This window comes from Streptomyces sp. NPDC051822 (assembly GCF_044452745.1).
Lineage (GTDB): Bacteria > Actinomycetota > Actinomycetes > Streptomycetales > Streptomycetaceae > Streptomyces.
Map to the genome: position 1 here is coordinate 869,540 of NZ_JBITBZ010000003.1, position 57,246 is coordinate 926,785.

General features: G+C 71.9%; 46 protein-coding genes, 1 tRNA gene and 1 pseudogene (2 of these 48 only partly in view). 17 read left to right on the forward strand and 31 right to left on the reverse strand.

The window, feature by feature from the left end:
• Window positions 1-719: the 5' portion of a nucleotidyl transferase AbiEii/AbiGii toxin family protein gene (locus tag ACIA8N_RS14440; protein WP_365780936.1), read on the reverse strand. Its footprint begins 274 nt before the window's first position; only the first 719 of its 993 coding nucleotides appear in the window; it begins with the start codon at window positions 717-719; the stop codon falls past the left edge of the window.
• Entirely contained in the window at window positions 716-1,327 is a 612-nt protein-coding gene (locus ACIA8N_RS14445; protein ID WP_365780935.1) for a hypothetical protein, read from the reverse strand. The genes ACIA8N_RS14440 and ACIA8N_RS14445 overlap by 4 nt, the downstream gene beginning before the upstream one ends.
• Before the next feature lie 94 nt (window positions 1,328-1,421).
• Here ACIA8N_RS14445 and ACIA8N_RS14450 point away from each other — a divergent pair, with 94 nt between their 5' ends.
• The gene (locus ACIA8N_RS14450; protein WP_365780934.1) at window positions 1,422-2,339 is read left to right on the forward strand and encodes a squalene/phytoene synthase family protein; all 918 of its coding nucleotides are present in this window, start codon (window positions 1,422-1,424) and stop codon (window positions 2,337-2,339) included.
• A 58-nt stretch (window positions 2,340-2,397) separates the two neighbouring features.
• Here the strand turns inward: ACIA8N_RS14450 and ACIA8N_RS14455 are convergent.
• Window positions 2,398-2,471: transfer RNA gene (locus tag ACIA8N_RS14455), tRNA-Met, on the reverse strand.
• Between the two features lie 15 nt (window positions 2,472-2,486).
• Window positions 2,487-2,678, reverse strand: a complete 192-nt coding sequence (locus tag ACIA8N_RS14460; RefSeq protein ID WP_365780933.1) for a hypothetical protein — start codon at window positions 2,676-2,678, stop codon at window positions 2,487-2,489.
• On the opposite strand from ACIA8N_RS14460, the gene ACIA8N_RS14465 reads away from it, so the two are divergent.
• Entirely contained in the window at window positions 2,665-3,138 is a 474-nt protein-coding gene (locus ACIA8N_RS14465) for a DNA starvation/stationary phase protection protein (RefSeq protein ID WP_365780932.1), read from the forward strand. The genes ACIA8N_RS14460 and ACIA8N_RS14465 overlap by 14 nt on opposite strands.
• A 107-nt stretch (window positions 3,139-3,245) precedes the next feature.
• Here the strand turns inward: ACIA8N_RS14465 and ACIA8N_RS14470 are convergent, their stop codons facing one another.
• Window positions 3,246-3,827, reverse strand: coding sequence for a sigma-70 family RNA polymerase sigma factor (locus ACIA8N_RS14470; protein ID WP_365780931.1), 582 nt, complete (start codon window positions 3,825-3,827; stop codon window positions 3,246-3,248).
• A gap of 325 nt (window positions 3,828-4,152) precedes the next feature.
• Between ACIA8N_RS14470 and ACIA8N_RS14475 the strand changes: the two genes are divergently transcribed.
• The 3 genes from ACIA8N_RS14475 (at window position 4,153) to ACIA8N_RS14485 (ending at window position 7,085) form a co-directional block, all read left to right on the forward strand.
• A complete protein-coding gene (locus ACIA8N_RS14475) occupies window positions 4,153-5,034 on the forward strand; it encodes an SGNH/GDSL hydrolase family protein (protein ID WP_365780930.1) in 882 nt (293 codons plus the stop codon).
• Window positions 5,035-5,202: 168 nt separating this feature from the next.
• On the forward strand, window positions 5,203-6,042 hold the full coding sequence (locus tag ACIA8N_RS14480; protein WP_365780929.1) for an alpha/beta hydrolase: 840 nt from the start codon (window positions 5,203-5,205) through the stop codon (window positions 6,040-6,042).
• 209 nt (window positions 6,043-6,251) lie between these two features.
• A complete protein-coding gene (locus tag ACIA8N_RS14485) occupies window positions 6,252-7,085 on the forward strand; it encodes an alpha/beta hydrolase (protein WP_365780928.1) in 834 nt (277 codons plus the stop codon).
• A gap of 175 nt (window positions 7,086-7,260) precedes the next feature.
• On the opposite strand, the gene ACIA8N_RS14490 is transcribed toward ACIA8N_RS14485, so the two are convergent.
• A complete protein-coding gene (locus ACIA8N_RS14490; RefSeq protein WP_365782675.1) occupies window positions 7,261-10,422 on the reverse strand; it encodes a BTAD domain-containing putative transcriptional regulator in 3,162 nt (1,053 codons plus the stop codon).
• A 377-nt stretch (window positions 10,423-10,799) separates the two neighbouring features.
• On the opposite strand from ACIA8N_RS14490, the gene ACIA8N_RS14495 reads away from it, so the two are divergent.
• Complete coding sequence (locus ACIA8N_RS14495; RefSeq protein ID WP_365782677.1) at window positions 10,800-11,948, forward strand: serine hydrolase domain-containing protein; 1,149 nt, start codon at window positions 10,800-10,802, stop codon at window positions 11,946-11,948.
• A gap of 15 nt (window positions 11,949-11,963) precedes the next feature.
• Here ACIA8N_RS14495 and ACIA8N_RS14500 read toward each other — a convergent pair whose 3' ends face one another.
• From ACIA8N_RS14500 to ACIA8N_RS14540, 9 genes are all read right to left on the reverse strand, one after another.
• Entirely contained in the window at window positions 11,964-12,293 is a 330-nt protein-coding gene (locus ACIA8N_RS14500; RefSeq protein WP_365782679.1) for a hypothetical protein, read from the reverse strand.
• Window positions 12,260-13,204, reverse strand: coding sequence for an aldo/keto reductase (locus ACIA8N_RS14505; RefSeq protein ID WP_365782681.1), 945 nt, complete (start codon window positions 13,202-13,204; stop codon window positions 12,260-12,262). The genes ACIA8N_RS14500 and ACIA8N_RS14505 overlap by 34 nt, the downstream gene beginning before the upstream one ends.
• Before the next feature lie 32 nt (window positions 13,205-13,236).
• The gene (locus ACIA8N_RS14510; protein WP_365782683.1) at window positions 13,237-13,983 is read right to left on the reverse strand and encodes a GMC oxidoreductase; all 747 of its coding nucleotides are present in this window, start codon (window positions 13,981-13,983) and stop codon (window positions 13,237-13,239) included.
• Window positions 13,980-14,909: an adenosine kinase gene (locus tag ACIA8N_RS14515; RefSeq protein WP_365782685.1), complete on the reverse strand. Its 930-nt coding sequence runs from the start codon at window positions 14,907-14,909 to the stop codon at window positions 13,980-13,982. Before ACIA8N_RS14515 ends, ACIA8N_RS14510 begins: the two co-directional genes overlap by 4 nt.
• Before the next feature lie 145 nt (window positions 14,910-15,054).
• Window positions 15,055-15,633 carry a DinB family protein gene (locus ACIA8N_RS14520; protein ID WP_365782687.1) on the reverse strand — a complete coding sequence of 193 codons (579 nt, stop codon included), beginning with the start codon at window positions 15,631-15,633 and terminating at the stop codon, window positions 15,055-15,057.
• A gap of 141 nt (window positions 15,634-15,774) precedes the next feature.
• Window positions 15,775-19,197, reverse strand: coding sequence for an SAV_2336 N-terminal domain-related protein (locus ACIA8N_RS14525; RefSeq protein WP_365782689.1), 3,423 nt, complete (start codon window positions 19,195-19,197; stop codon window positions 15,775-15,777).
• Window positions 19,187-20,209, reverse strand: coding sequence for a MoxR family ATPase (locus ACIA8N_RS14530; RefSeq protein ID WP_365782691.1), 1,023 nt, complete (start codon window positions 20,207-20,209; stop codon window positions 19,187-19,189). The genes ACIA8N_RS14525 and ACIA8N_RS14530 overlap by 11 nt, the downstream gene beginning before the upstream one ends.
• Before the next feature lie 59 nt (window positions 20,210-20,268).
• A complete protein-coding gene (locus ACIA8N_RS14535) occupies window positions 20,269-22,236 on the reverse strand; it encodes a trypsin-like peptidase domain-containing protein (protein ID WP_365782693.1) in 1,968 nt (655 codons plus the stop codon).
• The gene (locus ACIA8N_RS14540) at window positions 22,236-22,661 is read right to left on the reverse strand and encodes a CU044_2847 family protein (RefSeq protein ID WP_365782695.1); all 426 of its coding nucleotides are present in this window, start codon (window positions 22,659-22,661) and stop codon (window positions 22,236-22,238) included. Before ACIA8N_RS14540 ends, ACIA8N_RS14535 begins: the two co-directional genes overlap by 1 nt.
• A 192-nt stretch (window positions 22,662-22,853) precedes the next feature.
• Here ACIA8N_RS14540 and ACIA8N_RS14545 point away from each other — a divergent pair, with 192 nt between their 5' ends.
• Entirely contained in the window at window positions 22,854-23,633 is a 780-nt protein-coding gene (locus ACIA8N_RS14545; protein ID WP_365782697.1) for an alpha/beta hydrolase, read from the forward strand.
• Window positions 23,634-23,657: 24 nt separating this feature from the next.
• A complete protein-coding gene (locus ACIA8N_RS14550) occupies window positions 23,658-23,870 on the forward strand; it encodes a hypothetical protein (RefSeq protein WP_365782699.1) in 213 nt (70 codons plus the stop codon).
• A gap of 214 nt (window positions 23,871-24,084) precedes the next feature.
• Here ACIA8N_RS14550 and ACIA8N_RS14555 read toward each other — a convergent pair whose 3' ends face one another.
• The 5 genes from ACIA8N_RS14555 to ACIA8N_RS14575 all read right to left on the reverse strand — a co-directional run bounded on the left by ACIA8N_RS14555 (window position 24,085) and on the right by ACIA8N_RS14575 (window position 30,826).
• A complete protein-coding gene (locus tag ACIA8N_RS14555; protein ID WP_365782701.1) occupies window positions 24,085-25,164 on the reverse strand; it encodes an NlpC/P60 family protein in 1,080 nt (359 codons plus the stop codon).
• A gap of 16 nt (window positions 25,165-25,180) precedes the next feature.
• Window positions 25,181-25,663, reverse strand: coding sequence for a poly-gamma-glutamate biosynthesis protein PgsC/CapC (locus ACIA8N_RS14560; RefSeq protein WP_030214927.1), 483 nt, complete (start codon window positions 25,661-25,663; stop codon window positions 25,181-25,183).
• A 61-nt stretch (window positions 25,664-25,724) separates the two neighbouring features.
• Window positions 25,725-27,206, reverse strand: a complete 1,482-nt coding sequence (gene pgsB / locus ACIA8N_RS14565) for a poly-gamma-glutamate synthase PgsB (RefSeq protein WP_365782703.1) — start codon at window positions 27,204-27,206, stop codon at window positions 25,725-25,727.
• A 7-nt stretch (window positions 27,207-27,213) separates the two neighbouring features.
• The gene (locus ACIA8N_RS14570) at window positions 27,214-29,457 is read right to left on the reverse strand and encodes a HAMP domain-containing protein (protein ID WP_365782856.1); all 2,244 of its coding nucleotides are present in this window, start codon (window positions 29,455-29,457) and stop codon (window positions 27,214-27,216) included.
• 202 nt (window positions 29,458-29,659) lie between these two features.
• Window positions 29,660-30,826: a CapA family protein gene (locus tag ACIA8N_RS14575; RefSeq protein WP_399416426.1), complete on the reverse strand. Its 1,167-nt coding sequence runs from the start codon at window positions 30,824-30,826 to the stop codon at window positions 29,660-29,662.
• 122 nt (window positions 30,827-30,948) lie between these two features.
• Between ACIA8N_RS14575 and ACIA8N_RS14580 the strand changes: the two genes are divergently transcribed.
• Window positions 30,949-31,845 (forward strand): hypothetical protein, encoded by an 897-nt coding sequence (locus tag ACIA8N_RS14580; protein ID WP_365782705.1) that lies wholly within the window; start codon window positions 30,949-30,951, stop codon window positions 31,843-31,845.
• A 36-nt stretch (window positions 31,846-31,881) separates the two neighbouring features.
• Here the strand turns inward: ACIA8N_RS14580 and ACIA8N_RS14585 are convergent, their stop codons facing one another.
• The 3 genes from ACIA8N_RS14585 to ACIA8N_RS14595 are packed head-to-tail and all read right to left on the reverse strand — an operon-like array spanning window position 31,882 to window position 34,080.
• Window positions 31,882-32,418 (reverse strand): NUDIX domain-containing protein, encoded by a 537-nt coding sequence (locus ACIA8N_RS14585; RefSeq protein WP_365782707.1) that lies wholly within the window; start codon window positions 32,416-32,418, stop codon window positions 31,882-31,884.
• A complete protein-coding gene (locus tag ACIA8N_RS14590) occupies window positions 32,415-32,708 on the reverse strand; it encodes a hypothetical protein (RefSeq protein WP_365782709.1) in 294 nt (97 codons plus the stop codon). Before ACIA8N_RS14590 ends, ACIA8N_RS14585 begins: the two co-directional genes overlap by 4 nt.
• 22 nt (window positions 32,709-32,730) lie before the next feature.
• Window positions 32,731-34,080, reverse strand: a complete 1,350-nt coding sequence (locus ACIA8N_RS14595) for a nicotinate phosphoribosyltransferase (protein ID WP_365782711.1) — start codon at window positions 34,078-34,080, stop codon at window positions 32,731-32,733.
• A 645-nt stretch (window positions 34,081-34,725) separates the two neighbouring features.
• Here ACIA8N_RS14595 and ACIA8N_RS14600 point away from each other — a divergent pair.
• The 3 genes from ACIA8N_RS14600 to ACIA8N_RS14610 are packed head-to-tail and all read left to right on the forward strand — an operon-like array spanning window position 34,726 to window position 37,256.
• Window positions 34,726-36,102 carry an MBL fold metallo-hydrolase gene (locus ACIA8N_RS14600; protein ID WP_365782713.1) on the forward strand — a complete coding sequence of 459 codons (1,377 nt, stop codon included), beginning with the start codon at window positions 34,726-34,728 and terminating at the stop codon, window positions 36,100-36,102.
• Window positions 36,103-36,147: 45 nt separating this feature from the next.
• Window positions 36,148-36,507 carry a rhodanese-like domain-containing protein gene (locus ACIA8N_RS14605; protein WP_365782715.1) on the forward strand — a complete coding sequence of 120 codons (360 nt, stop codon included), beginning with the start codon at window positions 36,148-36,150 and terminating at the stop codon, window positions 36,505-36,507.
• On the forward strand, window positions 36,504-37,256 hold the full coding sequence (locus ACIA8N_RS14610; RefSeq protein WP_365782717.1) for a sulfite exporter TauE/SafE family protein: 753 nt from the start codon (window positions 36,504-36,506) through the stop codon (window positions 37,254-37,256). The genes ACIA8N_RS14605 and ACIA8N_RS14610 overlap by 4 nt, the downstream gene beginning before the upstream one ends.
• Window positions 37,257-37,279: 23 nt before the next feature.
• Here the strand turns inward: ACIA8N_RS14610 and ACIA8N_RS14615 are convergent, their stop codons facing one another.
• Entirely contained in the window at window positions 37,280-37,930 is a 651-nt protein-coding gene (locus tag ACIA8N_RS14615; RefSeq protein ID WP_365782858.1) for a hypothetical protein, read from the reverse strand.
• A gap of 116 nt (window positions 37,931-38,046) precedes the next feature.
• The gene (locus ACIA8N_RS14620; protein ID WP_365782719.1) at window positions 38,047-38,826 is read right to left on the reverse strand and encodes an MFS transporter; all 780 of its coding nucleotides are present in this window, start codon (window positions 38,824-38,826) and stop codon (window positions 38,047-38,049) included.
• Between ACIA8N_RS14620 and ACIA8N_RS14625 the strand changes: the two genes are divergently transcribed.
• Window positions 38,783-39,277, forward strand: coding sequence for a cupin domain-containing protein (locus ACIA8N_RS14625; RefSeq protein WP_365782721.1), 495 nt, complete (start codon window positions 38,783-38,785; stop codon window positions 39,275-39,277). The two genes, ACIA8N_RS14620 and ACIA8N_RS14625, sit on opposite strands and share 44 nt — an antisense overlap.
• Here ACIA8N_RS14625 and ACIA8N_RS14630 read toward each other — a convergent pair.
• Together ACIA8N_RS14630 and ACIA8N_RS14635 are read right to left on the reverse strand one after the other, a co-directional pair.
• Window positions 39,190-40,035, reverse strand: coding sequence for a methyltransferase domain-containing protein (locus tag ACIA8N_RS14630; protein ID WP_365782723.1), 846 nt, complete (start codon window positions 40,033-40,035; stop codon window positions 39,190-39,192). The genes ACIA8N_RS14625 and ACIA8N_RS14630 overlap by 88 nt on opposite strands.
• A 470-nt stretch (window positions 40,036-40,505) precedes the next feature.
• Complete coding sequence (locus ACIA8N_RS14635) at window positions 40,506-47,519, reverse strand: ricin-type beta-trefoil lectin domain protein (protein ID WP_365782725.1); 7,014 nt, start codon at window positions 47,517-47,519, stop codon at window positions 40,506-40,508.
• Window positions 47,520-48,086: 567 nt separating this feature from the next.
• Between ACIA8N_RS14635 and ACIA8N_RS14640 the strand changes: the two genes are divergently transcribed.
• Window positions 48,087-52,223: a ricin-type beta-trefoil lectin domain protein gene (locus ACIA8N_RS14640; RefSeq protein WP_365782727.1), complete on the forward strand. Its 4,137-nt coding sequence runs from the start codon at window positions 48,087-48,089 to the stop codon at window positions 52,221-52,223.
• 88 nt (window positions 52,224-52,311) lie between these two features.
• On the opposite strand, the gene ACIA8N_RS14645 is transcribed toward ACIA8N_RS14640, so the two are convergent.
• The 4 genes from ACIA8N_RS14645 to ACIA8N_RS14660 form a co-directional block, all read right to left on the reverse strand.
• Entirely contained in the window at window positions 52,312-53,514 is a 1,203-nt protein-coding gene (locus ACIA8N_RS14645; protein WP_365782729.1) for a DUF6545 domain-containing protein, read from the reverse strand.
• Window positions 53,515-53,527: 13 nt separating this feature from the next.
• The gene (locus ACIA8N_RS14650) at window positions 53,528-54,040 is read right to left on the reverse strand and encodes a toxin-antitoxin system, toxin component (protein ID WP_365782731.1); all 513 of its coding nucleotides are present in this window, start codon (window positions 54,038-54,040) and stop codon (window positions 53,528-53,530) included.
• 113 nt (window positions 54,041-54,153) lie between these two features.
• The gene (locus ACIA8N_RS14655; protein ID WP_365782733.1) at window positions 54,154-54,864 is read right to left on the reverse strand and encodes a hypothetical protein; all 711 of its coding nucleotides are present in this window, start codon (window positions 54,862-54,864) and stop codon (window positions 54,154-54,156) included.
• Window positions 54,865-55,456: 592 nt separating this feature from the next.
• Window positions 55,457-55,672: a hypothetical protein gene (locus ACIA8N_RS14660; protein WP_365782735.1), complete on the reverse strand. Its 216-nt coding sequence runs from the start codon at window positions 55,670-55,672 to the stop codon at window positions 55,457-55,459.
• 131 nt (window positions 55,673-55,803) lie between these two features.
• Between ACIA8N_RS14660 and ACIA8N_RS14665 the strand changes: the two genes are divergently transcribed.
• From ACIA8N_RS14665 to ACIA8N_RS14675, 3 genes and pseudogenes are all read left to right on the forward strand, one after another.
• Complete coding sequence (locus ACIA8N_RS14665) at window positions 55,804-56,592, forward strand: GrpB family protein (RefSeq protein ID WP_399416384.1); 789 nt, start codon at window positions 55,804-55,806, stop codon at window positions 56,590-56,592.
• Between the two features lie 72 nt (window positions 56,593-56,664).
• A pseudogene (locus ACIA8N_RS14670) lies at window positions 56,665-57,000 on the forward strand (transposase); the annotation flags it as partial.
• Window positions 57,001-57,008: 8 nt separating this feature from the next.
• Window positions 57,009-57,246: the 5' portion of a hypothetical protein gene (locus ACIA8N_RS14675; RefSeq protein WP_365782739.1), read on the forward strand. The gene runs 86 nt beyond the window's last position; the window shows 238 of its 324 coding nt (coding positions 1-238); it begins with the start codon at window positions 57,009-57,011; its stop codon lies off the right edge, out of view.

The following is a 57,246-nucleotide window of genomic DNA, read 5'->3' on the forward strand; positions in this document are numbered from 1 at the left end:
TCGCAGCTCAGCCACATGAGCTTCCAGGCCAGGGACAGTTCCCGGTCCGCGGCGGGCAGGCGGACGCCGGCGACCTCGGTCGGGCGGGGCGGGGTCGGGAGTCGTTCCTGGAAGACGAAGTCGAGCTGGACCTGGCCGCCGGGCAGACCGGGGGCCGTCCACGGCAGGACCAGACGGTGACCGGGCACCCGCTCGTACGTCCAGATGTGCTCGGACACGGCGCCGGCTGCCGAGATCGACAGGTCCGCACCGTTCTCCTCGGCAAGGCGCTCTGCCGCGTCGGCGATGCCGCCGAGCATGGCGCGGGTACGCGGCTCCTCGATGCGCCAGGTCTCGGGGACGACGACGAAGTCGATGTCCTTCGGGGCGCGGGCGGCCTCCGCGAACCAGGCGGACATCAGCATGCTGCCGCGCAGAACGAGGGAGTCGGCCCACGGCGAGCCGGCGACGGCCGCGAGAACGAGCTCCAGTGCCGCGCGCCGGGCCGCCTGCCAGCGGACCCGTAGCTCCGGGTCCTCGACGACGCCGTCACCGGGCCGGTAGGCCTCGTCGAAGTGCTTGAGGGCCGGATCGAAGACCCGGTGCCGGACGGCCGCGTCGCCTATGCCGGCGGTCAGGGTGTGCGGGAGTTCGTCCCTGCGGCGCGCGTGGTCGACACGGAACTCCGCTCCGGTGGCGGACCCGTCCGGGACCGGCGGTGTCAACTGCTTCTCGTTCATACGGCCTCCTCCAGCCAGCCCTCGTCCCATGACAGGTCGCTGTCGGAGAGGACGAACTCCCTCTCTTCGGAGACCAGTTCGTGCCCCGCGGCGACCAGTGTGGTGACGAGTACGCCGCAGGCGGATCCTGCCGCGTCCGCGGGCCCCGGGTGCCGCTGGGTCACGAAACGCCCGTGCCGCCCGTCCGGACCCGGCAGCAACCGGCGGGCGTTCCAGGAGACGTGGGCACCGTGCGGCATGACGAGGGCCTCCAGCGCGGCCCGGTCGTACCCGGCGGGCAGAGCCAGCTTGAGATGGTGCTCGTAGTAGCCCCCGCCGGGGCCCGCGGGCTCCGTGCTCCACGGCACCGTCTCGACCTTGACCCGCACCGGCTCGAAACCGGCCTCCCGCAGCCCGGCCACGACGGCCGTATGACCGGTCCTGTCGGGCAGGGTGAGCATCGGCTGGACCGGCGTCCGACCTCGGGCCAGGACGATGGTGGTGACCTTCAGACCCCGGTCCGCCGCCCACACGTCGAGCCGGAGCCGTTCCTCCTCGGTCCGGCACCGGACGGTCACATGCGTCTCGTAGACCTCGTCGAACTCGTCGACCTCGAACCCCTCGTACACGGCGGAGAGTCTGGCAGAGAGGATGCCGGGGGCTCATCCGGATTTTCTGCCCGAGCGCCCGTAAGCTCGCAGCCGACGACGACAGGAGACCGGCATGTGGAAGCGGGCCCTCGACCGGGCCGGGGTCGAAGAGCCGCGGCTGCGGCAGGACTACACAAGGCAGCGGCGGGCCGTGCGGAGGTACAGGACCGCCGAATACGCGGCCGCGCGGTTGCTGCTCCCCGCCGCACTGCTTCCGCACGTCGTGGCCGCCGTCGCGTTCATGCACGACACCGACGACCGGATCGACCGCGGAACACCGGACGAACGGGTGGCGGCCCTCGCGGAGTGGGACGGGCTCGTACGGAAGGCCTTCGCCGAAGGCGACTCCGGACTGCCCGTGCTGCGTTGTCTGGTGCGCACCGCCGAACGCCACCCGGACGTGCGCGCCCATGTGGACGAGTTCCTGCGGGGATGCGAGCGCGAGGTCGCGTGGCGGACCCTCACGGACGACGAGGAACTGGAGCGGTACGTACGGGAGTACTCCCTGCCCGCACTGATGCTCACGGCCTGTCTCCTCGCGCCCGCGGACGCGCCGGCGCGGGAGGTGTTCACGGACGGCTGCCACCGGCTCATCCGCGCAATGCAGCGCATCGACTTCCTGGAAGACCTGCCCGAGGACGTGCGCGCGGGCCGGCCCGGCGTTCCCGCCGACGCGGTGGCACGCCACGGCGCGGACCTCACCCGGCCCGGCGCGGCGCTGGGCCGGCTCGTCGGGGAACAGGCGGACCGGGCCGCCACCGACCTGGCGGCGGCCGCCCTCCTCGCCGGCGTGGTGGACCCTTCGTACCGGCCCTTCCTGCGGGCCCTCGTCGGCGTCCAGCGCCTCCGCCTCGACGCGGTACGCCGCGCGGGCGCGTCCCTGGCGACACGGAGCTCGGGCCCCTCGGCGTCGGCGGCGGCCGTACTGCTGCTGCGCGAGACGGCGGCCCGAACCCGCCGCGCCTCATGGGCCGGGCCCTCGGGTGCCTGAACTGCAGGTGCACGCATGAGGCCCGGATCCTGTGGATCCGGGCCTCATGTCACTTCAGTAGCGGGGACAGGATTTGAACCTGCGACCTCTGGGTTATGAGCCCAGCGAGCTACCGAGCTGCTCCACCCCGCGTCGGTAGGTACAACACTACGCCACCCACGGCACCACCAGGACCAGGCCGCTTTCGCTCGTCCCCAGTTCGGACGAGGAGCTGAACCCCTTGGGGTCCGCGGCCGTACACAGCGTCGAGGCCGTCGGCGCTCCAGGCGGGTGCGTACGACGGCCGGTGTTCATCTCGACGACACTCCCGAAGGACCGCAGACCTATGACGATGATCAACAGCCCCCTCCCGGCGGGCGACCGCGAGATCGCGGGTGCGGCTCTGCAGGCGACCCTGGTCGACCTGCTCGACCTGTCCCTGGTGGCCAAGCAGGCGCACTGGAATCTGTACGGCCCGCGTTTTCGCTCGGTCCACGTTCAGCTCGACGAGGCTGCCACGATCGCACGCGACTACGCGGACACAGTGGCCGAACGCGCGGCTGCGCTGGGAGTGAGTCCGGATGGGCGGGCGGTCACCGTCGCGGGCACCAGCGGCGTGCCTGCCCTCCCGTCGGGCTGGACGAAGGACGGCGACGCTGTCGACGCCCTGGTGCATGCGCTCTCAGCGGTCATCGGGAGGGTGCGGGAACGAATCGAGGAGACCGGTCCGGTGGACGCGGTGAGTCAGGATCTCCTCATCGGACTGACGGCTGAACTGGAGAAACAAAGCTGGATGTTCCAGGCGGAGAACAGGGCCTGACACCCGCCTTGGGGCGGCGCCGGATGGGACGGCGACGGCGAGTCCCGTCCGGTTGCCGCGGCGCGGAGCGCGGACGACCGAGCCGGGACCACCCGCCCGCGCTGTGGCTACATGCCGAACACACCTTGTTTCCCCAAGGCCTTGCGCAGTGCCCGCACGGCGTAGAAGGCGCGGCTCTTGACGGTGCCCGGCGGGATTCCGAGGTGCTCGGCCACCTGGGCCACGCTGCATTCCAGGTAGTACATGAGGTGGATGACGGTCCGATGCTGCTCCTTCAGCTCCCGTAGCGCCTCCAGCACCGCGTGGGAGGTGATCGTGGATTCCGTGCCGTCCCAGGAGGTGTCCAGATCCTCGACCGCCATCAGATCCAGCGGCCGGACCTGCCGAGCCCGGTGGTGGTCGATGACCAGGTTCCTGGTCACGGTGAACAGCCACGGCCGGATGTGTTCGCCGCGGGCGCCCAGGAGCCGGGAGTGTTTCCAGGCGCGCGCCGCGGTCTCCTGGAGGATGTCCTCCGCCTTGTGCCAGTCACCGTCCAGCAGCCGCGCGGCGTATCGGACGAGCAGAGGGCCGTACTGCTCGTAGATGTCTCGTATGAAGGCGTCGCCGTCGGTGTCCGAGGCGGCGTGCCGGGCATGTGCCCGAGTCGGAGCGAGGGTGGCCGTCCCCGCCTTCATGATCCCGTTCATGGGTGGTGCTCAATTCTCGTCAAGTGTTCCGTGGCGTGCTCTCCCCCTTGCGCGAGGAGTGGCTCAACACTCGGCGGGACCCCTTCTCCAAACCTTGTCGTCTCCTTGTCGCGCCGGCCCGGCCGCGGGGTGTGCAGCGCGAAGCGACGAGTTCGGCGTCTCCGACGTGCGGCGGGAGACGTCCGGCGTGGTGGCGGAGGGAGCCCGCCAGACGTGAACCCGGTGCGTGCTGCGGTCGTAGGGACGAAGGACACGTCCGCGCGCGGCGCGTGCCCAAGGACGGGCCGCCGACTCGTGCGGCCACTTTCCATTTCAAGGGGACTTCATGGCCCGTTCTCACCCGAACTCGAAGATCCGCAGAGGAGTGGCCACGGCCGCCGTTCTCACCACGTCGCTGCTGACGTCCGGGGCCGCTCCGGCCGCCGCGACCGGCGTCTCCGGGCAGGGATCCTTCGAGCACTACGTCGCCCTCGGAGACTCCTACGCCGCGGGAACAGGCCTGCCCCTGACGACGGACGCCACGTGCATGCGCTCCATGGGCAGCTACCCGGCGTGGGTCGCCGAGACGTACAAGCCCTCCGTCTTCAAGGACGTCACGTGCGGCGGAGCCACCACGCGCTCGTTGTGGAACCACGAGGGATCGGCCGCACCCCAGGTCAACGCCCTCACCCAGGACACCGACCTGGTGACCGTCACACTCGGCGGCAACGACCTCGGCTTCTCCGACGTGCTCACCAGATGCGTCCTGGCCGGTCTCACCACCCGGGAGGGAACTCCCTGCCGGGACGCGGCGGCCGAGGAGGTGGACGCTGGCTTCGCGAGGCTGAGCACGCGTCTGCCCGACATGCTCGCCGACATCAAGCGGCGCAGCCCCCGAGCGCGTGTCGTCGTGGTCGGGTACCCCAACCCGTTCCCCCTCGACGGGAGCGGCTGTGGTTCCTCCGTGCCTCTGGCCAAGGGTGACGTCACCTGGCTCCACCAGACCACGAACCGGCTGAACCTCATGCTGGAGATGTCGGCTCTCCTGAAGCAGGCCGAGTTCGTCGACACCTCCTCGGTGTTCCGGGGTCACGACATGTGCCGGCCCCCGTCCGGGCAGTGGATCAACCCGCTGCTGCCCCGGACGTCGGGCTCCGCCCACCCCAACACCGTCGGCCACCTGATGACCGCCGTCGAGGTGTACGAGAGGCTCGAGAACGGCGCCTGACGCCTCGGGGTCGGCGGTCCCGAAGGCCGGCCCGGTCGGCCTGTCGGTCGCAGCCGAGGTCACCGCCGCCGGTGAACCGCGGCGCGGGGCCGCTCGTAGGAAGCGGTGACGCCCGCCCACATGAGAGCCCTCACCGGGCGTCAGCCCTCACACAGAAGGACATCCAGAATGCGCATCACCCGACCGACCAGGCCAACCCGACCGGTCGCCCTGCTCGGCGTCGCGGCCGTCGGCCTTTCCCTCACGGCTGCGACCCTGCCCGGTCAGGCCGAGACGTCGGCCCGCCACCATCCGGACCGGCCGACGATCGTCCTGGAGCACGGGGCGTTCGCCGACGCCTCCAGCTGGGACGGGGTCGTCGAGCGGTTGCAGCGGGTCGGCTACCCGGTGGTGGCCGCCGCCAACCCGCTGCGCGGACCGGCCACCGACGCCGCCTACCTGCGCAGCGTCGTCGAGCACATCGACGGCCCGGTGGTCCTGGTCGGCCATTCGTACGGCGGCACCGTCATCAGTCAGGCGGCCACGGGCCTGGAGGACAAGGTCAAGGCTCTCGTCTACATCGCCGCGTTCCTCCCCGACACGGGTGAGAGCTCGCTGGGGCTGACGAACAAGTTCCCCGGCAGCACCCTCGGTGAGGTCGTCGCCCCGGTGAACTACACGCTTCCCGACGGAGCCTCGGGCGCTGACGTCTTCATCAAGCCGGACAAGTTCCACCAGCAGTTCGCCGCGGACGTCCCGGCGGACAAGGCGCGGCTCATGGCCACCGGGCAGCGTCCGATCGCCGCCGCCGCGCTGGAGGAGAAGTCCACCCGTGCCGCCTGGAAGACGATTCCCTCCTGGTCGCTGGTCACCACAGGGGACCGGAACATCCCCGTGGCGGCCCAGCGCTTCATGTCGGCCCGTGCGCACGCCCGTACGACTGAGATCGACGCCTCGCACGCGGTGTCCGTCTCGCGTCCCGACGCCGTCGCCCGCATCGTGGAGAAGGCGGCCCGCACGGTCCGCTGACCGGGACCTGCCGATCCGGCCAGGAGGCCGTTCCGGCAGACGCCTTCGCCGGCCGAGTCGCCCGGACGGTGAACCGCGCTCACCCCGTCACCGTTTTCAGGACGACGAGGTGCCGACGCCGGACATCCGAGGTCAAGGCCCGTACGGACCGCCGACCACACCCGACCATCACCTCGCACCACAACCCACATCGAGAGGCAGCAACCACCATGCCGTTCATCACCGTCGGCCAGGAGAACTCCACCGGCATCGACCTCTACTACGAGGACCACGGCACAGGGCAGCCGGTCGTGCTGATCCACGGCTACCCGCTCGACGGCCACTCCTGGGAGAAGCAGGCCGCGGCCCTGCTGGAGGCCGGATACCGGGTCATCACCTACGACCGACGCGGATTCGGCCGCTCCAGCCAGCCCACCACCGGCTACGACTACGACACCTTCGCCGCCGACCTGAACACCGTCATGGAGACCCTCGACCTCGACGACGCCGTCCTCGTCGGCTTCTCCATGGGCACCGGCGAAGTCGGCCGCTACCTCGGTACCTACGGCTCCGCCCGGGTCGCCAAGGCTGCCTTCCTCGCCTCGCTGGAGCCGTTCCTGCTCAAGACCGACGACAACCCCGAGGGTGTCGACGGGAGCGTCTTCGAGGGCATCAAGCAGGCCGTCACCGCCGACCGGTACGCCTACTTCACCGCGTTCTACCAGGACTTCTACAACCTGGACGAGAACCTCGGCACCCGGATCAGCGAGGAGGCGGTCCGCAACAGCTGGAACGTGGCCGCCGGCGCCTCCTGGTACGCCTCGCTGGCCTGCGTCTCCACGTGGACCACCGACTTCCGTGCCGACATCCGGAAGGTCGACGTGCCGGCGCTGATCCTGCACGGCACCGCCGACCGCATCCTGCCGATCGAATCCACCGGCGAGCTCTTCCGCAAGGCGCTCCCGCAGGCCGACTACGTCGTCGTCGAGGGCGCCCCGCACGGCCTGCTGTGGACCCACGCACAGGAGGTCACCGACGCCCTCCTCGCCTTCCTGGCCAAGTAGGAGGCCGAGGCCGGCCTCTCACCGGCCGGACGGAGACCCGTAGGCGCCCCGCCACCGCTCGACGGTGACGGGGCGCCGTCTCCGTCGGGGCTGACGCCGAGGGACGCGACGCGCCGCCTGAGCTCAGCGGATGCGCGGAAGGGGGACCATCCGCTGAACCCTCCCCGTCGGAGTCCTAAGTCGCAGGGCTGCCGCTCCTCGGAACCGGGAGCTTATGGCTGTGATCATGGGCTGCTCTCTCCGGCACGGTGGGCATGGGGTCCCCCTCCATGTCCAGGGCGGTGAGCCGGTCACGGACCTGCTGAGCACTGTGGGACATGGCTCGCTCGTCGGCGCGTTCGAGGGCTTCGACCCAGTCGGCCCGTGCGCCCTCCCGGTCGCCCAGGGCCAGTCGGGTGTCGCCCAGCCGCATCAGCGACCCTATGGCGTTCCTGTGGTCGCCCAGCTCCTCGAACGCCCGCGTCGCCCGCTGGTAGGTGTCCACCGACTCCTCGTAACGGCCGAGCATACGGAGGTTGTAGCCCAGGATGTCCCAGGCCTGGGCCAGCTGCCACGGCGCTCCCAGGCGTTGGAACAAGGCGATGCCCTCCTCGCTGTACCGAAGGCTTTTCTCAAGGTGCCCCAGGTTGGAGTGGAACCAGGCGAGCTCGATGAGGCACTCGGCCAACCACAGCTCCTCACCTGTCTCACGGGACAGTTCCAGTCCCCGCTCCGAGAACGACACGGCCTCCTGGACCTGGCCGAACAGGAACAGCGCACACGCCATGACGTAGTGGGCTCGGGCCTGTTCACCGGTCGCGTCGAGCTCTTCGAAGATCGCGGTGGCGCGTCGCAGGTGGTGAAGGGCTTGTTCCTGGTGGCCGAGATATCCGTGAACGCTGCCGAGATGGCGGAGGCAACGACCCTCTTCGAGGCGGTTGTTCTGGCGTCGGGCCACTTCGAGGGCGGGGGTCAGCGCGGTGATCGCTTCGGGCCAGAACTCCTGGCGGTTGAGATGTTCCTTGAGGGACCAGGCCAGCCCGGTGGTGTGGTGGTCCAGCTTCTGGCTGACGGCGGTGTGGAGCAGGCCGGTCAGCACCCGCTGCTCGGCGGCGAGCCATCGGGTCGCCTGCTGGACGGTGGTGAGGCTCTCCGGGGTGACGCCCGGGCCGGGTGCACCGAGGTCGAGGTCGGGCGGTGTGTCCTGTTTGAGGAGCTGGTTGGCCTCGTGGGCGGTGAACATGTAGTGGTCCAGGATCCGGAGGGTGGCGTGGTGGCGATCCTGGGCGCAGTCGTGGGTGTGGGTGAGTTCGGTGGCGTAGCCGCGCAGGAGGTCGTGCAGGCTGTAGCGGCCGGGCAGCGGTTGTTCCACGAGACAGGAGCTGACCAGGCCGGCGAGTGCGCGGCGGGTCCGGGCGACGGAGAGACCGGCGAGGCTGGCGGCCGCGGGGGCGGTGATGTGGGGGCCGGGGTGCAGGGCCAGGAGACGGAGGAGCCGGGCTGTGGGCTCGTCCAGGGACCGGTAGGACCAGGAGAAGACGGCGCGTACGTCGGTGGTCGAGTCGAAGCCGGTGAACGCGTCGAGGCCGCCGTGGGTGTCTCGCAGGTCGTCGACGATGGCGTGGAGGGGGAAGGAGGGATCGAGTTCGGCGCGGGCGGCGACCACCGCCATGGCCAGGGGGAGCCGGCCGCACAGGCGGATGATGTCGGCCGCGGCGGCGGGCTCGGCGTCCAGTCGTTCGGTGCCCAGACGGCGCTCGAGGGCTTGGTGGGCCTCCGCCTGTGAGGGCAGAGGAAGGGTGAGGGGTCTGGCACCGTCGGTGGTGATCAGGCCGGGAAGCTGGTTGCGGCTGGTGATCAGGGTGAGGCAGCCCGTTCCCCCGGGGAGCAGGGGGCGTACTTGCTGCTCGTCGCGGGCGTTGTCCAGGACGAGGAGGACCTGCCGGTCGGCCAGGAGGCTGCGGAAGAGTGTGCTGCGGCCGGGGGTGTCCTCGGGGATGCGCTGGGCGGGAACGCCGAGGGCGGTGAGGAAGCCGTGCAGGGCGCTGCCGGGTTCGACGGCGGGTGCGTGGGGGTGGAACCCGCACAGGTTGACGAAAAGCTGTCCGTCGGGGAAGGAGGAGGCGATGCGGTGGGCATGGTGGACGGCGAACGTGGTCTTGCCGACACCGGGAGCACCACTGACGACGACGGCGGAGGCAGTGGTCGTCCCGGTCCGGCCCGGTGCACCGCTCACGTCCGACAGCCACGCACCCTCGGCCTCCCGTCCCGCGAACACCGTCAGACTGCGCGGCAGTTGAGCCGGACGTACCAGAGGGGGCGACGTGATTCCCCCGAAACCCGCGGCCGGTCCGGCACTCGCATCGGACCCATCGGACCCATCGGACCCATCGGCCGCGTCGGCCGGTTCGTCGGCGGCCGGGCCGACGGGCGCGGTGGCCGCGTCCTCCTCCGGCGTCCCGGACGTGGTCGGCCCGAGCGGATCGCGCCCGTGTCCGGTGCCCCCGCCGGAGGCGGGTGCCGTGCCGAACCTGTTCGACTCACCGGCTGAGGGAAGGGACGGCAGGTCGTGCTGGAGGATGCCATGGTGCAACGCGCGCAGGGACGGGCTCGGTTCGAGACCGAGTTCGTCGGCGAGGTGCCGACGCAGATCGGTGTAGCGCTGGAGTGCTTCCGGGTGCCGGCCGGCGAGGTACAGGGCGCGCAGCAGCAGGGCCCAGCCGGTCTCCCGCAAGGGATGCTCCGCGGTCATCTCCTGCGCCGCGTCCAGGGCCTCGGCGATCCGTCCTCGCAGGAGCAGGGCAGTGGTGCGGACCTCGCGGGTGGTCTGCCGCAGTTCTTCCAGGCGTGCTGCCTCGTTGACGGCGAACAGGTGGTGCGCGGCGTCGGCGAACGCGGTGCCGCGCCACATCTCCAGGGCTTTTCGGGTCTCCTCCACGACGCGTTCGGGCCGGCCCTGGTCCATGAACCGGTGTGCCTGTGCGAGGGCCTGCTCGAAGCGCACGGTGTCACGGCTCTCGGGCGGCACCCGCAGGGCGTAGCCCAGGGGTTCGGTGACCAGTACCTCGCAGGTGCCCTCTCGGCGCAGGTGTTGGGGTTCCAGGACCGCGCGCAGCTTGCTGACGTGGGCGTGCAGGGAGCCCAACGCCCCGCCAGGTGCCCGTTCCGGCTGTTGCGGCCACAGTTCCTCGCACAGCGTCTGGGGAGCGACCGCCCGGCCGTCGGCGAGCAGCAGGCGGATCAGCAGCAGCCGCTGCCTGCGCCGGCCGGGATCGAGCGCCGTGCCCGCCCGCTGTACCACCAGCGGACCCAGCAGTCCGAAAGAGAGGCCCTGCCCCACATCTGTCACCGCACTCATCCAGAATCTCGCTCGACGGCGCCACCACCGGGGGCACACGGATGACCATGATCCCCGGACTCGCGGCGACCCGCTCTCGCGACGACGAAGACCGGGCTCCGGCGGACCCGGGCACCCGCGCGACTCTCGTCACGGAGATCTGTCCGCCGAGACGGGGGCGCGGGTGATCGGAGCGGCGAGGACGCCGTCGTCCGATTCCCGCATACCGGACAGGACATTAGCAGGACGCCGTTCGGCGCGATCACCTCGCCGGCGGGTGCGGAGACGCGGTGACAGACGTGGTGACAGACGCCCCTCACCTGCGACGACGTGTGAACCGGCGTGGCGTTCGTTCCGTTGACCGATCGAACGGTCGTCGTCAGGAGTGGGGAAAAGACATGGTCAATGTCGAAGGAACGAGCACCGCCCGGTTCGAGCCGGTCCGAGCGGCGCTGGCAGCGCACGTGGAGTCCGGCGAGGAGTTGGGGGCGTCGATCGCCGTCGACGTCGACGGCGTCATGGAAGTCGATCTGTGGGGTGGACACGCCGATGAAGCGCGGACCGTTCCGTGGCGCCGGGACACGTTGGTCAGCCTGTGGTCGACCACCAAGACCCTGAGCAGTCTGGCGGCACTCGTCCTCGTCGATCGGGGGGTACTGGATCTCCACCGCCCGGTCGCGCACTACTGGCCCGAATTCGCCGCTCAGGGCAAGCAGGACATCGAGGTGCGGCATGTCCTGGCGCACACCTCGGGGCTCTCCGGCTGGCAGCAGCCCTTCACCATGGACGATCTGTACGACTGGCCGACCGCGAGCGCCCGGCTGGCCGCGCAGGCGCCCTGGTGGGAGCCGGGCAGCGCCTCGGGCTATCACGTGCAGACTCAGGGACAGCTCGTGGGAGAGCTTGTCCGACGGGCCGGCGGCCGTACCCTGACCGAGTTCGTCGACACGGAGATCGCCAAGCCGTCGCAGGCCGACGTCCAGATCGGTGCGCGGCAGGCCGACTGGCCGCGCATCGCCGAGCTGGTGGCCCCGCCGCGGCTTTCCGGGATCCCCGCCGGCCTCGATCCCGAGGGGATCTTCACCAAGACCCTGCTCGGAAGTCCCGCCCGGGACGAGCACGTCGACACCCCGCAGTGGCGCCGTGCCGAACTCGGCGCCGTCAACGGACACGGCAACGCACGGGGCATGGCCCGCGCCCTCTCCGTGATCTCACGACGCGGCCAGGTGAACGGCCTCCGGCTCCTCTCGGAGGGGACGGTGGAGAAGGTTCTCGACGTACAGGCGGACGGAGTCGACCTGTTCCTGGGCGTTCCCGTGCGGTGGGGCATCGGCTTCGCGCTCGCCGATGCGAGGACGATGCCGCACATGCCCACCGGAAGGGTCTGCTTCTGGGTCGGCCGGGGCGGTTCGATCGTCATGATGGACCTCGACCGGCGCGTCACGTTCTCGTACACCATGAACCGGCTGGGCGACGGAATCCTCGGCTCGGAGCGCACCCACAGCTACATCAAACACGTCTACGAAGTCCTGGACTCCACCGACTGAGGTCCGGCCGCTCCGCTACCAGTGGCGGGCTCTGCGCGCCACGAACCGGACCTGACCCGGTGCTCGGCCTCGGCACGTGCGGACCGCCGTTCCCGCGCCCCGGATCGCCCGGTAGCGGTCGGGCCGCAGCGTGTCCAGGGACACGTTCATGGTGTCGACGTACGACATGATCGCGTCGATGTGCTTGGCGAACGGGACGGCGTCACCGGTGGTGGGCCCGGCGCCGGAGCGGCGCCGGGCGGGGAGGGGATGGCCGGGCGAGGACGCCGACGCCGGGCGACGGGTCGGGGGGAAAGGCGGGTGCGGACGGCTCAGGGGAGCGGCGCGCCCCGGGCGGCCGTCCACAGCGCGTACCACTCCTCGTGGCCGAGACCGGGCGGACGGCCCACCGCGTCGCGGCAGGCGCGGATGCGCTCCGGTCGGGACGTCCCGACCACCGGCACGATTCCGGCCGGGTGACGCTGGAGCCACCACAGCACCACCGTCTCCGGGGTGGTGCCCTTGTCCTCGGCGAGCCGGGCCACGAGCGCGGCCGCGGGACCGGCCTGCGGATCGGAGAAACGTCCGCCGGCGAGCGCTCCCCAGGCCTGGAGCTCGATGCCCCGCTCGCCGCAGTACTCCACCGTGCCCGCGGGGAACCCGACCCCGGCGCCCGCCGGGGTGTTCACGAGCACTCCCTCCTCCACCCAGTCCCTGCGGTGGAGGCTCATCTCCAGCTGGTCGACGGTCAGCGGCACGTCGAGGAAGGACTGGAGGCGTGCGATCTGGGCGGCGTGCATGTTGGACACACCGAATCGGCGCACCAGCCCCTGCCGGTGCAGGGAGGTGAGGGCCTCCGCGAGTTCCTCAGGGTCGGCCAGCGGGTCGGGCCGGTGCAGCAGCAGGACGTCGACCGCGTCGGTCCGCAGCCGGGCGAGGCTCTCCTCGACCCGGCGCAGCACGCTGGGGCCGCGCAGGTCGTACAGGCCCGGCCGGCCCTCCTCCGGGAGCCGGATGCCGATCTTCGTCTGGAGGGTGATCCGGTCGCGCAGTCCCGGGGCCCGGGACAGCACCTCGCCGAAGACGGCCTCGGACTTGCCGTACCGGTAGATGTCGGCGTGGTCGAAGGCGGTGATGCCGGTGTCGAGCGCCGCCTCCACCGCGGCCTCGGCGCGGGCGATGTCGCCGGGGCCGTACGGCAGGGTGTCCCAGTCGCCGCCGAGCCCCATGCAGCCGTACACCAGACGTCCGCCACGGGTGGTCGCTCTCTTCGTCATGCGCGTCGGTCCTCCGGGGCCGGTGTCGTGGTTCATGAGCCGGGCGCGGCGGCCACGGCGGCCGCCGGCATCTCGGCGACGGTCAGGACGGGCAGCCGCGTGTTGGCGGCGGGTACCGTCGGCAGCACGGAGGCGTCCGCGACCCGCAGGTTCGCCACACCGCGCACCCGGCCCTCGCCGTCGACCACGGCGGACCGATCGGCGGCGGGTCCCGTCGCGCCCGTCCCCACCGGATGCCAGTACGTGCCGAGGCGGGCACGGACTCCGCCTCGGGCAGCTCGTGCGCGAGCGGATCCTCCGGCAGCGAGGCGAGCCCCTTCATGGCCGCGGACTCGGCGAACCGGCGGGCGGTCGCGAGCCCCGACGCTCCACGGGGACAGTTCGCGGTCGGGCGCCTCGCGCAGGCCCATCCGCGGTACGGCCGCGGTGCGGTACGGCTTCATGGCCGCGGAGCCCCGGCGGGTACCGCCCGCGCGCTCCCACTCCTCGTGGTCGGCGGCCGAACCCCAGGTGTTCCAGAAGCCGTTGACGCAGCGGGAGCCGCCGATCACGCGGCCCCGGAACCGGTGGACGGGCACGTTCCGCTCTCGCACGTCCGCGCGGGGGAGCGCGCGGGAGTCGAGCGTCCCGGCCGGCCGGCCGTCCGGGTCCGGGCCGTAGTCGGGCCCCGCCTCGACGAGGCAGACGGAGCGTCCGGCGCCCTCGCTCAGCCGGGAGGCCAGGCCACAGCCGGCCACGCCTCCACCCAGGACGACGACGTCGTAGGAGCCGGCGGTCACTCGGCGACCTGCGCGGCGGACGGGGAGGCGGTGAGCGCGGCGGTCAGGGCGGCGCGGTCGATGGCGTCGCTCCCGGTGGCGGGCACGGTGCAGGCGTAGGCCCCGGCGACGGCGCCGTGCAGGGCGCACCGTCGCGGGTCCTCGCCCGCGAGGTGGGCGAAGAGGAAGCCGGAGGCGTAGGCGTCGCCCGCGCCGTTGGAGTCCACGACGGGCGCGCGCGGGGAGACGGCGGGGACGTGGACGAGGCCGTCGTCGGCGGTGAGCAGATAGGAGCCCTCGGCGCCCGCGGTGGCGACGACGACCTCGGCCCGGCCCCGCTCCAGGATCCGGCGCAGGGTCCGCTCCGGATCGGGCAGGGCGGTGGTGGAGACGAAGACGATGTCGGCGCCGTACGCGAAGTCCTCGTGGTAGGGGTTCTCCCCGTCCCAGTTGTGCAGGTCCGTGGAGACGGTGAGGCCGGCCTCGCGCAGCAGGGGCAGGGTGAAGGCGCAGGGGTAGGTGATGGAGACGTGCGCGTGACGGCTCGCCGCGGCCAGCTTCCGGATCAGGTCGTCGGGGAGGCGGTCGGACTCCTGCGAGCGGCTGTCGTCGTAGAGCGACAGCCTGCGGCCGTCGGGGCTGACGAGGTTGACGGCCCGCTTCGTACCGCCGGGCAGCGGGACCTCGGTGAAGTCGATGCCCCGGTCGCGGTGGAACGCGCGGACGAGATCACCCGACGGGTCGTCGCCGATCATGTCGACGTGGTGGGTGCGAAGTCCCAGTGTGCTGAGGCCGAGCGCCACGAAGTCCCCGGTCTGGCCCGCCCTGGTCTCGATGCCCGGTCGGATCATGTAGCTGTCGGCGTAGGGAAGGGGGAGTTCGGGGACGTACACGATCGTGTCGACGCCCGACCCTCCCAGGACGAGGACGTCGTAGTCGCTGCTCATGGCTGTTCCTCTCGCGTGCAGGTGCTTCAACTACCGCGGATCGCAGGTGAGTCGAGCAACCGGCCATCCGGGTCGACAAGATCTTGCGACAAGTTTCAGGAAGAAGTTGCACCTTGGGGGCGGGGTGCGCGGCTTCCGGCTCCGCTCAGGCGCGCGGGCTCCACGGCTGGAACCACGGGTCCTGCCACCTCTCGGCCGTGGCGAGCAGCGGGTAGAGGGTCGCGCCGTCGATGGTCTCGCGGATGACGTCGGCGTGCCCTCCGTGCCGTGCCGTCTCCTCGATCAGGTGCAGCAGCACCCAGCGCACCGACCATTCCTTCACCTCGGCGGGAAACCAGGGGAGCCCCTGCGGCACCGGAACCGGCCGGCCGAGGTCCGGGATGCCGGCGATCACCGCGTCCGTCCGCTCGGCCGCCGCCGCGTGCGCGGCCAGCGCGCCGGTCAGTGTCTCGTCCGGGGTGAGCTCGAACTCGTCGGCGTCCGACTCGTCCGACGACCGTTGCGCCTCGCGCGGCTGCTGAAGTATGAGGTCGGTCCAGAAGGTCTCGCACCGTGCGGCGTGCTTGATCAGTCCGCCGATGCTCAACTCGCTCGCAGAGGGCGTCAGGCGGGCCTGTTCCTCGGTCAGGCCGTAGGCGGTGACGCGCAGCGCGCGCCGCTGGTGGGCCAGATAGGCGGTCAGTGCCGTGCGCTCATCTGCGACGGGTGGGGCGAATCCTGGCATGGTGGGGCCCTCTCGGCTGTGCAAGTTCTTGCAGCAAGTTCCGGCGGGACTCTACTGCTCCCCTCGACCGCCGTACACCGAATTGACCGACCCCCGGTTCCACGGTGTCTCGTGACCGGCGCCGGGTCGCGACGCCGGTCATCAGGGCGCGCTGCCCGACGTCCCGTCGTCGGCCCCGCTGTCCGGCCGGGCCTCCGGAGCGGACGGCCGTCCACCGCCCGAAGGGCGGCCGAACAGCCGGCCCAGGAGACCACCGCGGCCCTCTTCGGCCCGCGGGGCGGGCGAGGCGTCCGCGGCCACTTCCATCCACACCCAGCGGTCGTACCCCGGCACCTGGGTGGTCGGCAGGCGGAAGCCGTCCGGTCCGTGGACCCAGGCGGGACAGGCGAGCAGCAGGCGCCGACGTGGCGGCCCGTCCGTGGGGGCGGCGGGCAGTACGGCGGCGATCGCGTTGAGGAACCCCCCGTTGGTCTCCTCCCCCGCCAGGGCGATGCGCACGGTGGCAGGACCACCGCCGGGGAGCGGCGCCCAGTGCCGCTCGGCCAGCTCGACGAGCTTTTCGACAGCATGCACCGGCTCGTAGTCGGCGCACACGCTTCCGGTCTCTGTTCGCACGGCCCGCAGGTGGCCCAGGAAGACGTCACCGTCCGACGCGTCGCCGCCGTCGGAGACATGGACCTGCATCCGGGACCCCGCCAAAGGCCGTTCCAGAATCCCGGCCGGCTGCTCCTCCCGGCTCTCGTACAGCGCCAGGAGCCGCTCCCGCTGGGCCTCGGCCCACGAGCCCTGCAGCCCTGCCAGCGGCTCCTCGCGCAGCAGGAGGCGGGCTGCCCGGAGGAGCCGTGCGCTCGTCTCGCGGTCGCCCTTGCCCGCCGCCGCTCCCGCGCCCGTCAGGAGCTTCTCGGCGTGAGCCAGGTCGAAGTGCCCGCCCGTCAGGACGATCCGTGCCCCGTCCTCGTCCTGCTCGATGGGATGCCCGTCGGCGCCGAGCCGGGCGAGCTGGTTCCGCAGGACGTCCTCGGCGAGGGGATCCGGCGGAGTGCGACGCAGATCGTCGAACGTCACCCAGCCGCCCCGGGCGAGCAGCAGCCGGGCCAGGATCAGCGCGTCCGTCTCCGGCAGTGAGTCGAACCAGGCCTTGACCGGGCCGAGCACCCGGTAGTTCGGGCGGCGGAACGCCGCTGTCGTCGACTGCGGACCTCCCCCGCCCGCGGTACTCATGTCCGCCATCCGCCGCACGGCGTCACGCCGGTGCGCGTCGTAGGCCGAGAGCAGCCCCAGCACGACCTGTTCGAGCGTGAACGGCACGTCCTGCCTGACCTCGCGGGGTGACAGCGGAGCGACACCGTCCTGCAGGGGACGGCCGGTCGCCAGCTCGTAGAGCAGCCGCCCCAGGTCGTACAGGTCGTCCTCGATCCGGTGGCCGTCGACGGACGGGGCGGCATCGGTCAGGAGGGGTTCGTTCCGGTCGGACAGCAGCACGCGGTCCGCCTGGATCCGCCCGTGCACGAACCCGGCGTCGTGCAGGGCGACGACGGCCGAGCACAGCATCGCGGCCCACTCCATGGCGGGTTCGGCGTCCAGGCCCGTCGGCCGGCCGAAGAACAGGTCGCGCAGCGTGGTGCCAGGAAGGTCCGCCATGACCACGGCGCAGCGGCCGTCGAGTTCCAGGCCGCCGTGGATCCGTACGAAGTGGGGGTGGGTGATGCTCCGCTGCTGGTCCACGCGTGCCAGGAATCCGGTGGGCGCGGGATGCGGGTGGACCCGCAGGAGGACACGGCGGTCCATGATCGTGTCCTCGGCGAGGAGCAGCTCGCCGGACGTGTCGCGCCTGCGTCCCAGCGGGAGGTACCGGGCGGCGATCATCCGCGACCAGTCCGCCGCCCCGTCCCCGGCGACCGCGGAGCCCGGGGGCGCCGCCGCCGCAGGGGCGGCGGTGGCGGCCGCGCCGGGCGCCACGGGCCGTTCCGCTCCCCGCAGCAGCCGCACACTCTCCTCGCTCACCAGGGCGAACGGACGTCCCGCGGCACGCTCCCCGCCCTGCTCCTCCAGACTCTCCGCCAGCGCGCGGAACTCCCCCGGCAGCGCGCCCGCCCGTGCGTCGATCTCGGCGCTGACGCGGGCGAGGAGCCGGGCCGTGGCGACCAGGGACGTGCGGGGGAGGGCGCCGAGGAGGAGGTCGCGGACACCGGGCCGGAAGTCGTACACGCCGGGGCCCGCGCCCGGGTCGGCGCGCAGCATGCCGCTGAGGACGACCTCGGCGAGGTGCTGTGGTGCGGGCCGCTCCTCGACGGCTGCCTGGACGAGCCGCATCACGGGCAGGTGCGCCGAGCCAACGGCCAGATGCGCGGCCAGCCGGAACGCCTGCGGCGAGGCGACCGCGTGGAAGCGGAGCACCAGCTCCTCCGGGTCGGCCTCCGCCGGAACGAGGGCGTCCTCCGGGGGCGTGAGCGTGCTCGGGGTCAGGAAGGCCGCCGCGCCCGGCACCTCGGCGCCCGACGGGGAGGCGACCAGGGCCGCCCAGTGGCCGAGCCACGTGTCGCTGGGTTCGAGCACCGGGACCGGCACCCCCGCCGGCGCCTGGCCCCGGTCGTACGGGGCGAAGTGCAGGGCGGAGTTGGGCACCCCGGCGGCGGAGGAGGCGAACCGGCCGGGCTGGGCGGGTGCGGCCGTGTGACGCCAGAGCCGCTCGGGCAGCGGCTGGAGCAGCGCGACCGGCATCTCCGCGCCGAGCGCGGCGAGGGTGACGCGCCACCGCAGCCCGGCCGGGCCCTCGCGCCACTGCGGGCCCATCGCGTCGCTGACCACGAGGACGGCGGTGCGGCCGCGTTCCCGATGGCGCAGCGGCAGCCGGCCGTCCGGGCCGAGCCGCAGGACGTCGAGCGTACGGAAGGCCCCGGTCTGCGCGAGCGCGGTGTGCAGTTCGCGTACCAGCGGCTGCCACATCGTCATCGTCGGTCCGGTGTCGTACACGATCCGCAGGTGCAGCCAGCGCTCCTGCCGGGGGCGAAGGACGGGGAACCAGCCGCTCCGCCCCGCACCGAGCGCGGCGATCCGGTCGGCGGTCGCCGCCTCGTCCAGCTCCCGGCCGGCCGCGCTCGGGACCGTCCTCCGTAAGGGGCGCAGCGAGCGCTGCAGGGCCAGCGGCCGCGCGAGCATCGGCGGCGCGGGTGCGAGCAGCGGGGTGTGCCGGAGGGCGGGCTCGGGTGTGCGGGGCGCGGTGGCCGGGGTGCGCAGTGGCACCCGTGGCGGCGGGGGAGCGGGGGGCCGAGGCGGAACGGGTCTCGGGGTCTCGGGCGTCGGCGCCTCCTCCCGTGGCGGTGAGCCCGCGGCGGGCGGGACACGCGTCCCGGGCCGGGCGACGCGCGTCGCGGCCCGCTCGGCCGCCCCGGCGTCCTCGAACTGCCCCGGCCTCTCCGTCTGCCGTGCCAGCCAAAGCAGTTCGGCGAGTTCACGACCCGTCGGCGGCCCTTCACCGGCCCGGCCGATGAGCCGGGCGAGGGCGCCCAGGGTGCCGGAGGAGCGGTCGGCGTCGCCGGCGGCCCGCCCCCGCTCAGACGTCATCCGCGTCCCACGTCTCCGCCGCGCGTCCCAGGTACGGCATCAGCCTCTCCGCGAGTTCCTCCCTGGACGGCTCCTCCAGACCGGACGTACGCGTCAGATAGATGGCGTTGAGAAGTTGGTCGGTGGCCAGTTCGCCCGCGCTGCCACGGCGCAGGAAGGCGTCGACGAGGGCGTGGTCGCGTTCGTCCAGGTCCCCGAGGTGGGCGCGCACGATGTCCTCGAGCTGCTCGCGCAACGGGCGGCGCAGCTCCAGGCGGACGCAGCGGCGCAGGAAGGCGGGCGGGAACTCACGCTCGCCGTTGCTGGTCAGCACCACGAACGGAAAGGCCTGGCAACGGACTTCGCCGTGGCGCACCGGCACTCGCTCCTCCGAGTCCGCCACCATCACCTCGGCCACCGGATGCGAGCGTGCCGCCCGAACCAGCTCCGGGATCTCGTACTGGCCCTCCTCCAGGACGTGCAGCAGGTCGTTGGGCAGGTCCAGATCGGACTTGTCGATCTCGTCGATGAGCAGCACGCGCGGCCGTTCGTACGGCAGCAGCGCGGTGCCCAGGGGGCCGAGCCGCAGATGGTCCTCGATCGCCGTCTCCTCGCTGACCGGTTCGCCCACGCCGACCCGGCCGGCCGCGTACAGGCGTGACAGCGGGTCGTAGCGGTACAGCCCGTCGGTGAGCGTGGTGCGGCTGGTGATGTTCCAGCGCAGGAGCCGGCCCAGCTTCAACTCCCGTGCCACCGCGTACGGGAGGCTCGACTTGCCGCTGCCCGGCGGGCCCGTCACCAGCAGCGGGCGCCGCAGGTGCAGGGCGGCGTTCACGAGCTGCACCGTCTCCGGCGTCGGCTGGTATGTCCGGGCCCGGTGCACCCGTCCAGGGGCCCCACCCTGCGTCTCCTCCTCCGGCGCGGGGGGCAGCGCGGGACCGCCGTCGAAGGTCCGCCACGGCGGCGGGTCGGGCAGGGCGTCGACGCCGTCGTGCGGGTCGCTCGATCCGGTGTAGACGGGCCAGAGGGCCATGTGTGGTTCTCCAGGGTTCCTGGGGCGAGGTCCAGAGGCGGTGAGGCGTGGTCGGAGGGTCAGGCGACGGGGGACCGGCCGAGGGGGCGGGCCTCGGGGAAGCGGCGCGGGTCCTCCCAGACGAGGGAGACGCCCGCCGCCGCCCAGTGCGGTTCGGAACCCTCGTGGAGAAACGCCTCCTTGCGCAACCGGAAGATCAAATCCGGCAGTTCGGACGGGGGCAGGAGCGAGATCCGCTCCGCGATCCGGTCCAGGAAGCCGGCACCCGCACAGTGCCCGGCACACGGCCGTCCCGGCGGACAGCCCTCACGCGGCCACAGCACGATCGGCGCCGGCGCGTCCAGAGCGGCGCCGTGCAGGTCGCGCTCCCGTGGCCCCGTCGGCGGGCGGGCGAAACCGACCGCACCGCGCACGTCCTGAAGGAGGACGGAGAGCTGGGGCGCCCGCTGCCGGTTGGCGCAGTCGACGCGGTGCAGCGGAGAGCCGGCCTGCCGGTCCAGCTCGTCCCACATCCGCCGCAGCTCGAACTGCTGGCGGCCCTTCGTCCGCCGGTCGTGGTCGAGCACCACGACCGCCGAACGACACCCGAGCGGCGGCTCCTTGCCGCGCCTGCGGGTCCACTGGTCGACGTCCTTGTTGAGCCAGCCGCGAGGAAGGGCGAAGGCCACCAGCGGACGGCCGTCGACGATGTCCTCGTAGGCCTCGTCGATCCGGTCGACCACCCAGCCCCGCAACCGGCCCACGGTGAGCTGGTCCGCCTTCACCAGCAGCCGGTCGCCGCCCCGGTAGACGGACACCTCCGCCAGGACCGTCCCGCTGTCGGCGCCGCTGCGCCGCACCTCGACGAGGATCGGTGCCCAGGGGAGCGCGGTGCCGGGCTGTACGGCGCCCGGCCGCCGAGCCGCCGCCCCGGCGGGGCGATGCCGGGTTCCGGCACCGGCACCGGCGCCGGCACCGGAGTGCGGACGGGCGGAGTCGGGTGCGGCCCCGTACACGAAGCCGGCGCCCCCGATGTCGTCCTCGGGGCCGCCGTACGGCGGGCCCTGGGCGGGGCGGACCGGCGCGGTGGGACTCCCGGCGGGGTTCCCGGCGCCCGGCGCGGGCGCGAACCCCTCCCCGTGGCGGGCGCGGTGGTCGCGGGCCCAGACGCGGAGGGCGCGGCGCAGTTCCTGGTCCCCCACCTGGTCCGCGAGGCGGGATGCCAGCTCGGCGGCCGGGACGTGACCGCCGGCCGGACGGCATTCGGTGAGTACGTACCAGACGCCCTGCCAGAGACCGACGGGTGCCGGAGGGCCGGCGATGCCGAAACGGCCGACGGCGGCGCGCACCAGCCGGTCGACCGGTACGGGCAGCGGCCCCGACCGCTCGGCCCGGTCCACCAGCTCACGCAGCTCACGCTTCTCCGCGGCCGTGCATCCGGGCGTGGGCACCAGCTCGGCGAGGGCCGGGACGTGCCGGGCGAGCACCCGGGCGGGAATGATCCGGGCGTTGCGCACGGCGGGGTCGTACGAGGCGACCATCCCGACGACCGTGCCGTCACCGACGCGCATCGCGGCGGCGCCGCTGAAACCGTACGAGGGTTCCTGTCCGTGCCCCGACCAGTACTCGGCCTGGTTCCACTCGTCGTGGATCAGCTGGCCGGCCGCGGTCACCCGCAGCTCGGTCTGGGCGCCCTCCCGCCCGTACCCCTCGGGGAATCCGTACGCCACCAGACGGGGCGGCGCGCCCACGTCCTCCATGCCCTCGGGCTCGGCGAAGACGACCGGCGGCACGACGACCGGCCGCTGGAGCGTGAGTACGGCGACGTCACCGGTGTCGGTCGTCGCCCCGCCCCACGGGCCGCGCAGGGCGACCCGGGCCGGGACGTCTCCGAGGCCCTGCGCGCCGGGGAACCAGACCGAGACGTCGTCGACGTCCTGGACGACATGGGCACAGGTCAAAAGCGTGTCGGGACCGACGAGGAAACCGGAGCCCAGGACCGCTCCCGCGCGGTCGACACGCACGTGCCATGCGGGGGAGGGCGGCATCACCGGGTTTCGGGCGACGCCACGTCACCCGCCAGGGGCGCCGAGCCGTCCCCGGAGCGCCGGGGGGCGTCGCGCGGGTCGGCCGGCTGGTCCGGAATCGAAGCCGTGGCCTCGGTGCCGAGACCGTCCGGGGTCCACGAGAGCCGTACCACCAGATGCCCCTCGACCGCCGTCTTGGCGATCACCGCTCCCGCCTCCGCGGTCAGCTTGACCCCGAACTCCAGCTCCACGCCGTCCGGCCGGAGCGACCCGCCGCGGAACACCGCGAGGGCGGACTCGGCTGCCGTACGGATGCTCACCAGGGCCTCGTCGAGGGTCTGACCCGCCCGGACCAGGGAGTTCCCGCCACGGGAGACGGGCCGCTGCCCCGGCTGGAGACCGTCGGCCTCCACCAGGACCGCGCCGTTCTCCGTGTCGAACTCCATGAATGTGCTCACAACAACCCCCGGGAACCGTTCAGTTGGATCGCGCACCATTCTGGCCGTACGGCGCAGCGCGTGTCAGCGGATCGCTCCACCCGGGTGCGCGCCGGGCTGCCGCTCTCGGAGACCCTGACCGATGAGTTTCACGGACCTCTCCGGTCCACCTCGCATTGATCACGACGAAGGGTGACCGCGATGAGCTACGCAGAGGTCAACGGCCTGTCCCTGTACTTCGAGGAGCACGGCTCCGGTGAGCCCCTGATCCTGCTGCACGGCGGGCTGGGGGCCGGCGAGACGTTCGCACCGCTGGTGCCGGCGCTGTCGGAGAACCGCAGGGTCGTCCTGGTGGACCTGCAGGGCCACGGGCGGACGGCCGACATCGACCGTCCGCTGCGCCCGGAGCTGATGGCGGACGACATCGCCGCCCTGATCAAGCACCTCGGCCTGGAGCAGGCCGACCTGCTGGGCTACTCCACAGGGGCGGACGTCGCCCTGCGGACCGCGATCCAGCACCCGCGGGCGGTGCGCCGGCTCGTCGTCGTCTCCACGCCCTGCCGACGGGACGGCTGGCACGCCGAAGTCGTCGCGGCGATGGACGGGATGAGTGCCCAGGCCGCCGAGATGATGAGGCGGTCCCCGGTCCACGAGCTCTACGCCCGGCTCGCGCCCCGGCCGGAGGACTGGCCGGTGCTGGTCGCCAGGACGGCGGAGCTGAAGCGGCGGGACTACGACTGGAGCGCCGAGATCCCCTCCATCACGGCGCCCACTTTGCTCGTCTTCGGCGACGCCGACGCGGTGCCGCCCGCGCACATCGCGGAGTTCTACGCCCTGCTCGGCGGAGGCCTGCGGGACGGGGGATTCGACGGATCGGGCCGCTCCACCGCCCAGCTGGCGATCCTGCCCGGCGCCGGGCACTACGACATCCTGGCCCACCCGGCGCTCACGGCCGTCGTCGCACCGTTCCTGGCCTCATGACCCGGCCCGGTGCATCCTGGACGCATGGACAGCGTCCCGATAGTCGTCCACCGGCCCTCTCCCACGGGGGGCCGGCGCGTCACCGCACGCGGGGCCATCCTGGGCCTGGCGCACAGTGACGAGGACGTGATCGAGTTCCTCAGGCGCGCCGGTCTCCCGGACGCCGAAGCCCTCCTCGACGACCCGGGCTGGGTGACATGGCGGGGCGGCCGGGCGCACGAGTACGAGGCGGCCTGACCGGCTCAGGGCGGCGGTGCGCCGAGGCCCGGCCGCGCCTGACCTGCCCAGCGGAGGCCCGGCCGCGCCTGACCGGCCCCGCCGAGGCCCGGCCGCGCCTGACCTGCCCAGCGGAGGCCCGGCCGCGCCTGACCGGCCCCGCCGAGGCCCGTCCGCGCCTGACCTGCGCCGCGGTCGCCGTTGATGGGCGAGCCTCGCCCGTGAACGGCGACCCTCACAGGCGCTTGGCGCTGCGCAGGGTCTTGGCGTAGTAGCCGTTGCCGTCGAGCCGGGAGACCCCGCCGACGTCCCCGATGGTCGGGCCGTTGACCTCCTCGCGGCTCGACACGAAGATCAGGTGCCCCTCGGTGTCGTGCCCGAGCACCATGCCGACGTGGTCGAGCCGCTGCCCCGTGCGCGCGTCGAGCTTGAAGAAGACCAGGTCGCCCGGCTGCAGCTGGTCGATGGCGGTCGGACGGTTCCCCGCCGCGACGCCGGTCAGCGGCAGCACGTCCACGCCCTCCCGCGAGCGGGCCATGCCGTTGGCGGTGCGGGGCAGACCGTCACCGGTCCTGTCCGAGGACATCAGCGGGTAGCGCGCACGGTAGCCCAGGACCATGCGGATGTAGCCGGAGCAGTCCAGGGACCGGGCGCGCAGGGCCTCCGGCGTTCCGACGGAGCCGTCCCTGAACGGGTAGGGCGTGCCGAGGTAGTCGTAGAAGTCGGACTGTTCGAGGCGGAGGTCGCCGCCCTCGGCCCCGGCGGTGTTCAGCGGTCCGAAGTTCGCGTCGCCCGCGTAGGGGACGCCCTGCCCGTCCTTCTGCTGCGGCGCCCCGGCCACGTACTGGAAGGCGAAGGCGAAGAGGTCGTCCTCCTCGCTCCCCGCGTACTGCGCGTACCAGTCCTCGAACCACTTCTTCTTCTCCGCGCCCTTGGTCCACGGCTCGGGCATGAGCCGGACCCAGTCCGTGGTGGAGACCTTGGACGCGGTCGAGGTCGGCTCGGCGAAGGTACGGGCGGGACCCGTCAGCTTCGCGGTGCGCGCGCCGTCGGTCAGGACCGCCCTGACCTGGCCGTCGGCGCCGCGCAGCACGCTGCGCGCCGGGCTCTCGAGCCGGGACCACCGGTCACCGGACGCGTCCGCGGGCTTGCCGGACTGCTTGCCGGCCCCGTCGAGCACGCCGACGTCGCGCACCTCGGTGACGCCCTGTTCCTCCTGCTTGCGCAGTTCCAGGGTGAGGTAACCCGAGGTGGCGACGAGTCCGAGGACCACGAGGCCCGCCAGCAGCGGGCGCGACTTCTTCTTCCCTGCCATGGTTGTTCCCCGATTCTCAGACGGCGGGCATGACGCCGAGCAGCAGGCCGGCGGCGACGACGATGTAGGCGAGGAGCGACACCGAGGCCGTGGCCAGCAGGGTGGGCCCCTTGGGCTGGCGGACCAGCTGATAGGCGATCAGGCCGGGGACGATGAAGCCGAGGGTCTGGTTGCCGTACAGCAGCGGAAACTCCAGCGAGAGCACGATCATCACCGTCGCCTGGAGCAGAACCCCGAGGAGGACCACCGCGGCGAAGAGCCGCTTGCCGTAGAGGATCACCAGCCGCTGCATCACCTTGGTGCCCGCGTAGGTGAGGGCGGTGACACCGACGACCATGGCCGCCCGCTGCAGGTCCTCGATGAGGGTGAGTGCGAGCCAGCCCGGTGTGATCATCCCGCCCGGCGAGAGGTTGGTGGTGAGGTAGCACAGCAGGGAGAAGAACAGGCCGATGGCGATGCCCAGGGCGGCCATCTCGGGGGTCAGGGCGGCGGTGGTCAACAGGGGCTCCGGGCGCGTGTACGGGTGGTGAGGGAGGGACGGTCGGCGGCGGCCGGCGGGGTCAGGCGGGCGGAGTCCGCCGGTCGCCCTCCTGTACCGGCTGCTCGAACCAGCCGAAGGACTCCTGGCCGACGGGCGCGGGAGGTGTGCCGGCGGCCTGGGCGGGGATCCGTACGAGGGGGATCTCCTGCGTCTGGGCGACCTGGTACCGCTCCTCGTAGGCCGCGGGGTACGAGGCGTACGGGTCCAGATGCATCGGCTGAGGGGTGACGGCGAAGGCGGCGACGGGGCCGGGACCCGTCCCGTGTCCAGGGCCGGCCTCGGAGGCTTCCGCGGCTCCGGTCCCCGCCTCGGCTCCGCTCTCGTCCGCCGGGAGTTCGGCGAGGTACTCGAGCAGTTCCTCGCCCTGGCCGTGGATGTTGCCGATGGCGACGAGCGACGAGCCGTCGGGCATCCGGTCGAGCATGGCCGGCATGAACTCCTCGGCCGCGCGCCGCTCGCCTCCCAGGTCGACCGCCCGGTCCCGCCAGGGCGCGGGAATGGCGTCGATGGCGCTCTTCGCGGGGTGTCCGATGACGAAGACGTTGTCGGGCCGCAGATCCGGGATGATCTCGCCCATCTGCCCGTTGCGTTCGACGCGGTCGGGCCGGCAGTTGATCACGACGTTCAGCGGACGGCTGACGGCGCCGAGGTCGAGCAGCTGGTTGACGTTCATCAGCGTCGACTCGGGGTCGTTCGCGGCGAAGACGTTCGCGAAGGCGAGGCGCCTGTTCCCGGGCGTCACATAGCGTTCCACGGAGAGGACACCAGGGTCCGGCGGCGCGTCGTACATGCCCTGGAGGGCGACCTGCCGCTCGACGCCGACCAGCTCCGCGACGGTCAGGGCGATCGCGACGTTCTCCTTGAAGGTGAACCAGCTGAAGCCGCGCAGCTCGTCGTCGGTGACCGTTTCGGGGTCCGCGTACACGAGCCGGCAGTTCCGCGCGTCCGCCTCCTCCTGGAGGATGTGGAACCGCTCCTTCTCCGCCGTGACGCAGACGCCGTTCTCGGGCATCGAGCGGCACAGCGACCGGGCCACGTCGTCCAGGGTCGGGCCCATCTCGGCGAGGTGGTCCTCGCGGACGTTGCACAGGACGCCGATCGTGGAGCGGATCAGCTTGCTCTGGTTGACCTCCTGCAGCGCGGGCATGACGGCCATGCACTCGATGACGAGCGCGTGGGGCCGGTACGAGGCGGCCCGCCGCACGATGGCGATCTGCTCCACCACGTTGGCGATGCCGAACTTGCGGTAGACCGGTTCCTCGGTCGCGTCCGGATGGATGAAGCGCGCCGCCGTGCCCGTCGTCTTGGCGACGGTGACGAGACCACCGCCGCGCAGGGCTCCCGCGCACAGCCGGGTGATGGAGGACTTGCCCCGGATGCCGTTGACGAGCACCCGGGTGGGGACGGTGTGGAGGGCGGCGTAGTGCCTGCGCTGTTCCACGATGCCCGCGACCAGCAGGAACACCCCGCCGATCAGCAGCACGAAGTAGAGGTAGAGCACGGCCTTGTCACCTTCCGCCGGCGTGGGGCCGCGGCTCCGCGGACCGGCGCGCCTCGTTGTGTCTGTGAGCCTGCGCCTGCTGGCGCAGCAGTTCGAGGCTGCGGACGACGGCGCCCACCTCGTCCTGGTATCGGGGGTACAGCACGGTCTTGAGGTCGCCGTCCGCGAGCTTCTCCGCGCTGGTGGCGAGGGCCCGCAGCGGTCGTACGACCACCAGGTAGATCCAGCCGAGGCAGAAGATGACGGCGGCGAGCCCGAGCATCCCGGCGAGCACGCTGCGGTCCTCGCGCTCGTACGGGGCGATCTGGAAACGCTCGGCGTCCTGCCAGCTGACGACGGTCCAGCCGATGTCGGCGGTGACGCCGCCGCCGGAGAACGGGGCCGCCGCGGCGACGGTGACACCGCCGCCCTCCCGGATGAGCAGGCCGTTCTCGACGGGGCCCGCGCCGACCCGTACGCCGCCGGCCCGGACGAGGCTGGTGAGACTGTCGCGGGGGAGCTTCTCGAAGGCCAGGAACCCGTCGCTCGCGGCGATCGTCAGGCCTGCGGAGTCCACCACGCGGACCTCGCCGAGGCCGGGCCGGGCAAGGAGGGAGTTGAGGAACTCCACCCGGATCTCGCCGACCAGGGTGCCGCCCTCGCCCTCCGGTACGGGAGAGCCGGCCTGGACGACGGGCTCCTTGCCGCCGTGCCCGGACACCCGGACCAGCGGCAGGTCCTCGCCGCGGGCCCAGGCGTGGGGGTCGCCGCCCGCGCGGGCCGTGACCCGGCCGTCCGCGTCGACGACGTAGAGGGCCTGGTAGCGGGGGTGCTTGGCCAGGGTGTCGTCGAGCAGGCGGCCGGCCGCGTCGCCGCCGTCCGCACCGATCAGGCGGGACGTGGAGACGAGGTCGGCCTGCGCCTCGTTGAGCGCCCTGCGCAGGCGGTCGGTGATGAGGTCGGTACGGTCCCGCTGGTCGTTGACCATGGTGGTGGGCACGCTCACCGACCCGTCCGTACGGTTGAGGAGAAGGCCGACGGGCACGCACCACACGAGCAGCAGACCGGCCGTCAGCACGAGCGGACCGCGGCCGCCGACCCGGATCCCGCGGCGCGGCGCGTCGCCGGAGGCCGTGGGCTCGCCGCCGAGCTGCCCGCGCAGGCGTTCGAGGGCGGCGCCGATGCGGGCGGCCTCGCCCCAGCGGGGCACGGTGACGGGCCGGGTGAGATCGCCTCGGGCGAGGCGGCGCGATTCCAGGAAGAGCCGCAGCAGGGGCCGCTGGACGGTGGCCCACAGGACGGTCGCGGCGAGCAGCCCGAGCAGGACGAGGACACCGGCCGCCGCGAGCCCGAAGAGCTCGCGCCCCTGGTCGGTGGCCTGCTGCTGGACCACGGGCATCAGGGCCACGACCGTCAGTCCGAGTCCGGCGGCCGGGCTCCGCTTCTCCTCGGGGTCGGCGGAGGAGAGCGAGGCGTATCCGGCGGTGGCCACGCGGCCGTTGTACTCGCCGCCGACGAGGCTGCCGCTGACGCCGGGGTAGCCCCGCGAGCCGGGTTCCTTGGCGCGGACGGGATGCTGTTCGGTCCGCGCGGCGGCCTGGTCGGCCAGTCGGCTCATCTGCTTGCGGAGGAACGCCAGCTCCTGGCGCTCCTGGTCGGAGTTGAGCGCTTCGGCCTGCTCGAAGCCGGCCGTGGCGAGGACTTCGCCGTTCTCGGCGACGACCGCCATGCTGCGGAACGGGCCGAGGTTGATGGCGGGGACGGACAGGCTGCTCGACGCGATCAGGAGCTGCTGCGGCCGGTCCTTCCAGTCCAGGACCGCCATCGTCATCAGACGTACGTCGCCGGCTGCGAGCCGCACCATGCGGGGCGTCAGCGCGTGCTCACCGGTGAGGACGTCCTTGTCCAGCCAGGCGAGAGGAATCGTTTCTCCTCGCGCGGCGAGCACCTCTCCGCTCTCCAGGTCCAGGACGGTGGTGCCGGTCCACTTCTGGTACGTCCGGCCCAGGTCCGACAGGATCCGCTCGGCCTTCACCGGACGGCCCGCGCTCAGCGCCGCCGTGGTGCGTTCCAGGTCCGTGACCCGCTCGTCGATCGAGGCGCGCAGGGCGATGGCGCCGTCCTCGGCGAAGTACTGCTGCGAGGAGAGCACCGCCTTCGGCGCGACCGCCTCCTTGCCGGGACCGAGCACCTTGGCCGTCAGCCCGGCCAGGGCGAGGATCAGCACGCACAGGACCGCGATGGGCGGACGGATGCCGCCGAGGAGCGGCATGTCCGCGCGCCGGCGGCTGCGTCGCCGCCCTCCGCGCACGGAGTACGCGGCACTGGCGGCCTTACTCGATGTCACTGCTGCTCTTTCCTGATTCCTGCGACGTCTTTCCTGGTTCCCGCGGCGCCGCGCACGGAGGGACCGCCACGGGGGCGGGACCCGGACGCCCGGGGCCGCGAACGCGTGAAACGGGCTGGGTACTGGCTCAGTCCTTCAGGGAGAGCTCGGCCAGGCCGTCGCCCCCCGGCGCTCCCCGGTTGAAGAGGAACCCGCGAGTCCGCTCCTCGGCGAGGCGGTAGCGGGCGAGCCGCTCCTCGGACAGGTCGCCCGGTTCGTCGAGCACCCGCCTCACGTCGACGAGCCGGTGGTCCTCCACGGCGCCCGCGGGCGGCTTCTCCCCTGGTTCGACCTCCGGAGGGATGTCGACCAGCGTGGTGCGGTAGCGGGCGTCGACCGCCCACCCGGATGCCGTCTCCCGGAACTCGAACCAGCCGAGCGCCCCCTCCTCGGTGAGCCCCGAGGGCGAGGAGTGCCGGGCCACCTGGTTGCCCAGGCCGAAGGCGACCCAGGTGCCGTTCAGCTTCTGGATCGGCTGCACCACGTGCGCGTGGTGACCGATGACGAGATCGATCCCGGTCTCCCCGGTGATCCGCTCGGCCAGATCCAGCTGCGGCAGGCTCGGCTCGTTGTAGTGCTCCAGGCCCCAGTGGACCGAGAGGATCACCACCTCGGCGCCCTGCTCGCGGGCCCGGGCCTCGGCCTTCTTGATCTCGTCCGTGCCGACCCGGTTGAACGCCCAGCGCTCCTTCTGGGGCGTGGGATTCAGGAAGGACTCCCACGAGTAGGAGAGGTGCGCGACCTTGACGCCCTTGACGTCGCGGATGTTGGTCTTCTCCGCTTCCCCGGGAGTACGCGCGGAGCCGGCGTGACCGAGCCCCACCCGGTCCATGGTGTCCAGGGTGCGCCGGACGGCCTTCAGCCCGTGGTCGTAGGTGTGGTTCGAGGCGGTCGAGCAGGTGTCGTAACCCACGTCCTTCAACGCGGTGAGGATCTGCGGCGGCACCAGGAACTCCGGATACCCCTGGAAGGGCCCGCGGGGCGTCCCCACGGGCGTCTCCATGTGGCAGATGGCCAGATCGGCTCTGCTGATCACGGGCCGCACGCCGGCCATCAGCGGGCCGAAGTCCAGTCCGGCGCTACCCTTGCCCGACCGCTCCGCGTCCTCGGCGGCCTGCTCGACCAGCTCGGGATGGATGAGAACATCTCCGGCGGCGGCGACGGTGAACGTCCGTCCGCCGGGCTTGGTCCGCGACTCCGTCGGGGTCGACGCACAGCCGGTGACGAGCACGGCAAGAGCCGCCGTCACTGTCAGTGCACGGCCGATGGGGAGAGAATCGCAGAATGTCACCGGACGATCTTCACACGCGTCCCAAGATCGACTATCCGCAGGGCGTTACGAGATCATCACTTTTTCTTCACCTTCTGACCCTTGCTGTGATCGCTCCGCTTCTGATCGCGTGTCAGGCCACGCCGAGCGACGAGACGGGAGCGGAGCGTCCGCACACCCGTGAGCTGGTGGATCTCGACGACCGGATCCTCGGGTACGCCGAGCAGGCCGAGGCCCGCGACCCGTACACGCCCCCCGGCGAGGAGCGGCGGGACCGGCTCGCCCGCGGCGTAGGGCACCTCCTCGACGGCGAGGTCGAGCGGGCCGACGAACAGCTCACCCTCGCCGGCTTCCGGCTGACCACGCTCACGGACACCGCGTCCGGCCGGCGCTACCGCGAGGTCGCCGCCCGCGGGCGGGGCCCCCAGGAGCGATGGGGCCGGCTGTACGTCCACGCCGACGCCGCCGTCCGGTGGAACGTGCAGGTGCCGCACCCGGTCGCCGACCGGGCCACCGAATCCCTCGGGGTCAGGCTCCTGGAGAACACCCCGGGCGGCGCGCTCGTGCTCGCCGGCGCGCATCGCACCGCGGGCCGGGGAGACGCGGCGGACGTCGCCCACCGCACGGACAGCGCGTTCCACGTGATCGTCACCGAGCTGCAGAAGCGCGGCGTGCCGGGCGTACAGCTGCACGGCTTCGCGAAGACCCCCGACCGTCCCTACGACGCCATCCTCTCCACCGGCTCGGCACAGACGGCGCCCGCGGAGGCCGCGACGCTGGCCGACCTGATGGCAGGACGTGACCTGCGCGTCTGCAGGGGATGGGCCGACCGGTGCCCGTTGGAGGGCACCACCAACGTTCAGGGCCAGGCCGCGCAGCGCGCCGGCACCACGTTCCTCCACGTCGAGCTCGCCCCGACCGCGAGAGGCGACGGAGACAAGGCCGCCCAAGCGCGCAAGGCCCTCGCCCGACTGCTCGACACCTGGTCGGCCGCCGGGAGATGAGGGCGCGCGCCGCCAGGGCGAGACCGGGCGGTGGGGTCAGTGACCGGGAAGGAGACGGAGCCGGTGAACCGCGGGATCGTGAGCGATCGGGTCCCCCGGCTCCTGGAAGTGCAGCGCGACCACGGCACCGGCCCGGTAGGCGTCGAGCCCTGCGCGGCAGTAGGCCACGATCGGCTCCGGCAGGTCGTCGAGCGGAAACCACTCCATGCCGTCGCACACCTCGGGCTCCATGACCCTCGGCATCCCGGCCCAGCGGCGTACCTCGAAGAAGAACCCGACGCGGGCGCCTCCGCCCGGCGACCGGTGATGCACCGTGACGGCGGCGCGCACGTCGTCCGGATCCACGACCAGGCCCGTCTCCTCCCGGGTCTCCCGTACCAGCGCGGTGACGACGTCCTCGAAGGGGCCGTCGACGTGACCGGACGGAAAATGCCAGTGCCCGGCGGCGTACACGGCGCCGGCCCGCCGGGACAGCAGCACCTCCGGTCCGCCCTCCCCGTCGCGTACGGCGATCAGGTGCACGTCCACCGGCACGGCGTGCCGCCCGCCGCCGCGCACCACCGGGCCCGTCACCCCTCCTCCGGCGACTCGCGCGGCACGCGCGGCACGACCGCGTCGGCGGCGGGCCCGGCCGGCTCGCGGCGCGCCAGGGTGTGGACCTGGCGTCCCATGTCCCGGTAGGGGCTGATCCAGGACGCGGTCCACTCCGTCCGGAGCGCGGCCTCAAGGGCTAGCAGGGCCGAGGGCAGTGTCACACCGAGCGCACGCTCGGCTTCCCGGACCATCTCGTCCGTGAGGGGTTGCTGGACGCCGTAGTCACCGTCATCCCAGAACGTCGCCATGACCTCATCGAATCGTGCCATGGTCCGCAGCCTAGGCTCGGCGTCACGCGTGCGTACTCCTGCCGGAGGTGCCCGTGCGCGACTCGATCCGGTGGCGGACGACGGCCGTCAGGGCCGTCAGTCGGGTCGACGCCGTGGGTACGGGGGCCACCGGGTGCTCGATGCGCCGGGCCTCGTCCGGCAGGGCGGCGAGGTCCGTCTCGAAGCGCGCCCGGGCGGCCGCCGGGGTGTCGGGCGGCTCCGTGCGCAGGCCGCCGCGCATCACCGTCCGCAGCAGCGGCTCCGTACCGTCCGGCGGTTCCTCGTTCGCCAGGCCGATCACGTCCCGCAGACCGGGACCGCGGAACACCTGCTTCGGGCCCGGAGCCGTCACCTTCCCCGACGAGAGCTTCATGACGGGCCGCCGCGCGTACTCGACCAGTTTGTACGCCGCGTCCAGATACGGGGCGTCGGCGGCCGTACCGACCTTGCTGCCCACGGCGTACGCGTCGATCGGCGCCCCCTCGCGGACGAGCCGGTCGACGGCGTACTCGTCCAGGCCCCCGCTCGCGATGATCTGGACCTCCGCGAGCCCGGCCGCGTCGAGCGCGGTACGGGCCCGGCGGGCCTGTTCGCCGAGGTCCCCGCTGTCGAGGCGGATCCCGCACCCGGGACCGAGGCCCAGGTCCTTGAGGACGCGCGCGGCCGTCGCCACGCCCCGCTCCGTGTCGTACGTGTCGACGAGCAGGGTCACGGGCCCGGGGTGGGTACGGGCGAAGGCGCGGAAGGCCTGTTCCTCGGAGGCGAAGGCCTCGACGTACGAGTGGGCCATCGTGCCGGCGGCCGGGATGCCGTACCGGCGTGCGGCGGCGACGTTGCTGGTGCCGGCGAATCCGACCAGGGCGCACAGGCGCGCCGCCTGCATGCCCGCCTCGGGCCCGTGCGCGCGCCGCAGAGAGAAGTCCACCAGGGGCCGGCCTGCGGCGGCGAGGACACACCGGGCCGCCTTGGAGGCGACGGCTGTCTGGTGGGAGAGCAGGGCCAGCAGGTACGTCTCCACGAGCTGTGCCTGCGGCAGCGGCGCGGTGACCTCCAGGAGCGGCTCACCGGCGAGGACGAGACGTCCTTCGGGTACGGCGCGGACCTGCCCGTCGAAGGAGAGGCCGTGCAGCGGCGCGAGGTCCTCCACGGGGCGGCGCAACACCTCGGCGAACTCCTGGACGTCGGTGCGGCCCACCCGGAAACGGGACAGGTGGTCGAGGGCCGGTTCGAGCCCGGCGGCGACGAGGAACCCGCGCCCCGGCGGCAGGTCGCGCACGGACAGGCTGAAGGTGGCCGGCGCGCGCATGTCCTCGCGCAGGTACGAGAGCGCCATCGTGACCTCGTACAGATCGGTGGTGGTCACCTCGGACATGCTTCGATCATGCGCTGCCGTCGAGCGGCCCGCACGGGGGACGGGGTGACGCGTCTGGTTCGGTGCGGAGGCGAGCTCGCACCGCACGTCCACGACGCCCTCGACGGCGCGGGCAAGACGGGCGGCCAGGGGGTGGGCGCCAGGTCGCGGATCGCTCCTGCAGGGTCACGACGCCCGCGCCGACGTCTGGCGCTACCGCGAGATGCGCTGTTCGCCGACGTGGCTGACGTCCAGGGCGGAACGACCGGCGAGGGCAATCCACCCTCAGTGCGATGGCCGAGACGGTCGACCTCGTCGAGCGCGGGATCACCGGCCTGGAAGCCGGACCGCGACGGGCTGCGCGTGGTCCCGGTCGTGCCGGCGGAGATCCCTTCGGTTCGCGTTCACCTGCTTCGTCCAGGGGCATCGGGGGAGTACGGGCGCGCGTACTGCCGGGCCGGCCGGCCGTCCGCGTACCGGCGTCGCCGAGCCCTGGTTGCGTCTGTGACGGGGCGCTCCGTGACACCGGGCGCCCGCGACGCGACACCGAGCGCCCCGCGACGCCGAGGTGCTCGGGGACCCCGGGTCCCATACCCCCTCGGGTATAGCTGTTAGGGTAAGAGTGTCCGATACCCCCGGGGGTACATACGTGAGGAGTCGTGAGTCGTGTTCTTCGTCGACACCATGGAGTTCGAGGGCCTGGGCAACCGCAGCTACCTGGCCGGCGGACCCGATGCCGCCGTGGTCATCGACCCGCCGCGCGACATCGACCGCGTCATCGCCGCAGCGGCCCGCCGCGGCGTGCGCATCGCGTTCGTGGCCGAGACCCATGTGCACAACGACTACGTCAGCGGCGGCCTGGAACTCGCCCGCGTCACCGGCGCCGTCTACCTGGTGCCGGCCGGAGCGCACGTGTCCTTCGCGCGTACTCCCGTCGCCGACGGGGACACCGTGACGGTGGACGAGGGCCTGGTGCTGCGCGCGCTCGCCACTCCCGGGCACACCCCGCACCACACCTCCTACGCCCTGACCGAGGACGGGCGCGGTGTGGCGGCGTTCACCGGCGGTTCGCTGCTCATCGGCACCGTGGGCCGGCCGGACCTGGTGGAGCCTCGGCTGACCGAGCGGCTGGCGCGCGCCCAGCACGCCTCGGCCCACCGGCTGGCCGACGAGCTGGACGACGAGGTTCCGGTACTGCCCACCCATGGCTTCGGCAGCTTCTGCTCCTCGTCCCAGGCGACGGGGGACGCGACGACGATCGGCGAGGAGCGCAGGAACAACGAGGCGCTGACACTGGACGTGGACGCCTTCGTCGTCCGGATGCTCGCCGCCCTCGACGACGTGCCCGCCTACTACGCCCACATGGGCCCCGCCAACGCCGCGGGCCCCGCGCCGGTCGATCTCACGCCGCCCCGGCGGGCGGACGCCGAGGAGGTCGCCGCCCGGCTCGCCGCGGGCGAGTGGGTGGTGGACCTGCGCAGCCGTACGGCCTTCGCCGAGGGGCACGTGGCCGGATCGTTCAACTTCGAGGGCGAGGGCAAGCTCGCCACGTACCTGGCCTGGCTGATCCCCTGGGGCAAGCCCGTCACCCTGCTCGCCGAGACGCCCGGGCAGATCGCCGCGGCACAGCGGGAGCTGGTACGGGTGGGCATCGACCGGCCGGCCGCAGCCGCCACCGGGGACCCGACCGGCTGGATCCGCGAGGGCGAGCGTCTCGCCTCCTTCCCGCGAGCCCGCTTCGCCGACCTCGCCGGTGCCCGCGAACGCCCGGGGCGGATGGTGGTGCTGGACGTACGGCGCGACTCCGAGCGCGCGGACGGATTCGTTGACGGCTCGGTCCACATTCCGGTCCACGAACTGCACGGCCGCGTTGGTGAGGTGCCGGACGGGGTGGTGTGGGTGCACTGCGCCGGCGGGATGCGCGCGGCGATCGCCGCGTCCCTGCTCGATGCCGCAGGCCGTGACGTGGTCGCCGTCGACGACGGCTTCGACGCCGCCGTCGAGGCGGGACTCGTGACGACCCGGCCCGACGCCACCGACTGACACGGCCTGCGCCGCTCCCGTCCCTCGCACGAAAGCGATCGATCGATGTTCTCGCTCTTCCGGCGCGGCCCAGCCCGCCTCACCCCCCAGCAGGCCCATCAGCGGACCGGCGACGGCGAGGCCGTTCTCCTCGACGTCCGCGAGACGCCGGAGTGGAAGGCCGGGCACGCGCCCGGCGCCTCGCACCTGCCGCTCTCCCGCCTGCTGGCCGGGGCACCGCTCCCGGCCGCCGCGCAAGGCAGGGCGGTGGTCGCGATCTGCCGCTCCGGCCGCCGTTCCCAGGAGGCCGCGAGGCTGCTGGCCGCCCGGGGCGTCGAGGCCGCCGACGTCACCGGCGGCATGATCGCATGGGCGCGGGCGGGCCTGCCGGTCACCGGTCGGGGTGGCGGCGGAGTCATAGCGTGAGTGCGCTGATCCTGGCCCTGACCGCCGGGGCCGTGGTCGGGCTCGCGCTCGGCGCGCTCGGCGGGGGCGGCAGCGTCCTCGCGGTGCCGGCACTGATCTACCTGCTCGGCTTCACCCCGGCCGCCGCCACCACCGCGGGCCTGATCATCGTCACCGCGACCTCGCTGACCGCGCTCTACGCCCACGCCCGCGCCGGCAACGTCCGCTGGAAAGCCGGTTCCCTCCTCGCCGCGGCCGGACTCCTGCCCGCCGCGGCGGCCGGGGCCGCCGCCGCCCGCCTGCCGCAGCCGGTACTGACCGCCGGCTTCGCCGCCGTCGCCGCACTCGCCGCCGCCAGGATGCTGCGCCCGGGCCGCGCCGCCGTGGGCCGGACGCGGGACACGGCAACACCCGTCAAGGCCGCCGGCGCCGGCGCCGGTCTGGGCGCGCTGACCGGGCTGCTCGGGGTCGGCGGAGGCTTCCTCGCCGTCCCGGCGCTGGTCACCGTACTGGCGTTCGAGATGCGGGCCGCCGTCGGCACCAGCCTCCTGGTCATCTCGACGAACTCGCTGGCCTCGCTGGCCACTCGCGGAGCCACCACCGCCGGCATCGAATGGGCCGTCATAGCCCCCTTCACCGGCGCCGCAGTCCTCGGCGCCTGGGACGGCAGACGCCTGGCCGCGAAGATCACCGGCACCCTGCTGCAGCGCGCCTTCGCCGTCGTCCTGCTGACGGTGGCGGCCTTCATGCTCATCGACGCGCTCACTTGACGGCGTACACGTGGACCGTCGTCCTACGCCTGCGCCTGCGCCTCCGCCTCCGCCGGTCCGGTCGGCGAGGGAAGACCGACGACGCGGGCGAGGGCGGCCGTCACGGCAGCGCAGCGGCCGGGCAGGTACGAGGCGGCCCAACGGCCCGCCAGAACCAGGAAGCCGGCCAGGTCGCGCTCGGCACCGGCGAGCAGACCGCGGAGCTCGGCGACGGACAGCTCGATCACCGGACTGTCACTCTGGTCGGCGTTGACAGTGAGCCGGACGGTGTCGCCGAAGCGCTCCGCAACCGGTGACACGGGGTCGTGGCCGAAACCGAGCGGGCTGCCGTCGTCGATGAACCGGTCCCAGTCACGCCAGTCCTCAAGACCGTCACAGCACCCGGGCTGGAAGACGACGCCCGTGGAGTGGTCGGTGACCCGCAGGCCGCCGGCGGCGAAGAGGGTGTCGAACGTGAGCAGTCCGTGCAGGAACGAGCCGAGCGCGTCGGTGGGCCGAGGCGGGCGGTCCCCGTCGGGGTCGATGTCGTTGCAGCCGGCGATGCGCATCACCGCGGCCCCGACCTCAGCCGGTGAGAGCTCGCCGCTGAGAGGCAGAAAGCCGAACGGCTCGACCGCAGCGACAGGCCAGAGGTCGAAGCCGTCAGGTGCGTACATCTCCAGGACGGGCTGCATCACGATCACCCGGCGAAGTGTTCCGCAACGCTCACCCGTATCGCCTCCCGATTACGCCGATGAGGGGCGCCGCCCCGGGCCCCCCACCGCCTCACGCGTCGGTCCCGCCGCGCAACCTATCGTCGGGCTGGGCGAGCGGGCCGGGCCGGGCGGGGGCCCGCTGCGCGGGCCGCGACGAGGAGGAAGAGTCCGCAGGCCGATACGAGCAGCCAGCCCGGACGGCTCTCTGCGGCGAGGTCGACGGGGCCGGCGCCCGCTACCAGGCCGCCGGCGACCGCGATGCCGACCGCCGCACCGAACTGGCGCGCGGTGGAGGTGATCGCCCCCGCCACTCCGGCCCGCGACGGCGGCGGACCGCTGACCGCGGTGTCGGTCAAGGGGGCGTTGGCGAAGCCGAACCCGATGCCGGTCAGCAGGAGGGCGAGGAGGATCAGCGACACGCTCGTGTCCTGGTCCAGGCTCACCAGGCACAGACCGCCGGCCGCGGTGAATCCGCCCGCGAGAAGCAGCGGACGGCGCGGGCCGAGACGACCGACCAGCGTGCCGGACCAGGGCGCGCACAGCGTGGCCCCGAGCGCCATGGGCAGGGTCGCGGCGCCCGCCGCGAGCGGGGTCCAGCCTCGGGTGTGCTGGAGGTGGAAGGTGTTGAGCAGGAGGGTCACGTTCAGCGCGACGAACACCGCCGTCGCGCCGAGCACCGCCGTGACGAACGGCGGACGACGGAAGAGCGCGAGGTCCATCAGGGGCTCGCCGCGACGCAGCTCGACGAGGACGAAGGCGGCCGTGGCCGCCGCGGTCAGGGCGTAACCGGCAAGGGCCACGGGCGACGTCCAGCCGAGGCGGGGCCCCTCGATGAGAAGTCCCACGGAGAGGCAGAGGACCGTGGTGAGCAGCACCTGGCCGGGCAGGTCGAGGCGCCGGACGCGCTCCCCGCGGGACTCCGGTTGCGAATGGCTCTACGTGCTCGCCGGGGAGCTCCGCCTCATCCTGAGGGAACGCGAGGGAACCCTCCGGCCGGGCGAGGTGGCCGAGCTCGACACCGGCGAACCCCACTGGTTCGGCCCCGCCGGCCGCGAAGCGGTGGAGATCCTGCACCTGTTCGGTCCCCACGGGGATCAGGCCGTCATCCGTGCGGGCCGGACGGCGGGCGGAAGCCCTCGGATGTGGAGGAGCGATGAAGCGCAGGCCTCGGCCCGCGAGGGCGGCCGCCGTACAGACGATCCCCGCACTCCGGTGAGCGCGGCCGAAGGGAGGGCGGGTCACCGTGGGGCGGTCTCCGCCGGTTTCCATCCCCAGGCGGTGAGCATGCCGGCCGACAGTGCGGCACAGTCGTCGGAGGCCAGGTAGCGGACCGCCCCATCGACGGCGGCGTCGTCGACGAGACCGGTGGCGAGCAGTGCGGCCCTGCTCCGCTCCCACGTGTCCGCCCAGAAGCGGCTGAGGGGACTGCCGGGCAGCAGCGGGGGCACATGGATCTCGGCGGCGACGCGTGCGAGCCCCGCGCCGCGCAGCAGTCGGGGGTATGACGGCACCCAGGAGACGTCGGTGCCGATGGTGGCCCGCAGCCCTTGCCACATCGCACGCATCACCGTGGTGTACGGCGTCGGAGGCGTCCGGTCGCTCGTGAGGTCGACGGCATCGCTGAGTACCAACACGCCGCCCGGCGAGACGAGTTCGGCCAGGTGAGCGATCAGGCGCTCGTGCTCGGGCAGGTGCATCAGTACGAAGCGCGCGTGGACGAGCCGGAACCGGCCGGGCGCGAAGTCCAGGGCGGTGACGTCGGCCTCCCGCACGTCGAGCCCGGGTACGGGCCGCTCCGTGAGGAAACGTACGTCGCGGTCCACGGCGAGAACGCTCGCCACCCCGGCTTCGCCGAGCAGCCGACGGGAGACCGTCCCCGTGCCGGCGCCCACGTCGAGGCAGCGCCACCCCGGACCGACCCCGAGGGCCCGCAGCCGCGCCATGGTGATCTCGTCGTAGGCGAGGGCGCCGAAGTCGATGCGCTCGCCCTCACCCTCCTGCTCGGGACGGAAGACGGCCTCACCGTAGCGGCCACCGTCCGACGCTTCCCCGTCCGGACCGTCCCTGTCCGGCGCGGCGGTCACGCCGCCACCGCCGGAGCGGTGCGGAGGGCGTCGTCGTCGAACGGCTTCATGGTCGGGACCTCTCGCACGATGGGTCGGGGCGCGCGGCGGTCGCGAGCCCCCGGCCTGCCGATCCTCCACCGCCCACCGCCCGCACGACCGAGACGCGCCCGCACCCTGAGCCGATCGGCCGAAGGCCGCGCCGGGTGGATGACGACCGAGAGGGGGTGACCCCGGGCCGTCAGACGGTGGGGTCCACGGTCCACGCCTCCAGCAGATGTTCCCGCCGAAGTCGGGCGTCGAATCGACCCGACCCGAAACCCGCCGCTGCCGGGCCGAACCGCGGCCAACCGGTTCAGGTGGCTGGCAGTGGCAGGGACGGCCCTTGCGAAAGTGGCCGAGGTCGCTCGCTGGGATCGGCATGGGGAAGCCCCCGACCGCGGATGCGGTCGGGGGCTTCCCTCTTTCCGGTCCGAACCGTTCGGCTTGGCTCAGCCGTTGGGTCCCTGGGGGTACACGCCCTGGGAGAGGCGGTTCGTGATCTTGATGTTGTGGCGCTCCTTCATGACCAACTTCTGGAGATTGAAGGTCTGCCTGCTCCACTCACGTGCGGCCTCTCCGCCCTTGGTCCCGTAGAGCCAGGGGCCGAACTTGGTGCCGGTCGTCTTGGCGTCCTGGTGGAGGAAGAGCTCGTCGCCCTTCTGCTGGACGCTGAAGGTGATGGTCGAGCCGAGGTCGTCGAAGTACCCCTCGCCCACGACCAAGAAGGTGAAGCTGGTCTCCGCGACCGTCACCCGCACGTCTCCCTTGCCGCCGACGAAGTCCGGAGCGGGGTGCAGGGTGCACGCGGCCCCATCGTAGAACTCGGTGCATCCGGTGATCGGGAACGGGAAGACCTTCAGGGGGTTCTGCTGGAACAGTGCCATGACCTCCTCCGGTGACCCCAGGTTCGCCTGCAGTCCCAGGTAGTACTTGTAGTGGTACTCGTACTTGAACTTGTAGTTCTCCTTCGGCTTGGGGATGTACCCCTTCCGCCACTTGCCGTTCGGCGTCTTGTTGTACCTGCCCTGCCACCGGGCCCGGTCCGCCATGCGGTTCGAGGCCTCGCGGCAGGACTCGTTGGCGCAGTTGTCGGAGTAGTCACCGATCACTCCGTCCGTGTCACCCTCGACGCCGGCGCAGATGCCGTCCGCTCCGCCGCCCGGTGCGCCGTGCAGGCACATGCGGCCGTCCGGGTCGGTGTTGTTGACGGGGTCGTTGTTCGCGTAGGCGTAGCCGTTCCACTGCTGCGGGTCAGTCGGTGACAGCAGGGGGTCGGGGCTGATGAAGCGGCCCGTCGTCGGCTGGTACAGGCGGACGCCGAGGCTGGTGAGCCCGGTGGTGTCGTCCTCCTGGCCCCCGACGAACCCCTTGTTGCCGGACCAGCCCGAGGGCTGGGTGCCCCGGAGGTTGCCGAAGGCGTCGGTACGGCTGCGGGTGGCCGCCAGCGTCGACAGGTCGATGCTGAGGTTGTTCGTGCCGCGGTGGTCGGCGATCTGGGCGACGAACGCCCCGGCGGCGGTGCCCGCCCCGGTGCGCACGATGGTCATGCCGCCGGGGATGGGGTAGTAGCGGATGCCCGTGCGGGCCTGGGTGGCCGTGTTCACCGTCAGCTCGTCATTGCCGAGGGTGAGCGTGGCCGTCGTGGGGTTGCGGCGGATCAGCAGGTTGCCGTCCGCGTCATACAGGTACGTCGTGGTGGTGTGGGGAATGGTCCACTTCTGCCCGGCGGGCACGGTGGTTCCGCAGTCGCCCAGCACGAGGTCCGTGCTGTCGGTGCTGACGTCGCCCGGCACTGCGAGGCAGCGGCCGGAAGCGGGGTTGTACAGAGTGCTGTCGGCGCGCGGGGTCCAGGTCTGGTCGGCGCCGCCGTCACAGTCCTGGAAGGTGATCAGCGATCCGGCCGTCGTGCCCATGGCCTGGACACACCGGTTGCCGCTGGACAGCGTGCTGTTCGCGGTGGAGTACTTCTGCCCCGCGCCCGTGTTGCACGTGTAGATCTGGACCGGGCTGCCGACCGCGGTCGAACCGCCTGCCGCGTCCAGGCACTTGCCGCCGATGCCCTTGATCTGGGCGGCCATGGTCAGCGAGGCGAGCTTGCCCTCGCTGTTCCACGTCAGGCTGCTGGTGCCGGCCTTGCCGGCCCGGTAGGAGGTCGTGGCGCCGGTCTCGTCGTACTGGAACTTGTCGTTGTTGGTGCTCGTCCCGGTCTTGGTCGAGGAGAGCAGCAGCCCGTGCGGACCGCCCGTGCCGCCACCCGTGGCGGGCGCGGACGTCGGGGCGTTGTGCTGCCCCGGAGCACCGAACGTCTGGGTGGTGATGGCGTCCTTGGTGGTGTCACCCGCCGGATCGTGGCGGACCACCTTGGAGCGGTTGCCCGTCAGGTCGTACGCGTACTCCTGCCAGTAGGGGGCCGGCCCGCCGACGGTGGTCTTCGCGGGGGTCACGGCACCGGCGGTCGGCGTGGTGTTCGCGCACGCGCCCTGGTCGGCTGTCTGGTGCGTGAGCGGGTCGGGCCGGCTGATGCCGCCCGTGTCCGTCCACGCCGTCGTCAGCCGGCCGAGGTGGTCGTACGCGAAGCACTGGCGGTCGGTCTGCGCGGGGTTGTTGTCCGCGATGCTGGTGAGCGAGGTGATGCGGCCGGCTTGGTCATACGTGTAACCGGTCTGCTGCACCGCGCCGGTTACCGAGGTCTGCTTGTCGGTGAACTGGTCGCGTATCCGCCCGGTGGCCTGGTCGTAGACCGTGGTGGACACGACCTGGGACGCCCACGGGTTGACGGTGGACCGGATCACGCGCCCGAAGGCGTCGTACTCGGTCTGCGTGTCATAGGTGGTGGCTCCGGCGTACTTGTACATCTGGCCGTAGTCGTTGTACGAGTACGCGATGTCGTCCAGCGGCAGCCCTGCGAGCGCCGGCAGGACCGTGCCCTTCGGGTTGCCGGTGAGCCGGTCGTGTGTGCTGCTGACGCTGTACGTGAAGGTGCCGGAGGCGAGTCCCGCGTCCGTGCCGGGCATGGTGATCGTCGTGCCCGTGACCCGGCCGCCGTCGTCGTAGCCGGTCGCGGCGCTGGTGTACGCCTTGCCGGCGGAGCCGCCGACGTAGCGCGTGGAGGTGGCGGGCTTGCCCTTGCCACCGGCGGCCGTGTCGAAGGTCCACTTGGCCAGCTGCTTGGCGGCGCTCACGGTGCCGTCGTACAGGCCCGTCTTCCGGCCGAGCAGATCGTAGGTGTACACCAGCGTCTGGTTCCTGGCGTTGGTGACGGTCGACACCCGGGAGGCCTCGTCGTACGTCTGGGTGATCGTGCCGGCGTCCGGGTCGTTCGCCCTGACCTGGCGGCCCCGCTGGTCGTATGTGTACGACCAGACGTTGCCCGCCGCGTCCGTGCGGGTCAGGGGCTGGCCGTCGAGGGTCGAGGTGAAGCGGGTGACGGCCGCGTCCGAGGCCTGCCCGGTGGGCGTGGGAGTGGAGTACTGCCACAGCTCGGTGGTGTGGCCCAGGGCGTTCGTGAACACCGACGACGGTGCACTGCCCTTCGGCGGCAGGACGTCGGTGCGGTCCGCACCCGGGTAGCTGGTCGTCGTGCGGTGCTGCTCGGTGCCCAGCGACCACGTCGAGACGACGGTCACCCGGTCGCGGCCGTCGTAGCTGGTCCGCTTCTGCGAGGGGATGGTGCTGTCGGCGGCGGCGACGAGGACGTCCTTCGGACCCGAAGCGTCGTTGTACCAGGCCGCGTTGGAGGCCGCTTCCCGGCCGTGCGAGTCGAAGCGACTGTCCGTCACCAGGCGGCCGGTGTAGGCCGGGTTCGCCGGGGTGGACTGCGCCTGGCGGGGCTGGGCGAAACCGTCCAGCAGCTGGATCGACGTGGTCCGCACCGGGGTGTCACCGTCCACGGTCAGCTTGCTCGTGGTGACCGTGGAGGGGACGCCCGCCTGGTTGGAGACGCGGTAGCCGAACACCACGTTCGCGTGGGCGTGCGAGCCGGGGGCACGCCCCGGCTGCCACGCCGCGGTCAGGCGGCCCAGTGCGTCGTAAGTGCTGGTCGTGACCTTCTGATTACGGTCGGTCACCGTCAGGGGGAGCGACCGGCGGGCGTCGTAGGTGGTGACGGTATCCCAGGTGCCGGTGGCCTGGCCGGGGACCGGCGCGGAGACCGTGACCGTGCCGGGCAGCTCGCCGGCGGCGGCCGGGGTGTAGACCGAGCCGGTGGTGGAGCCGTTCGGGTGCTGAGCGTCCTTGCTGTTCGGGTCGGTCTTCGAGGTGACGCGGCCGTAACCGTCGTACGTGGTGGTGGAGGCGGTGGCGAAGACCGGGGTGCCGTCGGTGGCGTAACGGTCCAGGATCTCGCTCTTGGTCGCGTCGCCCGTGGCACCGGCCTGGCCGTAGGCGAGGCCGTCGTAGGACGTACGGGCGCGGGAGACCGTGTTGGCGGCGGTGGCGGCCGCGGTGCAGGCGTCAGCGCCCGAGACCTTCAGGACCTCGGAGACCAGACCGGTGCGCTGGGCGTCCGGTCCGCTCGCGTAGCTGGTGCGGGTGCACTCGTCCGGGACCCCGTCCGCCTGCTCCAGCGAGGTCACCGTCCGGTTGTTGTGGGCGGGGTCGGTGGTCTGGCTGCTGGTGCTCGTGCGCCAGGTTCCGTCCGCCAGCTTCACCCGGGTCGTGGCGGTGAGTCTGGTTCCCCCGTAACGGGCGACGAGGGCGGGCAAGCCGGTGCGGGTGTGCGTGGCGGTGTCGACCGGGGCGCCGGCGGCGTTCACGGTCTGGGTGGCGACGGTGCCGCCCGCCTGGCTGAGGGCCTCGGTCTGCAGGACCTGGCCGCTGAGCCACTCCACGTCCGTGACGTCCTGGCCCAGCGCGTCCGTCAGGTGCACGGAGCGGGCGGTGCCGTCCTTTCGGATGTCGCCGTCCATGCCCTGGCGGTAGGTGGTGACGGTCTGCGACTTGGGCCCGTCATTGCCCGATCCCACGGTGGTGGTCACCTTGGCGAAGCCGCGGAAGTCGCCCCAGGTACGGGCGTTGGCCTCGGTCAGTTCGCTGTCGTCACGGTGCCAGGCGGCGGAGTCGTACGCGTACGCGGTGATCTTCTGCGGGGAGTCGGTGGCGATGTCGTTCTCGGTCAGGGACTTGACCGTGTAGTGGTGGAACCAGTCCAGCACCGGATCGGCGTCGGCCACGGAACCGGGCGGGGACCAGCGCACCGGGTAGCAGGCCCGGGTGTTGTCGTCCTCGGCCGTCGGCATCACGTTGTTGATGCGCGAGCAGTCCGGGAGGTTGTAGTCGACGTTCAGGACGCCGCCGGTCTCGTTGCGGATCTGCTGGATCCGCGCCCGGTTCATGATCGGCGGGGCCGGGACCAGGTTCGTCCCGTCCACCCGGTTGGGCAGCATGACGGGCGTGAACGACACCACCGGAAGGTCCACGTTCGGCGTCGCGGTCTTGCCGGTGCGCTGGATGGAGTCCAGCCACAGGGCGCGCTGGCTGCCCGCGTCCTTCGGATCGGGGAAGGAGTGGACCAGCTTGTAGGAGTCCACGTCCTGCCAGGCGTTGTTGACACGCACCTGGGTGCTGATCTGCGTCAGGCGCTTGGTGGTGAAGTACGTCGCGCTGTAGTAGACGCAGGTGCCGGTGCTCTTGCACTCGTTGTCCACCGGTACGTCAGGCCAGTTCGCCTTGTTGGCGACGGTCCGGTTGGCCACGTCACAGGCCGTGCCGGCCGCGACGCAGCGCTCGGAGACGGTGAAGTCGACCTTGGCTGCGGGCTGGAGGGCGCCCTTGGCCGCGACCTGGTCGGAGAGCTTCTGCCCGTAGGCGATGCTCGCCAGGGTGGTGGCCCGGGTGTACTGGGTCATCGTGCCGGTGCCGTTGTTCTGGCCCGCGCCGCGCTTGTACCAGTTGGTCTCCGGCGCCCAGTTGTACGTGGTGAGGTTGCCGTGCGCGTCGACCACGTAGTCGAGGGCGAGGCGCTGCCACATCTGACACCAGGAACCGGCGCCCTTGGCGGAGTCGTAACACGGCTGGCCGCTCTTGGGCGTGTACACCGGCACGGAGGACACGGAGTTGGTGGCCGGGTCGGTCTTGTCACCACCGGGGAGGTGGTTGACGCCGAAGTAGTACGTGGTGCCCGAGGAGTCGGTGACCTTCGCGTACGCGCCGTCCCGGACGCCGTTGGAGGCGCCGGAGCCGAATTCGATCCGCGTACCGTCGTCGTTCTTCAGGCGCCATACGCCGGTGGCGGCGTCGGTGGTGGCCGTCGCCGAGCCCGCCTTGTCGTCACGTACCAGGACGCCCGAGTGCGAGCCCAGCGACAGGGAGGCGTTGAACCCCGCCCAGCAGGCGTCGCCCGAGTCGGGGATGCCGGCCTTGTCGCAGGGCTTGTAGACGCGCTCGATGAAGCCGGGGTTGAAGTCCCAGCCGTCTCCGATCCAGGAGGCCTGGGCGTTGGTGACGGAGGTCTTGCCGTCCACCGTGGAGGAGTTGTAGCCCAGCGAGACCTCGGGGGCGGTACCGCCCAGGGCTTGCGGGAGCTGGATGGGTTGGTCGTACGTCAGCGCGCCGGAGCTGCCGCCCGAGGCCCAGGCCTGCGAGGAGTCGAGCGCGGTGGCCTCGTACGTGCCGCCAGGGCCCGAGGAGTCCGTCTCGGCGGCCAGCAGCATCGGGGCCGCGGCGGAGGCGAGCAGCGGACTGCCGGCCTTCGGCTCGCCTGCGCTCGCCAGGGGGGAGGGGGCCGGGGCGGCGGCCGTCGGCAGCGCCACGTCGGCCACCAGTCGTCCCGTCGCCTTGTCGTAGCGCGTGGTGAGCGGCGTACGCACCTGGCAGGACGGCGCCTTCGGCGTCGTCAGCGCGCATCCGGGCAGCGTCGCCAGGCGGCCGCGGGAGGCGAACTCGCCCCCGGTGGCGGCCTGCAGACCGGCGAGGTCCAGGCCGACCTGGACGCGGGAAGCCGTCCGGGACGTACCGGACGACTGGGCGGCGAGGCTGAACAGGGCGCCGTTGACGCCGACGTCACGCGCGGAACGGTCGTCCGTGCGGACCACCGTGACCCTGCCGCTCAGGCCCTCTGGGACCGTGCCCGACCTGGCCGCGGTGCCCTTCGGGGAGACCCACACCGGCAGGCGGCCGGCCTGGACCGGAGCCGTGCCGGGGGCGCCCGTCAGGTCGGCGATGCCGCTGGCCGGCGCGGGAAACGGTGTACTGGGCTGCGGCGTGGAACGCGCGGGCACCGGGTACCGGGGCTCGACCGCCTTGGCCTTGCGGACATCGGAGGCCTTGACCGGCTTGGTGCCGGGCAGCGGCCGGTGCGGAGGCTTCCAGATCTTCGAGAAGTCCGCTTCCGCGGCCTCGGTCCCGGCCTGCGCGGCTTGCACCGCCGGTGCGCCGAGCAGCGAGGCGGCGAGCGCCAGGATGACCGGACCGGCCACCCGTGAGCGGAACGTGCGCGTTCTTCGGCGCACGCCATTGTCTGACATGAGGGTTCCTCCGTCTGTGGACAGCAGAGAGACAAGGTCCCGGCCATCAGGGCCGGGACCTTGCGACAAATGGGTATGAAGAGAGTGATTACAGGGGCCGGAACGATGTAACGGAAGCCTCAATTCCACTTAACTGCCGACCTAAACGGGGGAAGTTAGCAGTAAACGATCGTTGAGTCACTATCAACAGCAGTTTATGGGCGGGTGGGAAAGGTCACCTCGGGGCCCAAACGGCCACGACTCCGTGCGAGAGGGGCGGAATTGACTCGTCCGCCTGTTGATCGGCTGTGCCGCCGCCTGTCACAGTGCCCCGGTCCTTGCCTGTCTGATCAGGGACTCAACTCGTCTAGGGGAGTGGGCACTCACATGTCCAATGCACGAAGAACCGGCTTGCGGAAGCCGGTTTCCGCCAGTCTTGCGGTGGGGGCCACGGCGGCCCTTCTGCTGGCGACGCCGTATGTCGCGGAGGCCGCGCCGGTGCCTCTGCCCGACGCTCCGGCCACGCCGCGAGCGTCGGCGGCGCCCGTAGAGGCCAGTGCCGCGACCAGGCCCACCGCACCGTCAGGAATGTCCGCACGTACGGGGGTCGAGCGGGCATGGGAACTGGCGGCGAGGACCGGCAAGGATGTGCCGGTCCCGGAGCTGACGACGGAGTACGCGACCACGGTCGCCACCCCGAAGGGCACGCTCCGCTCCGAGAGCCATGTGCTGCCTCAGCGCACCAAGGGCGCCAACGGTCGCTGGCTGACGCTGGACGACACCCTGGCCGTCCGTGCGGACGGCGCCGTGGCGCCGAAGGCGTCGAGTTCGAGCCTGGTCATCTCGGGCGGCGGCGCGGGGCCGCTGGCGACGATGACGACCGAGGACGGCAAGAGGCTGTCCGTGTCCTCACCGTTCCCGGGCGCTCTGCCGAAGCCCGTACTGCGGGGCAACGACGCGCTGTTCGAAGACGTTGCCCCCGATACCGACCTCCAGGTGAGCGCCACCAAGTACGGCGGCTACACCACCGTGGTCGTGCTGCGCACGCCCGCGGCGGCCGCTGACCCGGCCGTGCGTGACCTGGTGTTCCCCACGGTCACCGACGGTCTGACGCTGGCCAAGGGCAAGGACGGCAGCCTCACCGCGGCCGCGGGCAAGGACACGGTCTTCCGCGCCCCCGCCCCGCTGATGTGGTCGGCCGGCGAGGCGCACCAACCCGGTGCGCGCGGTTCCCGTTACGCCGACTTCGAGGCCGCAGCCGGCCTCAGCAGCGCCGACGGACCCGGAGCCGATGCTTCCGTGGCCCGGATCCCGGTGATTCGCGCGAAGGTGAACGGCGCGGCGAAGGGTGCCACGGGTGAGATCGCCCTGGCTCCCAGCGCCGAGCTGCTCGACGGTGCCGGCACCAAGTACCCCATCTACGTCGACCCTTCGTGGTCCGTGGACAGCCGGGGCAAGCAGCATCACGCGTGGGTCCAGCAGGCGTACGACGTGGGCAACTACGACCGCACCGGTTCCACTGACCGGGACCGTCCGGGCGTGGGCTATCAGGGCTGGGAGACCAGCAAGGGTATCGAGCGCGCGTTGTACGAGTTCGATCTGAACGGCTACGCGGGCGCCACCATCAACTACGCCAACCTCCGCCTGGAGCAGTACATCTCGGCGGACTGGTCGTGCACGAACAAGTATCCGGTGCACCTGTACCGGGCCGGCGCGTTCGGCTCCTCGGTCAAGTGGAGCAACCACCAGATCCGCGAGTGGATCCAGAACCAGTCCGTCGGCGGCAACGGCAACAGCGGCGACTGCTACGGCAACATCCCCGTTGACTTCAACGTCACCAACGCCATGCGTGACGGCATCCGCGACACCGGCACCCCGCTCGCCTTCGCCCTGACGGGCCAGGAGGGCACCGGCGACAAGATCGCCTTCAAGCGGTTCGCGTACACCGCGGTGCTCAGCGCCGAGTACGACTTCCCGCCGCGCGTCCCGGAGAACCAGCGCACGGTCCCCGCCCCGCGCCGCGTGGTCGCGGGTGACACCCAGGCCTGCGGTGACATTCCCGGTGACCAGTTCGGGTGGATCACCACCCCGACCGTCACGATCGCCTCGAAGGTCAGCAGCCCCAACCAGGGGCAGCTCACCGAGTACGTGAACATGTGGGAGCACAACACGGGCGCGACCGTGAACACGGGCTGGTCCGGCTTCGTCAGCACCGGCACCGACGCCTCGTACACCGTGCCGCTGGGTGCCATCCAGGACGGTCACAACTACGGCTGGGCTGTCCACGGCGACGACGGCCTGCTGCGCGGACCCTCCACCACGTCCTGCCACTTCGCGGTCGACCTGACCCCGCCGCTGCTGGCGTTCGGCCAGTTCACCGACCCGGCCACCCAGTTTCCGCCGGCCGGCAACGGCCAGATCACCAACCTGCGTCTCGGTGACACCGGCTCCCTGCCCGTCATCGCGTCCGACCCGAGCCCGGGCGCGGGCCTGCGCAGCTCCGGACTGGCCTGCATCCAGTGGGGCTTCGACCCGCAGCTCACCGACGCCCAGCAGAAGTGCGCGCCGGCCGGCAGTCCGCTCGGCGTGAGCTCCATCAGCGTCAAGCCCCCGCGCTGGGGCACCAACGTCGTTTACGCGCGCGTCCTGGACGAGGCCGGCAACTCCTCGCAGACCCAGTCGTACGCGTTCTACGTGCCATGGAAGGACGGTGCGGTCGCCTTCGGTGACACCACCGGTGACGCCCGTTCCGACATCCTGGTCCCGGACACCGCGGGCAACCTCGTCACGCACGGTCGTGCCACTGACGGTGACAGCCGCAGCATGATCCCCAGCGGGACCGCCGCCACCGCGCTCCAGGCCCCGGAGGCCTCTTCGGGCCGGACGTGGAAGGACTACCGCACCGTCCACCGCGGCTCACTCGACCCCGGCCGCAACGTGGACGACCTCTTCGTCCACCAGGAGCCGGCCACCCCCGGCGCGCTGGGTGGATCGCAGCTCTTCGCGTACGACAACACCCTCTCCGACCCGGGCCGTTTCACGCTCGGCACGAAGAGCTCGGTCCAGAAGCCGGAGTGCTCCACCGCTCACACCACCGCCTGCACCGGCTACCACAACGTGGCGACCTGGCAGTACTCCAGTCAGATCACCCCGACCGGCCCGGCCCGCACCACCCGTACGCCCAGCCGGCAGGTCACCGACGCCACCGGCCTGCTGGCCGTGGAGTCCGGAAACCTGTGGTTCTACCCGGTCAAGACCAACCAGACCCTCGCCGCGCCCACCCTGGTCGACGCGAGCGGTGCCTGGGACGACAAGGACCTGATGGTCCCCGGCAACGCCCTGAACCTCGGTGCCTCCACGGACACCGCCCCGGCGCTGTGGGTGCGCAACCGCACCAACGGCGACATCTTCCAGTACAAGCTGACCACCGCGACCCGCGCGATCGACCAGTACGTCGTGGTCACCGGTGTGGCGGCGCAGCCCGCGACCCGAATCGGTTACGGGATCAAGGGCACGGACTACCCGCGGGTCGGCTCCGACGGTGACGTGACCGGCGATGACATCCCGGACTTCTGGGCCGTCGGCACTGACGGGACCCTGCACGCCTGGGAGGGCACCGCCGCCGGCGGCGCGGTCAACGGCTACGCCGGCCACCACGTCCGCGGTGACGCCCAGGCCCCGACGGTGCAGTGGCGCCTGGAAGGTGACACCAAGGCGATCCCTGCCAAGAACGGCAGCGGCATCTCCAACGACGCCACCGCCACCGCCGTCACCTACGCCACCGAGACGGTCGACGGCCGCGCCCGCCAGGTCGCGGTCTTCGACCCCGCGGCGAAGTCTGTCGTCACCGGCCCCGCCAAGGCCGTCGACACCCGGCAGTCCTTCACCGTCTCCACGTGGGTGAAGATGGACGCGGCCGACGGAATGATCGTCAGCCAGGACGGCGCACACGCCAGCGCGTTCAAGCTGTGGGCCGACTCCAGCCACTGGCGCTTCGCCATCGCGCACGGTGACGACGACGGCTGGCCGTACGACTACAACGCCACCGTCACCCCGGCCAACACCTTCAGGCCGGGCGTCTGGACCCAGCTGACGGCCACGTACAACGCCACCACGGGCGCCATGAGCCTCTACGTCAACGGCACCCTGGCCTCCAGCGGATACCACCGGGCGAGCACCAGCCCCGCACCCAGCGGCGCCCTGGTCCTGGGCCGGTACAAGTACGTGAGCAAGCCAAGCAACTACCTCAAGGGCGCCATCGCCGGCCTGTCCGTGTTCCAGAACTACGTACCGCCGGTCACGACCACGGACCTGCCGATCCGGTATGCCGCGTCGCCCGACTTCTGCGTGGACACGCCGCAGGGCGCCAACGGCAACGGCAACCAGCCGCAGCTGTGGGACTGCAACGGCTCCGACCCGCAGAAGTTCAGCGTCAACGCCAACGGCACCCTGACCCAGAAGGGCCAGTGCGTCGCGGTCCGGGGCAACCAGACCGCGGAGGGCACGGACCTGATCTTCTGGCAGTGCCTGGGCGAGGGCGGCCAGCAGTGGCTTCCCCGCGCCGACGGCAGCATCTACAACCCGCAGTCGAACAACTGCTTCGACCTGCCGCAGGCGAAACGGGACTGGGGTACGAAGTTCATGATCTGGGGCTGCAACGGCACTCCGGCCCAGCGCTGGAGCATCCCGACGCTCCTGACCCCGGACCTGCCGGTCGCTCCGTGACACCCGCACCAGCCAACAAGGCGCCCCACACCACGGGGGCCCGTCCCTGACCGCGACGAGGGGGCGGCCTGACCGACAGGCCGCCCCCTCACTCCGTGGCCGAAGGCGACAGGACGGCGACCGAGCCGACGGCCCGGGAGATGCCGACCAGGAGGTCCCGGTACTCCGCCTCGGCCGCGCGTAGCGCCCGAACCGCCATCACACCTCGCTCCTTGTCCGCCGGAATGCCGCGAGCGCGGGCGTCGGCCGCGGCCGTGAACATGGCGGCCAGTCCGATGGCGACGCTCTCGGCCTCCGTCCCGCCGCCCCGGCGGGCCTCGGCATAGGCGTGCGCACGCACGTCGTCCGAGCAGTACGCCCCGAGCTCCAGCATCCGGTCGTGGATGTCGGTCATCCGGTCCGTGAGGCGCCGGCCGGGGCCGGCGCTCCACGGAGTGGGGAGCCGCATCCGGTCACGGGGACCGCCGACGCGACATAGGGTCCGCCGCAGGGGCCCAAGGGCGCGCAGCGTCCGCAGAGGCCCCAAGACCTGTGCGGCGAGCCAGGGTCCCACGATGGGGATGAGGAAGCCGGCGGCAACGAGGAGGGTGCCCAGGCCGGCGAAGGACATGACCGCCTGGTTGAGCGGTTCCCAGTCCCGGCCGTTCCAGGCGGCCACGACCGCGGCCAGCTTGGCCGCACCGTACGTGACGTTGGTCAGGAAACCCACGGCCAGGACGGTGAGCCCGATGCGCAGCAAGCCTCCGGCCGGTGTCCTCCGCTCCGGGCACTCCCTGCCGATGTCGCGCGCCCACTTCCAGCATGCGGCAGCCGCCGCGGCGGCAGCGGCGGTGACGGCGGACAGGCAGAGCAGTACCATCTCGCGCATGAAGGGGGTATTGGCGTAATACGTCTCGAAGTCACGCTGCCGTTCGACCGGCGCCTCCCCCAGTACGAAGCAGCCGATGACCAGGATGGTCACCACACCGTGGCCCCAGATCCAACGCCTGACCCGACGGCGGGTGTGGGGGAGGACTTCCACGTCCTCACGCCAGTTCTCCATGAGGACCCGGCAGGCACACGCGTAGGCGGAGAGGATGCAGTAGACCAGCACCACAGAGAAGTTGCTGACGCCGGTCAACTCATTGACGACCCCGATCGTCGGGGGCGCCGCGAAGAAGAACGCCGAGGCCTGCAGGAAGATCACGGCGTTGACGCTGCGGACCACCGGACTGTGCCGGCGCCTCACCAACGAGGGAAGTTTGACGACCAGCACGATGCCGAGCGCGGCGGCCGGGATGTAGAGATTCACGCCTTCTCGCCCGTCACCCTCTGAGCGACGCCCAGATGCGGCCCGACACCCCGCCGACGGGCGTCGGGCTACGCCTGCGCTCCAGGCAGGGCCTGACCCGGTCGGCCAGCATCCGGCCGAACTTCTCCGCACGCCGCTCCTCTGCGAGGTCCGGCTCCGTACGGGCGGCGACGTGGGCGACCGCGTCGGAAAGGCTCCAGCGGTCACCCAGCATGCGGGCCGCGGCCATCGCACCGGCCGCGCTGCCATGACCGCAGTGCCCCTCCTTCAGGTGCCACAGCTCATGGCCCAGGATCACGACCTGGTGCAGGGGAGAGGTGTTCGCCTCGAGGGCGATCAGGTCGTAGTCGCCCATGTCCAGCCACAGGCCTGTCACCGACTCCGGCGGGAACTCCTCCAGCATCAGGCGCACTTCGCGCCCGCTGCACCGTGCCGCACACACGCAGATCGCCTTCAGCAGCTCCACCGGCGGCTCGGGAACCGGCTGCGGCAGCCCCATGAACAGCGCATCGCGATACCGCTTCATGTCACGCGAGACCCCCACCCCGTGCCACCCGCCCCTCGTGCCGGATGCACAGCCCCCATGCATCGTTCCCTGCGCGTTACCGCTGGTGAGCCGCGGTGTCCACGCCGCCGCGCTCAATCGACGTCATTGTGCACCAACGCCGTCTCGAGGGCGGCACGGGCCTCCCGGGCGCGCTCCTCCCGGGAGCGCCGGGCGACGGATTCGATCAGGGCGATCAGGGGCTGGGCGGTGTCCTCCGGTACGTCGGCCAGGGCCCGGGCGGCATACGCGACAACGCCGAGCGAGGGATCCACCTCGCTCGCCGGACCCGCGGTTCGCAGGCGCCGCAGGTCCTGGTCCTGGCGCTCCACGGTCCGCTCCAGCAGGTCCTTGTGGATCTGCTGCAGGACGCGGTCCAGCGACTCTGCCGGCTCGGCGACCAGGAACTCGATCTTCTCTCCGAAGAAACCCGCGATCCCGGCGGCGTGGTCGAGGTTCGGAGCACGGCCCGTCTTGATCATCTTGTCGAGCCACTGCGCACTCGTTCCCGCGCCGGCCGCTATCTCCGCCAGGGAGTAGGCCCGCCTGCTTCCGTCCGCGGCAGCACGCAGCCGCGTCGCGCGCAGGAACAAGATCCGCTCGACCACGCGCCGGTGGCGCTCCTCGACGGCATCCACCCCCCGTCCGGGCTCATCGGACCGCTCGCCGCGCAGCAGTTCCCGCACCTCCTCCACGGCCACCCCGGAGGCGTACGAGAGCCCGCCCTCCCCCTCCACCCGCAACACGTCGTCGCGGTTCAGCCCCATGCGGTCCAGCAGCGAATCGATCCGACGCACGGTGCCCATCAGGTCCTGAGCAGGCCCATCACTCACAAGAACTCCCGCGGTCATCGGACGAGGCCCTGACAGGCTAGCAACCACCGTTGATCCGCCATCACCGATCCCCCCGTCCTCCGATCACACCGGCCGAGCCGGCGAAGCGGATGCGACCGAAACGGCCTACCGGTCCCCACCACCTTGGCCGACACCGCGGCTGCCACCCTCGCTCTCGGACCATCTTCAAGAGTCCAGGCGGACGGCATCGACGTAGTCCAGGCCGAGCGGTCTTCGCATGGCATCGGGCGAGCACAGGAGCGGAGCGGAACCAGGCCGCATCGGAAGGCAGGAACCGGTCAGGAGGCGCCCGGTGGGCGATTACCGCCCGGCCATCGGCGGACTCCTGAGGGCACCGCCTGGACATACCGAACCGGCTCGCCCTGTCGGGATATTCCCGAGGAGCTCGCTTCGTTCCAGACCCGGCACAACGCCTGGCCGATCGGCCATGGAGCTTGGGAACTCATCGTTACAACTGCCGGGGGTGTGGAGTACATACGTGAGGACGCGGACCGAACGGTGTCGATGGCCCCCACTGTCGGCCGATCACCGCCACCTGCCGGAGTCAGAAGTATGGGGGCGCCCGGCCGTCCGAACCGGACACGCTGGTTGGCGCTAGTTGTGCGCCATCTCTCGCTGTGGACCCGGCACTGACCCGCTGCTGAGCGGCGAAGCTGCCGCGCTGGATGGCGTAGACCGCGTACCAGTTGGCGGCGAGGTCGGTCGCCATGAGGACGCAGGCGAGGTCGACTCCTCGGCGTTTGCCCCTGATCAGGAACACAGCGGCGAGCGTGTCGAACAGCGCCGGCGACGACCAGCAGAGGTTGAGCCGGCCCGGTGCCCAGTCGTAGGGGGTGCAGACCGTGGCTGAGAAGGTCGGCTACATGCGCGGAAGCGCCGACGAAGAGCAGCGTGGCCGCGATCACGCAGACCGATATGACCGCCCAGCGCGGGGTATGGCGCATTCATCCGATCACGCTGTGGATCGTCCCATTTCCGGGCGCTGCCCGTCAGGCCGCCAGCCTGCGGCAGCAGATGAGAGCGGCTGCCATCCCAGCAAAGGCCGGGAAGTGCTCGGCCTTGCGCTCGCAGCGGCGGTGCAGGCGGCGGCAGCCGCGCATCACGGTTGCGGCAAGCCCTGCAACACTTCTCAGTATGGGAGAGTCGGTCGAGATCACGCCTTACGACCCTGCTTGGCCAGCCGTGTTCGCCAAGTGGGGCACGTGCCTACGTGTCGCCCTCGGTGATGCTGCGGCTCGTATCGACCACATCGGCTCCACCTCGGTGCCAGGATTGGCGGCCAAGCCGGTGATTGACATCCAGATCTCAGTGGCATCGCTGGAAGCGACGGATGCATTTCTGCGCCCGCTGACAGAGATGGGGCTCGAATACCGGGCGGACAATCCCGAACGGACCAAACGGTACTTCCGGGAATCTCCAGGCCAGCCCCGTACCCACGTGCACGTGCGGCAACTGGGCAGCTTCTCACAGCAGTTCCCACTACTGTTTCGCGACTACCTCCGGTGCCACACGGCTGCCGCGAACGAGTACGCGGTAGCCAAGAAGCACTGCGCAGCCAAATTTCGCAACGACCGTCCCGGCTACGTCCGCGCGAAAGATGACTTCGTATGGGACATCATCCGACGCGCTGACGCCTGGGCCCAGCACACCGGCTGGGCTCCCGGTCGCAGTGACGCCTGACCAAGCCTTCCGATCACAGTCGAAGCCAGGGCCGTCGGAGTTACGAGACAACCCATCCCGCTGGTGAAGGGCATACCGCCGATCCGGTCCCGCCGCGGACGCAGGCGGCGCAAGCCCGGCAAGCTCCACGGCGACAAGGGCTACGACTGCTCCCACCTGCGGCAATGGTTACGCCAGCGTGGTATCACCCACCGCATCGCCCGCAAGGGTGTTGAGTCCTCGCAGCGGCTGGGCCGTCACCGCTGGACCGTTGAGCGCACCATGGCCTGGCTTGCCGGCTGCCGACGCCTCCACCGACGCTACGAACGCAAAGCCGACCACTTCCTCGCCTTCACCAGCATCGCCTGCACCCTCATCTGCTTCCGCAGGCTCAAGACGACTCCAGGGGTTGTGAAAGCTGCGCCATGATGGGCCGCGTGAGCGAAGAGACTGCGTTTGAGGCCGTATCACGCCTGTACCGAGAGTTCATGGAATTGCCGTTTCCTCCCAGATTGGCTGGAGCGGACCGGGTCGGCTTCGACCTGGTGATGCTGGACTCGGACACCGCGGGCTGTGTTTTCACGTGGATCAAGAACGGCGGCGAGCTCGAAGCGCGGGGTCGAAGCATTCTGCTGCGCTGCCTCGCCCGCCTAGACCGGGTCATACCTGTACTCG

What these genes read in the sequence shown, in the direction of transcription:
- ACIA8N_RS14450 (WP_365780934.1), top strand. Translation starts at nt 1,422, where the DNA reads ATGTGGAAGCGGGCCCTCGACCGGGCCGGGGTCGAAGAGCCGCGGCTG.
- ACIA8N_RS14465 (WP_365780932.1), top strand. Translation starts at nt 2,665, where the DNA reads ATGACGATGATCAACAGCCCCCTCCCGGCGGGCGACCGCGAGATCGCG.
- ACIA8N_RS14470 (WP_365780931.1), bottom strand. Translation starts at nt 3,827, where the DNA reads ATGAACGGGATCATGAAGGCGGGGACGGCCACCCTCGCTCCGACTCGG.
- ACIA8N_RS14475 (WP_365780930.1), top strand. Translation starts at nt 4,153, where the DNA reads ATGGCCCGTTCTCACCCGAACTCGAAGATCCGCAGAGGAGTGGCCACG.
- ACIA8N_RS14480 (WP_365780929.1), top strand. Translation starts at nt 5,203, where the DNA reads ATGCGCATCACCCGACCGACCAGGCCAACCCGACCGGTCGCCCTGCTC.
- ACIA8N_RS14485 (WP_365780928.1), top strand. Translation starts at nt 6,252, where the DNA reads ATGCCGTTCATCACCGTCGGCCAGGAGAACTCCACCGGCATCGACCTC.
- ACIA8N_RS14490 (WP_365782675.1), bottom strand. Translation starts at nt 10,422, where the DNA reads ATGAGTGCGGTGACAGATGTGGGGCAGGGCCTCTCTTTCGGACTGCTG.
- ACIA8N_RS14495 (WP_365782677.1), top strand. Translation starts at nt 10,800, where the DNA reads ATGGTCAATGTCGAAGGAACGAGCACCGCCCGGTTCGAGCCGGTCCGA.
- ACIA8N_RS14505 (WP_365782681.1), bottom strand. Translation starts at nt 13,204, where the DNA reads ATGACGAAGAGAGCGACCACCCGTGGCGGACGTCTGGTGTACGGCTGC.
- ACIA8N_RS14515 (WP_365782685.1), bottom strand. Translation starts at nt 14,909, where the DNA reads ATGAGCAGCGACTACGACGTCCTCGTCCTGGGAGGGTCGGGCGTCGAC.
- ACIA8N_RS14520 (WP_365782687.1), bottom strand. Translation starts at nt 15,633, where the DNA reads ATGCCAGGATTCGCCCCACCCGTCGCAGATGAGCGCACGGCACTGACC.
- ACIA8N_RS14525 (WP_365782689.1), bottom strand. Translation starts at nt 19,197, where the DNA reads ATGACGTCTGAGCGGGGGCGGGCCGCCGGCGACGCCGACCGCTCCTCC.
- ACIA8N_RS14530 (WP_365782691.1), bottom strand. Translation starts at nt 20,209, where the DNA reads ATGGCCCTCTGGCCCGTCTACACCGGATCGAGCGACCCGCACGACGGC.
- ACIA8N_RS14535 (WP_365782693.1), bottom strand. Translation starts at nt 22,236, where the DNA reads ATGCCGCCCTCCCCCGCATGGCACGTGCGTGTCGACCGCGCGGGAGCG.
- ACIA8N_RS14540 (WP_365782695.1), bottom strand. Translation starts at nt 22,661, where the DNA reads ATGGAGTTCGACACGGAGAACGGCGCGGTCCTGGTGGAGGCCGACGGT.
- ACIA8N_RS14545 (WP_365782697.1), top strand. Translation starts at nt 22,854, where the DNA reads ATGAGCTACGCAGAGGTCAACGGCCTGTCCCTGTACTTCGAGGAGCAC.
- ACIA8N_RS14550 (WP_365782699.1), top strand. Translation starts at nt 23,658, where the DNA reads ATGGACAGCGTCCCGATAGTCGTCCACCGGCCCTCTCCCACGGGGGGC.
- ACIA8N_RS14555 (WP_365782701.1), bottom strand. Translation starts at nt 25,164, where the DNA reads ATGGCAGGGAAGAAGAAGTCGCGCCCGCTGCTGGCGGGCCTCGTGGTC.
- ACIA8N_RS14570 (WP_365782856.1), bottom strand. Translation starts at nt 29,457, where the DNA reads ATGCCGCTCCTCGGCGGCATCCGTCCGCCCATCGCGGTCCTGTGCGTG.
- ACIA8N_RS14590 (WP_365782709.1), bottom strand. Translation starts at nt 32,708, where the DNA reads ATGGCACGATTCGATGAGGTCATGGCGACGTTCTGGGATGACGGTGAC.
- ACIA8N_RS14595 (WP_365782711.1), bottom strand. Translation starts at nt 34,080, where the DNA reads ATGTCCGAGGTGACCACCACCGATCTGTACGAGGTCACGATGGCGCTC.
- ACIA8N_RS14605 (WP_365782715.1), top strand. Translation starts at nt 36,148, where the DNA reads ATGTTCTCGCTCTTCCGGCGCGGCCCAGCCCGCCTCACCCCCCAGCAG.
- ACIA8N_RS14615 (WP_365782858.1), bottom strand. Translation starts at nt 37,930, where the DNA reads ATGCAGCCCGTCCTGGAGATGTACGCACCTGACGGCTTCGACCTCTGG.
- ACIA8N_RS14625 (WP_365782721.1), top strand. Translation starts at nt 38,783, where the DNA reads ATGAGAAGTCCCACGGAGAGGCAGAGGACCGTGGTGAGCAGCACCTGG.
- ACIA8N_RS14635 (WP_365782725.1), bottom strand. Translation starts at nt 47,519, where the DNA reads ATGTCAGACAATGGCGTGCGCCGAAGAACGCGCACGTTCCGCTCACGG.
- ACIA8N_RS14640 (WP_365782727.1), top strand. Translation starts at nt 48,087, where the DNA reads ATGTCCGCACGTACGGGGGTCGAGCGGGCATGGGAACTGGCGGCGAGG.
- ACIA8N_RS14650 (WP_365782731.1), bottom strand. Translation starts at nt 54,040, where the DNA reads ATGAAGCGGTATCGCGATGCGCTGTTCATGGGGCTGCCGCAGCCGGTT.
- ACIA8N_RS14655 (WP_365782733.1), bottom strand. Translation starts at nt 54,864, where the DNA reads ATGGGCACCGTGCGTCGGATCGATTCGCTGCTGGACCGCATGGGGCTG.